This is a genomic window from Pseudomonas sp. 67(2021), from assembly GCF_017491835.1.
In the GTDB taxonomy this organism is placed as follows: domain Bacteria; phylum Pseudomonadota; class Gammaproteobacteria; order Pseudomonadales; family Pseudomonadaceae; genus Aquipseudomonas; species Aquipseudomonas atacamensis.
In genome coordinates this window covers 1-56,723 of the sequence record NZ_JAFGYL010000016.1, presented here as the reverse complement: position 1 = coordinate 56,723, position 56,723 = coordinate 1, and the positions used below count along the sequence as shown (strand labels likewise).

Here is a 56,723-nt window from a genome sequence, read left to right as displayed (position 1 = left end):
TGGAACGCTTGAAACCAGGCCGCACGCATCCGTCGAAGTTGCGAAAAATTGCGAAGATTCGGACATGGCCCACCTGACCACGGATAGCCCGGGCCCACTGACCTGCCCTGGAACGCCTGGCAGCCATGCCGACAATTTGGTGCTGCAGATTTGGGAGACGCGTTAAATGGCGCATAACGAAGCAGTCGACGTAGTTCTGGTAGGGGCCGGCATCATGAGTGCCACCCTGGCCGTACTGCTCAAAGAGCTCGACCCCGCGATCAAGCTGGAAGTCGTCGAGCTGATGGATTCCGGCGCCGCCGAGAGTTCCAATCCGTGGAACAACGCCGGTACCGGTCACGCCGGCCTGTGCGAGCTGAACTACACCCCGCAGGCTGCCGATGGCAGCGTCGACATCAAGAAAGCCGTGCACATCAACACCCAGTTCGAGGTGTCGAAGCAGTTCTGGTCGTACCTGACCAAAAAAGGCACGTTCGGCTCGTGCAAATCCTTCATCAGCCCGGTACCGCACCTGAGTTTCGTTCAGGGCGAAAGCGGTGTGTCGTTCCTCAAGGAGCGCTTCAATGTCCTGAGCAAGCACCACGCGTTTGCCGACATGGAGTACACCGAAGACAAAGGCAAGATGGCCGAGTGGATGCCGCTGATGATGCCGGGCCGCTCGCCCGACGAAGTCCTCGCCGCCACCCGCGTGATGAACGGCACCGACGTCAACTTCGGCGCCCTGACCAATCAGTTGCTCAAGCATTTGAGCAGTGCTCCGGACACCCAGGTCAAATACTGCAAGCGCGTGACCGGCCTCAAGCGTAACGGCGCCGGCTGGACCGTCAGCATCAAGGACGTCAACAACGGCAACACCCGCGAAGTCGACGCAAAGTTTGTCTTCCTCGGTGCCGGTGGCGCGGCCCTGCCGTTGCTGCAGGCTTCGGGTATCGAAGAAAGCAAAGGCTTCGGCGGCTTCCCGATCAGTGGCCAGTGGCTGCGTTGCGACAACCCGGAAGTGGTCAAGCACCACCAGGCCAAGGTCTACAGCCAAGCGGCCGTGGGTTCGCCACCGATGTCGGTGCCGCACCTCGACACTCGCGTCGTCGACGGCAAGAAATCCCTGCTGTTCGGGCCATACGCCGGTTTCACCACCAAGTTCCTCAAGCATGGCTCCTTCATGGACCTGCCGATGTCGGTGCGCGCTGGCAACATCGGGCCGATGCTGGCGGTGGCGAAAAACAACATGGACCTGACCAAGTACCTGGTCAGCGAAGTGATGCAGTCGATGGAACAGCGTCTGGAATCCCTGCGCCGTTTCTACCCGCAGGCGAAAGCCGAAGACTGGCGCCTGGAAGTGGCCGGCCAACGGGTGCAGATCATCAAGAAGGATCCGAAAAAGGGCGGCATCCTGCAGTTCGGTACCGAACTGGTCGCCGCGAAAGACGGCTCCCTCGCTGCCCTGCTCGGCGCTTCGCCAGGTGCGTCGGTGACCGTTTCGATCATGCTCGAACTGATCGAAAAATGCTTCCCGGCCAAGGCGTCCGGCGAGTGGGCAAGCAAACTGGCGGAGATCTTCCCGGCCCGTGAAAAGGTTCTGGAAACCGATGCTGCGCTGTATCGCAAGATCAACACGCAGAACAACATCGCCCTGGAACTGGTTGAAGAAAGCAGCGAGACACCAAGCTTCGCTTGATCTTGCGGCATAAAAAACGCCCCGTACTCCTTGAGTGCGGGGCGTTTTTTATGGCCAGGCAAGAACCAATAATCCTGGCTTACAAACCTTTGTAGTGAGGTGGCCTCAGGTGCGAGCCTTCTTGATCAATTCGATGTAGTCGCCAGCGTTGCGATGATCCTTGATCAATTTGACGAAAGTGTTGCCCTGCTCATCCTCGCCATCGACGTCATAACCCGCCGCAACAAAGAAGCCCAGAAAGCGCTCGAAGTCATCGATGCGCAAACCGCGGTAGGCCTTGATCAGTTTGTGCAGCGACGGCGAAGTGGCGTCGACCGGCTCAAAATCGAGGAACAGCTTGATCTGCTCATCGCCGATCTCGTCACCAATCACTTGTTTCTTATCTTTACGCATTGCCGACTCCAGCTCGCAGACATGACACGGGGCGGGCAGTTTACCCCTGCCCGACCGCCCGGCTCAACGCGGACGAATCGCCCCGGTGTGCAAATCGGCCCAGATATGGCCATTGGCATAACTGAGGAACTGTACATACACCGTGTCGTTGCGCAGCAGATCCATCACCACGCGGTACTGAGCGAGCGGATAGAACAGCGTCAGGGTTTTGCTTTTGTCATCGTAGGCCGGCTTTTTCAGGCTTTTGCTCTCGCCGTCGAAACTCACCAGCACCTGAGAAATGCTCGCGCCCTTGTTCAGCGATTTGCCTTTGAGGCGGATCAACAAGGATGAGGTGACCGGAATCGGCTGCTGATTGGACTGGCGCTGCGCACCGACCACCACCGAATACTCGCTGACCTGCAGCAGTTGCTGTTGCTCGGGTTCAGCGTCGCGCAGGGTCAGATCGTCCGGCGGCAGGAACTGGCTGTGCATCGGCGCGGCGGACAGCGGCAGGCTGAGAGACAGCAACAGGGCGGCGAGACTGCAGATCAAGAGGCGCATGACAGGCTCCGGAGGCGGGGCCGAGCACTCTAGCATGGGTAACGCGGATGGATCAGCACACACAAAAACAACTGTGGGAGCGAGCCTGCTCGCGAAAGCGGTGTGTCAGTTTTCAATGATGCTGACTGACACGACGCCTTCGCGAGCAGGCTCGCTCCCACAGGGGGCAATGCAGGTTCTTACATGCCTTTAACGGCGTAAATCCCGTTGGCGTTGCGCCAGTAGCCTTTGTAGTCCATGCCATAACCGAAGATGTAGCGGTCGATGCATGGCAGGCCGACGAAATCGGCCTTCAGGTCAGGACGTGCCTTGCGGTCGTGGTCCTTGTCGATCAGCACGGCGGTGTGCACTTTGCGTGCGCCGGCGTGTTTGCAGAAGTCGATGATCGCGCCCAAGGTGTGACCTTCATCGAGGATGTCGTCGATGATCAGCACGTCGCGGTCGATGAACGAGACTTCCGGCTTGGCTTTCCAGAACAGGTCGCCGCCGCTGGTTTCGTTGCGATAACGGGTCGCGTGCAGGTAGGACGCTTCCAGCGGGAATTGCAGATGCGTCAGCAGTTTGCCGGAGAAGATCAGGCCGCCGTTCATCACGCAGAACACCACCGGGTTGCTGTCAGCCAGTTGTTCGTTGATTTGTGCACCGACGCGGGCGATGGCCGCCTCGACTTCAGACTCGGTGTACAGGCAGTCAGCCTCTCGCATGATTTGACGGATATGCTCGAGATCAGCGGACATGGCGCTCTCCAGGGGTTGGCGGAATTGGAAAAGCGGGCAAAGGTACGCATCCCGCGAGGTCGAATCAAGCTCTTATGGACTAACGTACAGAATGTCCTATAGGACATCACCCTCGGATAGATTAATCTAGGCCGGTTTTTTTGCCCGCCGCCGGAGCCTTTCCCATGCCCATCCTCGAGATCCGCCATCCGCTGATCCGTCATAAACTCGGCCTGATGCGCCGCGCTGACATCAGCACCAAGAATTTCCGCGAGCTCGCTCAGGAAGTCGGCGCCCTGTTGACCTATGAAGCTACAAAAGATCTGCCGCTCGAATCCTACGACATTGCCGGCTGGTGCGGCACCGTGTCGGTGGAGAAGATCGCCGGCAAGAAGATCACCGTCGTACCGATCCTGCGTGCCGGCATCGGCATGCTCGAAGGCGTGCTCAGCCTGATCCCGGGCGCCAAGGTCTCCGCTGTGGGCGTTGCCCGCAACGAAGAAACCCTGCAAGCGCACACCTATCTGGAAAAACTGGTACCGGAAATCGACGAGCGCCTGGCGATGATCATCGACCCGATGCTCGCCACCGGCAGCTCCATGGTTGCCACCATCGACCTGCTGAAAAAGGCCGGTTGCCGCGACATCCGTGCCATGGTCCTGGTGGCCGCGCCGGAAGGCATTGCTGCCGTCGAACAAGCGCACCCGGACGTGACCATCTACACCGCGTCCATCGATGAACGTTTGAACGAGCACGGCTACATCATTCCTGGGCTTGGCGATGCTGGTGACAAGATCTTCGGCACCAAGCAGAAGGACGCGTAACCATGCAGCAAGAGTTCAACGATCCGCTCTGGCGCACGGTGCTGTCCGGCGCGCAGATGCTGTTCGTGGCTTTCGGCGCCTTGGTGCTGATGCCGCTGATCACCGGCCTGGACCCGAACGTGGCACTGTTCACCGCAGGTCTGGGGACGATCCTGTTCCAGATCGTCACCGGACGTCAGGTGCCGGTGTTTCTCGCGTCGAGCTTCGCCTTCATCACACCGATCATTCTCGCCAAGGGCCAGTTCGGCCTCGCCGCGACCATGGGCGGGGTGATGGCGGCCGGTTTCGTCTACACCTTCCTCGGCCTCGCCGTGAAGATCAAAGGCACCGGCTTCATTGACCGTTTGCTGCCGCCCGTAGTGATCGGTCCGGTGATCATCTCCATCGGCCTGGCCATGGCGCCGATTGCCGCGAACATGGCGATGGGCAAGGCCGGCGACGGCACCGAGCTGATCCACTATCAGACGGCGATGATGATTTCCATGCCGGCGCTGCTGACCACGCTGATCGTGGCGGTGTTCGGCAAAGGCATCTTCCGTCTGGTGCCGATCATTTCCGGGGTGCTGGTGGGTTTTGCCATGTCGTTCTATTTCGGCGTGGTCGACACGGCGAAGATTGCCGCAGCGCCTTGGTTCGCCCTGCCGCATTTCACCGCGCCGGAGTTCAACTGGCAGGCGATTCTGTTCATCGTTCCGGTGGCGCTGGCCCCGGCGATCGAACACATCGGCGGCGTGATTGCCGTGGGTAGCGTGACCGGTCGCGATTACCTGAAAAAGCCGGGCCTGCATCGCACCCTGCTCGGTGACGGCATCGCCACCACCGCCGCCGGCCTGTTCGGCGGCCCGCCCAACACCACGTACGCCGAAGTGACCGGCGCGGTGATGCTGACCAAGAACTACAACCCGAAAATCATGACCTGGGCGGCGATCTTCGCCATCACCCTGGCGTTCATCGGCAAGTTCGGCGCGCTGCTGCAGAGCATTCCGGTGCCGGTGATGGGCGGGATTCTGTGCTTGCTGTTCGGTTCGATCGCAGCGGTGGGCATGAACACCCTGATCCGCCACAAGATCGACCTGGGCGAAGCGCGCAACCTGGTGATTGTTTCGGTGACGCTGGTGTTCGGTATCGGCGGCGTGCTGGTCGGCACCGGCACCGGTCCTGATGACTTCGGCCTCAAAGGCATCGCGCTGTGCGCGGTGGTGGCGATTGCGCTGAACCTGATCCTGCCGGGCAATGACGGCTGGAAGCAGAAAAAGGCGGATGAGCCGCTGATTTAACCCCCCGCAATGATCGTTCCCACGCTCCGCGTGGGGATGCCTCAAGGGACGCTCCGCGTCCAGTGACGCGGAGCGTCACGGGCTGCATTCCCACGCAAAGCGTGGGAACGATCACTGTGTGAGCGGGCTTGCTCAGAGGGCCAGCGGCGCTCTTTCGCAGAGGGTCGCCAACGCCTTGGCCCATTGCGGGTCGTCGTTCAGGCACGGCACCAGCACCAATTCCTCGCCCCCCGCTTCGCGGAACTGTTCCTTGCCGCGATCGCCGATCTCTTCCAGTGTCTCGATGCAATCGGCGACGAACGCCGGGCACATCACCAGAATCTTTTTCACCCCGCTTTTGGCCAGTTCATCCAGCCGCGCTTCGGTATACGGCTCGATCCATTTCGCCCGGCCCAAGCGCGACTGAAACGACACCGACCATTTGCCGTCCGGCAGGCCCATGCTTTTGGCGAAGGCGGCGGCGGTACGGAAACACTGCGCGCGATAACAGGTCGCCAATACCGCCGGCGAGGCGGTCTGGCAGCAATCGGCGCCTTTGAGGCAGTGGTTGCCCGTCGGATCGAGCTTGCTCAGATGCCGCTCCGGCAAGCCGTGAAAGCTCAGCAGCAGATGATCGTAATCCTGCTGCAGATGCGGACGCGCACTGGCGGCCAGTGCTTCGATGTATTCCGGCTGATCGTAGAACGGTTGCAGGATCGACAACTGCACATCGAGCTTCTTCTCGCGCAGTACGCGCCGGGCTTCTTCGATCACCGTGGTCGTGGTGCTGTCGGCGAACTGCGGGTACAGCGGCGCCAGCGTGATCTTCTTATGTCCCGCTTTGACCAGACGCAGCAGACAGGTTTCGATCGACGGCTCGCCATAACGCATCGCCAGATCCACCGGGCCGTGTTTCCACGTCCGGGTCATCTGCTCCTGCAAGCGGCGGCTGAGCACCACCAGCGGCGAGCCCTCTTCCCACCAGATCGAGGCATAGGCGTGTGCCGATTGTTCGGGACGCTTGATCAGGATCAGCGACACCAGCAACCGCCGCAGCGGCCATGGCAGGTCGATCACGTAGGGGTCCATCAGAAATTGATTGAGGTAGCTGCGCACATCGGCCACCGAGGTGGAGGCCGGAGAGCCCAGATTGACCAGAAGCAAAGCGTGATCGGTCATGCAACGTCCTATTTCAGAGGCGGCTGGAGAGATCATCCAGAGCCGCGCGTAAATCCGTAAAGCGGAAGCTGAACCCCGCTTCCACCAGGCGTGCCGGCGTCGCACGCTGGCCGCCGAGCAATAACAGTGACAGCTCGCCGAGCATGACTTTCAGCGCCAGGGTCGGCATCGGCATGAACGCCGGGCGGTGCAACACACTGCCCAGGGTCTTGGCAAATTCGCGGTTGCGCACAGGTTTCGGCGCGCAGGCATTATAAGGACCGCTGGCCTGATTCCGGTGCAGAAGAAAATCAATCAGGGCGATTTGATCGTCGATATGGATCCATGGCATCCACTGCCGACCATTGCCCAAAGGCCCGCCGAGCCCGAGCTTGAACGGCAGCAACAGCCGCGACAAAAAGCCGCCCTCGGCCGACAGCACCAGACCGGTTCGCACCAGCACCACGCGGATGCCGAGGTTCTCGGCACGCAGCGCGGTCTCTTCCCAGGCGATACACAACTGACTGGCGAAGTCGTCGATGCCGGGCGGCGATTCTTCAGTCAACTCGCGTTCGCCACCGTCGCCGTACCAGCCGATCGCCGAGCCGGAAATCAGCAGCGACGGTTTCTGCGCGCGAGTTTCCAGCCACGCCAGCAGCGTTTCCGTCAGGGTGATGCGGCTGCTCCACAGCAACGCCTTGCGTCGATGGGTCCAGGGGCGGTCGGCAATCGGCGCGCCGGCGAGATTGACGATCGCATCCAGCGGCTCTTCGCCGAGGTCCTCCAGACGCGAAATTCCGCGCACTTGCGCGCCGCAGATCTGCGCGACTTTTTCCGCGCGGCGACTCCACACCGTCAGCCGATGGCCCTGCTCCAGCCAGTGCCGGCAGAGCTGACGTCCGATCAAACCAGTACCGCCGGTCAGCAATATGTGCATGACATCTTCCTCGCGTGGCGTTTAACCCGGATCACTAGTCTATTTTTATAGGCAGGGATCTTTTCGATCGGGCAGGCTCTATGGTTTAACAATAGGCCAAGCTGTCAGAACGAGAACGCTAGAAGTTATACCAAAAAACAGAATTGTACAGGTTTGATCGACGGCGTAGTCTGTACAGAAAGGTAAACGAGGCCCCTATGACTGTACCTATCGCAATCATCGGCACCGGCATCGCCGGGCTCTCCGCCGCTCAGGCTCTGACAGAGACCGGGCATACCGTTCAACTGTTCGATAAAAGCCGCGGCAGCGGCGGGCGCATGTCGAGCAAGCGCAGCGACGCCGGCTCGCTGGACTTGGGCGCTCAATACTTCACCGCGCGTGACCGGCGCTTCGTCACCGAAGTGCAGCGCTGGCAGAGCCAGGGCTGGGCCGCCGAGTGGGCGCCGCAGCTGTACACCTTCCAGGGCGGCCAACTGAACATGTCGCCGGACGAGCAGACCCGCTGGGTCGGCACGCCGCGCATGAGCGCCATCACCCGCGGCCTGCTCGATGGCCTGGACGTGCAGTTTGCCTGCCGCATCACCGAGGTCTATCGCGGTGAAGAACACTGGCATCTGCAGGACGCCGATGGCTGCACCCACGGCCCCTTCAGCCATGTGGTGATCGCCACACCGGCACCGCAAGCCACCGCGCTGCTGGCCGCCGCGCCGAAACTTGCCGGCGTCGCTGCCGGGGTGAAAATGGAGCCGACCTGGGCCGTCGCTCTCGCCTTCGAAACCCCGCTGAATACGCCGATCGAAGGCTGCTTCGTGCAGGACAGCCCGCTCGACTGGCTGGCGCGCAACCGCAGCAAACCCGGGCGCGACAGCACGCTTGACACGTGGGTGCTGCATGCAACCAGCGCCTGGAGCCGGCAACACATCGACCTGTCCAAGGAAGCAGTAATCGAACATCTGCACGGTGCGTTCGCCGAACTGCTGCACAGCGCCATGCCTGCGCCGACGTTCAGCCTCGCCCACCGCTGGCTCTACGCCCGCCCCGCCACTGGCCATGAATGGACCACACTGGCCGATGTCGATCTGGGCTTGTACGCCTGTGGCGACTGGTGCCTGTCGGGCCGCGTTGAAGGCGCCTGGCTCAGTGGTCAGGAGGCTGCACGTCGCTTGCACGAACACCTGCAATGAATCGCATCAATCCGCGCAAATTGCTGCTGTCGAAGTGGACAGCAGCCCATCCGCAAAATCGCGAAAAACATTTTCTGGTCACCGAACTGATCCGCGACGAGGAAGGTACGGTGCTGGAAGTTGAATTGCAGGCGGTGCTGACCCAGCGTAGCGAGCGGCTGGATTGGCAGGTGCTGAAAGACAGCAAGCTCTGGTTACTCGGCTGGAAATAGATTTCCCTTGTGGTGGCGAGCCTGCTCGCGAAAGCGCTGTATCAGATTCGAATTCGTCGACTGCCCCACTGCTTTCGCGAGCAGGCTCGCTCCCACAGATTCAGCGCTGTACAAAAATCTTATACAAATCATTTGACTTGTACATCCATCGATCTATGCTGAGGAAAAGTTGTACAGAGATAACTCTCTGTACAGGTATAGATTCGAGGTGCTCATGTCTACTGCTTCCCTGTCCAAGCCGAAGATCGCCATCAGCGCCTGCCTGTTGGGCGAAGAAGTGCGCTACAACGGTGGGCACAAGGAATCGCGGCTATGCAGCCGTACCCTCACCGAATATTTCGATTTCGTCCCGCTGTGCCCGGAAGTCGCCATCGGCATGGGCATTCCCCGTGAGCCGATTCGGCTGGTCGGCGACCCTGAACAACCCGAGGCCGTCGGCACCGTCGACCGGACCATCAACGTCACCAGGCCGCTGGCCGAATACGGCGAGAAAATGGCCGCCGAGTTGCAGGACCTGTCCGGCTACATCTTCATGCAGCAGTCGCCATCCTGCGGGCTGGAACGGGTCAAGGTCTATCACGACAACGGCGCGCCAGTGAACGGTGGCGGACGCGGCATCTATGCGCAGGCATTCTGTGCACAGCATCCGGATCTGCCGGTGGAAGAAGCCGGGCGCCTCAACGATCCGGTGCTGCGGGAAAACTTCATCACCCGCGTCCTGGCCTACAGCGCCTGGCAGCAAGTGCTCGCCGAGGGCCTGAGCCGCCGCGCCCTCACCGAATTCCATTCGCGCTACAAGTACCTGCTGATGGCGCACAACCCGCTGCAATACAAAAACCTCGGCAAGATGCTCGGCAACATGGCTGACAGCGATCCCGCCGAGCTCGGCCCGCGCTACTTCAGCGAGCTGATGGCCGCGCTGAAGAAATGCGCCACGCGCGGCACCCATTGCAACGTGCTGCTGCACCTCAGCGGTTATTTGAAACAATCGCTGAGCGCCGAAGACAAACAGGAAATGCAGCAGATCATCGGCCAGTACCGCCAGGGCATCGTGCCGCTGGTGGTGCCGTTGACGCTGCTCAAACACCATTTTCGACTCCATCCGGACCCGTACATCGCGCAGCAGGTTTACCTGCAGCCGCATCCGGAAAACCTCAGTCTGCGAAACGCGATCTAATGAACGATAAAACCGACAGCAGCGCCCGGGAAGACCTCGGCGCCGACTTCAAGAAAGCCCTCGACGAGGGCTGGTTGCCGATTCGCGAAGTCGCGCGGCAGACCGGCGTCAACGCCATCACCCTGCGCGCGTGGGAACGTCGCTACGGCCTGGTGGTGCCCCAGCGCACGCCCAAGGGCCATCGACTGTATAGCGCTGAACATGTGCAGCGAATCATGGCCATCCTCACTTGGCTCAACCGTGGCGTTGCGGTCAGCCAGGTCAAGCCACTGCTCGATGCGCCGCAGGCCTTCACGGAAACCGTGGAAAACGATTGGCAGCGTCTGCATCAGACGTTGCTGTCGGCGGTCACCTCGCTCAATGAGCGCGCGCTGGATGACAGCGTCAATCAAGCCATCGCCTTGTATCCGCCACGGACGTTGTGCGAGCAATTGCTGATGCCGCTGCTGGCCGAGCTCGAACAGCGCTGGCAGGGCCAGTTCGGCGCACAGATGGAACGGACGTTTTTCTTTTCCTGGTTGCGCAGCAAATTCGGCGCACGCATCTACCATAACAACCGCCAGCTGCATTCGGCGCCGCTGTTGTTGATCAATCATTCCGACCTGCCGCTGGAGCCACATCTGTGGCTGTGCGCATGGCTGATCAGCAGTGCCGATTGCCCGGTGCAAGTGTTCGACTGGCCACTGCCGGCCGGTGAACTGGCGCTTACCGTGGAGCATCTGCAAGCCCGTGGCGTGCTGCTGTATTCGAGCAAAGCCATGCAACTGGCGCAGTTGCCCAAGCTGTTGGCGAACGTCAATTGCCCGACCTTGATTGCTGGCCCCACGGTGCACATTCACCACACCGAGTTGTCCGCACGCACCGCCCAGACTGCCGATCTGTTCCTGGCTGAAGATCCGCTTGCCGCACACCAGGCGCTGCTCGAGCGCGGATTGATTTGATGATGGGTTTAATCACATGCAACTGATCTGGCTGCGCAGCGACCTGCGCCAACATGACAACACCGCCCTCGCGGCCGCCGCAGCGCGCGGCCCGACTGTGGCAGTGTATCTGTTGAGTCCGCAGCAATGGCTGGAGCACGACGATGCGCCGTGCAAAGTGGATTTCTGGCTACGCAATTTGCGCGAACTGAGCCAGAGCCTCGGCGCGCTGAACATTCCGCTGTTGATTCGCAGCGCGCCGCACTGGGATCAGGCGCCAGCAGAACTGCTCAAGCTGTGCCGGCAATTGAAAATTGAGGCGGTGCACGTCAACGAGGAATACGGCGTCCACGAAAGCCGCCGCGATGAAGCCGTGGCCGAAACGATGCGGGCCGAGGGCATCGAGTTCCACAGCTATCTGGATCAGTTGCTGTTCAAACCCGGCACGATCCTGACCAAGACCGGCACCTACTTCCAGGTGTTCAGTCAGTTTCGCAAGGTCTGCTACGAGCGCCTGCATCGCTCGATGCCTGCACTTGTAAAGGCACCGGGCAAACAGGCCGCGCTGGATATCGAAAGTGACGCAATTCCGGAGGCGGTCAAAGGCTTCGCCACGCCGAGCGAATCCCTGCGCGCCTTGTGGCCGGCCGGCGAGCAAGAGGCGCGGCGCCGCCTCGACACCTTCACCGACGCGCAGATCGATTATTACCGCAGCGAACGAGACTTCCCGGCCAAACCCGGCACCAGCCAATTGTCGGCGTACCTCGCCGCCGGGGTGATCTCGCCACGCCAGTGCCTGCACGCTGCACTGCAAAGCAATCAGGGCGAGTTCGAAAGCGGCAAGGTCGGCGCGGTGACCTGGATCAACGAGCTGCTGTGGCGCGAGTTCTACAAACACATTCTGGTCGGCTATCCACGCGTCTCGCGGCATCGCGCCTTCCGCCCGGAAACCGAGGCGCTGGCCTGGCGCGATGCGCCGGAAGAACTCAAGGCCTGGCAAGAGGCACGCACCGGTCTGCCGATCATCGACGCGGCGATGCGCCAACTGCTGGAAACCGGCTGGATGCACAATCGCCTGCGCATGGTCGTGGCGATGTTCCTGACCAAAAACCTGCTGATCGACTGGCGCGAGGGCGAACGCTTTTTCATGCGCCACCTGATCGACGGCGACCTGGCGGCCAACAACGGTGGCTGGCAGTGGAGCTCGTCGACCGGCACCGACTCGGCGCCGTACTTCCGTATCTTCAACCCGTTGAGCCAGTCGGAAAAATTCGATGCCGAAGGCGTGTTCATCAAGCACTGGTTGCCGGAACTGGCCGGGCTCAACAAGAAGGAAGTGCACAATCCGGCGGCAGCAGGAGGACTGTTCGGCGTGGCCGATTATCCGGCCCCGATCGTCAACCTCAGCGCCTCACGCGAGCGTGCGCTGACGGCGTTCAAGAACCTGCCGTCGCGCCAGCCAGTGGGCGGCAGCGATGAGTGAATTCCTGCGCAGCTTCGCCCGCGAGTTTTCCGGGTTGAACAAAGACAACCTGTATCGCCTCGGCGAGCTGTACAGCGACGACATTCATTTCACTGATCCGCTGCACGAAGTTCAGGGCCTGGCACAACTGCAGGATTACTTCAGCGAGCTGTACGCCAACGTCAGCGATCTGCGTTTCGATTTTCATGGTTTCGACCAGATCCGCGAAGGTGAGGGTTACCTGCGCTGGGTCATGAGTTATCGCCATCCGCGCCTGGCCAAGGGCCGGGAAATCAGGGTCGGTGGCTGTTCGCACCTGCTCTGGCGCGACAAGGTTTATCGCCATCGGGATTATTTCGATGCCGGGGCGCTGCTGTATGAACACTTGCCAATATTGGGCCGGGTGATTGCCTGGCTGAAAAGGAGAATGGGATGAGTCGTACACCTCCACGGCGGTATTGGTTGACCGGCGCCAGCAGTGGCATCGGTGCAGCCTTGTGTGAGGACATTCTGAAAAGCGGCGCGCACCTGGCGGTCAGCTCGCGCTCGGCCGCGCCGCTCAAGGTTTTGTCCCAGCGTTATCCGGGCCAGGTGCTGGTGGTGCCCGGCGATCTGACCAACAGTCAGACCGTGCGTGAAATCGGTGAGCAGATCGCCGAGGCCTGGGGTTCGCTGGACAGCGTGATTCTCAACGCCGGCACCTGTGAATATGTCGACGCGCGCCAGTTCGATTCGTCGATCATCGAGCACGTGGTGCGCACCAATCTGCTCGCCAGCAGCTATTGCATCGAAGCCGCCCTGCCGCTGTTGCGCAAAGGCACCGCGCCGCATCTGGTCGGCATGGCCAGCTCGGTGACTTACCTGCCACTGCCACGGGCCGAGGCCTATGGCGCATCGAAGGCCGGGCTGCGTTACCTGTTCGAATCGCTGCGCATCGATCTGGCGGATGAAGGCATTGAAGTCACCATCATCAGCCCGGGTTTTGTCGAAACGCCGCTGACCGAAAGGAACGATTTCCCGATGCCGCTGAGCTGGCCTGCGGATAAAGCGGCGCGGCACATCTTCGCCAAACTCAAAGACCGTCCGCTGGAAATTGCCTTCCCGGGGCTGTTCATGGCCGCGCTGTGGCCGCTGTCGAAACTGCCCGCTCGCGCGCAACTGGCGATCGGCAAACGCATGGTGCGCAAGAACCCTCCGCAGCGGGACCCGATATGAAAATCGCCGTAATTGGCAGCGGTATCGCCGGGCTCACCTGCGCCTACCTGCTGAACCGCCGCCACGACATCACTGTGTTCGAAGCGAGTGACTGGGTCGGCGGCCATACCCACACCGTACCGGTCAGCGTGGCCGGGCAATCGTTCGCCATCGATACCGGTTTCATCGTGTTCAACGACTGGACTTACCCGAACTTCATTCGCTTGCTCAACCAGCTCGGCGTGGCGTTCAAGCCGACCGAAATGAGCTTTTCGGTAACCGACCCGGACACTGGCGTGGAATACAACGGCAACAACCTCAACAGCCTGTTCGCACAGCGCAGCAATCTGTTGTCGCCGGGGTTCTGGGGCATGCTGCGCGACATTCTGCGCTTCAACAAAGAAGCCCAGCGCGACCTGATCGAACTGCGCATCGCCGCCGACACCACCCTCGATGATTACCTCAAGGCTGGCGGCTACGGCGAGCGTTTCATCCTGCATTACATCGTGCCGATGGGCGCGGCGATCTGGTCGATGCCGATGGCGGAAATGCTCAATTTCCCGCTGCAATTCTTCCTGCGCTTCTTCAAGAATCATGGCCTGCTCTCAGTCAGCGATCGTCCGCAGTGGCAGGTCATCGAAGGCGGTTCCAGTGCCTATGTGGCGCCGCTGACCGCTTCGTTCAGCGACAGGATCCGCCTGAACTGCCCAGTCAAGCGCCTCGAGCGCAACCAGCACGGCGTAGTTATCCACAGCCCGGCCGGCCTCGAACATTTCGACAAAGTGGTGTTCGCCTGTCATAGCGATCAGGCGCTGAACCTGCTGGCCAACCCGAGCGACGCCGAGCGTTCGATTCTCGGTGCCCTGCTCTACGCCGACAACGACGTCGTGCTGCACACCGACACGCGCCTGCTGCCAACGCGCAAACTGGCCTGGGCCAGCTGGAATTATCGCCTCGAGGGCGCCGGCCATACGCGCGCGGCGGTCACCTACAACATGAACATCCTGCAGGGTATCGAGAGCGACACCACGTTCTGCGTCAGCCTCAACCAGACTGCCGGCATCAGCCCGGATAAAGTGCTGGCCCGCTATACCTACGCCCACCCGCAATACACCCTCGCCGCAGCGGCCGCGCAAAACCGTTGGGGCGAACTCGACGGCGAGCAGCACACGCATTATTGCGGCGCCTACTGGGCCAACGGCTTTCATGAAGATGGCGTGGTCAGCGGGCTGCGCGTAGCCGCCGCGTTCGGTGAAACCCTGTGAACAGCGCTCTGTACAACGGCGTCATCGGCCACCGACGTTTTTCGCCGCGCCGCCACGAATTCCGCTATCGCATCGGTTTGCTCTATCTCGACCTGAGCGAACAGGACGCCGTGCTGGCGCTGTCGCCACTGGCCGGGCGCAGCCGCTTTGCGCCGTTCTCGTTTCGCGAAACCGATTACCTGAAAGCCTTCACCGGCAAGGGCATGCGCCTGATCGACGCGGTGCGCCAGCAGGTCGGCGCAGCCATCGGTCATGAGCCGCAAGGCGCGGTATGCCTGCTGACCCAGCCGCGCAGTTGGGGCCTGTCGTTCAATCCGGTGAGTTTCTTCTATTGCCATGAAGCCGACGGGCAACTCGCGGCGATCGTTTGTGAAGTAACCAATACGCCATGGCGCGAGCGTTATCACTATGTGCTGCCGGCGCAGGTGCCGACCAGCCTGGTGGATTTCCATCAGCATTTCGCTGTGGCCAAGGCGTTTCACGTGTCGCCGTTTCTGCCCCGCGACCTTGAATACCGCATGAGCTTCAGCCCCGCTGCGCAAAGCCTTGGCGTGCACATGGCCGATTGGCAGGGCAACGAGAAACTGTTCGACGCCACGCTCAATCTGCGCCGTGAACCGCTCGATCGTCGCAGCCTGCATCGCTACCTGCGGCGCTTTCCGTGGATGACCGCAAAAACCGCTCTGGCGATTTATTGGCAAGCGCTGCGACTGCTGCTCAAGCGCGCGCCGATCTTCCCTCACCAGGCTGCCGACGGCAGCTTTAAAACCGCCACTGTGCCTCCGAAGGAGCCGCACCATGAAATCCTCTAGCCTGCCGCTCGGTCGCTTCAGCACCAACGGTTTGACCGGCTCGCTGCTGCGCCGTGGCGTGTTGCGCCAATTGGCCCAGCTCAAACACGGACAATTGATGGTCGTCGAGGATGGCGAACAAATGCTTTTCGGCACCCCGGGCAGTGCTCTGCTCGGCGAAGTCCATGTACTCGACCCGGCCCTGTGGGGCATGGTCGCCAGTAGCGGCTCGATCGGCGCCGGCGAAGCATTCATCCACGGCTATTGGAGTTCGCCGGACCTGACTGCTGTGGTGCGCGTATTCGTCAGCAATCTCGATGTACTCGATGCCATGGAAGGTGGCTTGGCGCGTCTGGGCCGGCCCTTCGTACAAGGGCTGCACTGGCTCAATCGCAACACGCGCAAGGGTTCGCAGAAAAACATCGCCGCGCACTACGACCTCGGCAATGAACTGTTCGAACAGTTTCTCGACCCGACCATGATGTATTCCGCCGCCCAGTTCCTTTCGCCGAGCGACACCCTGGAACAGGCGCAATTGAACAAACTTGAACGCATCTGCCAGAAACTCGCGCTCAAACCCAGCGACCACCTGCTGGAAATCGGCACCGGTTGGGGCAGCATGGCCCTGTACGCAGCGCAGCATTACGGTTGCCGCGTGACCACCACGACGCTGTCGAAAGAGCAGTTCGCGTTCACTGCCAAGCGCATCGAACAACTCGGCTTGCAGGATCGCGTCACCCTGCTGCTCAAGGACTACCGCGACCTCAGCGGCGAGTACGACAAACTGGTGTCGATCGAGATGATCGAAGCGGTCGGCCATCGGTTCCTGCCGACCTACTTCAAGCAATGCGCGCACTTGCTCAAGAGCAACGGCCTGATGCTGCTCCAGGCGATCACCATTCGCGAGCAACGTTATGAACAGGCCAAGCGCAGCGTCGACTTTATCCAGCGCTACATCTTCCCCGGCGGCGCCCTGCCCTCGGTGCACAAGATGCTCGATGTGGTCAGCCGCGAAACCGACATGAACCTGCTGCACATGGAAGATTTTGGCCTGCATTACGCCAAGACACTGCGCCTGTGGCACGAGAATTTTCGCCTCGCCCATGGTCGCCTGAGCGAACTGGGCTACGACGATTATTTCCTGCGTTTGTGGGAGTTCTATCTGTGCTACTGCGAGGGAGGATTCCTCGAACGCACCATCGGCACCGCGCAATTGCTGCTGGCCAAACCGGCGGCGATGACCGCACCGTTGCTCGGTCGCTTCGATGCGTGAGCGAATCGCCAATGCCGTGCTGTTTCAGCTCGGCTGGCTGGCCTGCGTGCTCGGCGGCAACAGTTTGTGGCTGTTGCTGGCGGTGGCGGCACTGGTGATTCATCTGCGCTGGATCAGCAGTTGGGCGGCAGAAGGTCGTTTGATTCTGTGCGTGGTGATTGTCGGCACGGCGGTGGACAGCGTCTTGCGTTACCTCGACGTGTTCCGCTTTGCAGACGCCTCACCGCTGATTCCGCTGTGGCTGATGCTGCTCTGGGCGCTGCTCGCCACCACGTTGCGCCATTGCCTGGCCTGGAGCGCGCGGCCATGGTGGCTGGCCAGCGCACTTGGCGCGGTGGGCGGCGCATTGTCGTACTACGCTGGCGGACGGCTGGCCGGCGTGCAATTTCCCTACGGCGAGGCGGCGACGCTGATCGTCATCGGCCTGCTCTGGGCAGGCTTGTTCCCACTGTTGCATTTGATGGCGCGGCGTCTGGCGCCGTGAGCGTCCGTCAGCGCTTTCACACCCACGGCGATCACTGCCTTACACTGCCACGATGAAAACCATCCCCCACACCCAAATTGCCGAACCGGCGGTCACCTGCTCGACCTGTGCGGCGTGCTGCTGCCAGCTCGAAGTGATGCTGATCACCGACACCGGCGTACCTGATCGCTTTATCGATACCGATGAATGGGGCGGTGAAGTGATGCTGCGTCTGGACGACGGCTGGTGCGCGGCGCTGGATCGCGACAGCATGATGTGCACGATCTATGAACGACGCCCGCTGATTTGCCGCGAGTTTGAAATGGGCGCGCCGGAGTGCATCGAAGAGCGCCGGGGTATTGCGACAGCCTACCGCTGATTTCTTTGACAACGCAGAAACAACTGTGGGAGCGAGCCTGCTCGCGAAGGCGGTGTGTCAGCCACCATTTGAATTGACTGACACTCGGCTTTCGCGAGCAGGCTCGCTCCCACGTTGGTTCCGCGTAGCGGCGTGTTACAGCGGCATTGTGTAATGCAGCGCGTAGCTTTCTACACCATCGTTGTCGCTGGACAGGCCGGCGTTGGAGTAGTGCGTGGCGCGGATGCCGACTTCGTGGCCGCCGTTGAAGCGCAGGCCGACACCGATGCGGTCTTCGAACTGGAAGGAGCCGCCCAGCTTGTTGCTTTCGTACTCGGTGTTGGAGAAGAACGCCACGCCGATACCCGCTTCCACGTATGGCTTGACCGACTGGCCGGCAAACTCGTAAACGAATACAGGCGAGAACGACAGGCTGTTGTTGCTGGAAGTCTTGTCACCTTCCCAATACGTGTAGGCACCGCTCCAGTAGCCGGTCAGGCGACCCACGTCGCTCTGCAGCCAGCTCTTGTCCCAGTCGAAATTCATGCCTAAGCGATACGTCATTGTCGAATCGCTGGTACCGCCGACGGCGAATTCAACGCCAGCGGCTTGTGCAGAAATGCTTTGCCCCATCAGTGCGGCCGCAATCGCGGCCAAGCAGAATAGTCGCTTCACTTTGAAACTTCCTTTTCCGGAACGATCGTTTGGTTTTTAGTTGCTGCTGTCGCTATAGAAATCCGCGCTTGGTCAGAAGTTCAGCGTTTTTTCAGTTATTTCACATTTTTTTTACAAGTCGAAGTTTTGCACATTCGACGCAGTTTGGCCCAGCAACGGTAGGATTTTTCTGAGGGATTGCGGATCGCCACTGGTCCAGAACTTCACTGGCTGGCTCGGACGTTGCGCCAGCAGATCACGCTCGGCGAGCAAGCGCTGCAACTGCCGGGCCACGGCAGCTCCGGTATCGATCAGGCTGACATCGTCGGCGATCATCGACCTGAGTAACGGCTTGAGGAAGGGATAATGGGTGCAGCCAAGAATGATTGTGTCGCAGTTTTGCGCCAGCAATGGAGCGACGTAACCTTGCAATAAAGTGCGTAATTCGGCGCTGTGCAGATCACCCGTTTCGATCAGTTCGACCAGTCCCGGACAGGGCTGGGTGATGACTTTTATGTCAGCCGCGAAACGATCGAGCAACGCGGCAAACTTTGCGCTCTGCAACGTGCCGGTCGTGGCCAGAACGCCAACCACGCCGCTTCGCGTGGCCGCTGCGGCCGGTTTCACCGCCGGCTCCATGCCGACAATCGGCCAGTCCGGGAAATCACGACGCAGGTCGGCAACACCGGCCACGGTCGCGGTATTGCATGCCAGTACCAAAGCCTTGGCACCCTGCTCGCGAAAAAATCCTGCCATCGCACTGCAACGCTGGCGGATGAATTCCGGGGTTTTCTCGCCGTAAGGAATGTGCCCGCAATCGGCGACGTAAAGCAGCGATTCGTTGGGCAGCAAGCGCTGGATTTCGCCGAGGACCGACAAGCCGCCGACCCCGGAATCGAACACGCCGATCTGCGCTTCACGCATGGCGCGCGCCACAGACGCTGCAGCCCGGATCACGCTTGACTCGTAATTCACGGAAGCGCGAGCCCAAGGCGTCGATCAACAACAGTCGCCCCACCAAGGGTTCGCCAAAGCCGACCAGCACCTTCAACGCTTCCAGCGCCTGCAAGCTGCCGACCAGACCGACCAATGGCCCGACCACGCCGGCCTCGCTGCAGGTCAGTTCGGCTTCGCTGCCGTGTCCGTACAGGCAGTGGTAGCAAGGGCTCTCGCCACGCCGCGGATCGAACACCGACAGCTGCCCTTCCAGACGAATCGCCGCGCCACTGACCAGTGGCTTGCACGCGGCAACACAAGCGGCGTTAACCGCCTCGCGCGTGGAAAAGTTGTCCGAGCAATCGAGCACCAGATCCACCGCCGCCACCGCTGCGGCGAGGGAATCCTCGTCCAGCGCCTGACGATGGGCGATCAGTTGAATCTCTGGATTGATCGCGCCCAGGCGCTTGAGCGCCGAGTCGACCTTGGACATGCCGACACTGTCGGTGTCGTGAATGATCTGCCGTTGCAGGTTGGTCAGATCGACCGTGTCGAAATCCGCCAGATGCAACTCGCCGACGCCCGCTGCCGCCAGATACAACGCCACCGGCGCGCCGAGACCGCCAAGGCCGACGATCAGCACGCGGCTGGCCTTGAGCTTCAGTTGCCCGTCGATGTCGACGTGTTGCAGCAGAATCTGCCGGCTGTAGCGCAGCAATTCCTGATCATTCAGCACGGCAGGCGCCCCAGACTGATGCGTTGATGGCCGCCCAGATCGGTGCGGCTGTGGACTTCTGCAAAGCCACGAGTGAGCAGTAGGTCACGCACGGCTTCGGCCTGATCATACCCGTGTTCGAGCATCAGCCAGCCGCCGGCTTCAAGATGATCCGGCGCCTGCGCAACAATCAGGCGCAGATCGTCGAGGCCATCTTCACCGGCGATCAGCGCACTGGCCGGTTCGAAGCGTACATCGCCCTCGACCAGATGCGGATCGGTGGCGGCAATGTACGGCGGGTTGCTGATGATCAGTTGAAAGCGCTGGCCTTCAAGGGCGCTGAACCAATGGCTGCTCAGCACCGTAGCGTTGTTCAGGTGCAGACGCTGGCGATTGCGTTCGGCCAGGGCCACGGCTTCAAGCACACGATCCACGGCGGTGACTTTCCACGCCGGGCGTTCGCTGGCCAAAGCCAAAGCAATCGCGCCACTGCCGGTGCCCAGATCGAGGACCTTGGCCGGGGTTGTCGGCAGCAGCTCAAGGGCTGCCTCTACCAGCAGTTCGGTGTCCGGGCGCGGAATCAGCGTGTGCGGCGCGACTTCCAGATCGAGTTTCCAGAAACCCTGCTGGCCCAGAATGTAAGCCACCGGCTCGCCACTGCGGCGGCGTTGCAAATACTCGGCAAAGGTCAGCGCAGCCTCGCTCGGCACGATGCGTTCGGGCCAGGTGTGCAGAAAGCTGCGCGACTTGCCCAATGCGGCGGCGAGGAGCAATTCAGCGTCCAGACGCGCAGTCGGCGAGTCCGGCAACTCGGCAGCGCGCAACAGGCTGGCGATGATGGTCATTTATTCACCTATCGCTGCGAGCTGGTCAGCCTGATATTCGGCCAGCAGCGGCTCGATCACGGCTTCGACGCCACCGGCGAGAATTTCATCCAGGGAATACAGGGTCAGGTTGACGCGATGGTCGGTGACCCGGCCCTGAGCGTAGTTGTAGGTGCGGATACGCTCGGAACGATCGCCGGAGCCGACCAGCAACTTGCGCTCACTGGCAATCGCGTTGGCCGCCGCTGCGTTCTGCTGATCGTTGAGTTTCGCCGACAGCCACGCCATCGCCCGGGCACGGTTCTTGTGCTGGGAACGTTCTTCCTGACACTCGACGACGGTGCCGGTCGGGATGTGGGTGATGCGGATCGCCGAATCGGTGGTGTTGACGTGCTGACCACCAGCGCCGGAGGAACGGTAAGTGTCGACACGCAGATCCGCCGGGTTGATCTCGATGGCTTCGCGCTCGTCCGGCTCGGGCAATACCGCCACGGTGCAGGCGGAGGTGTGGATCCGGCCCTGGGATTCGGTGGCGGGGACACGCTGGACGCGGTGTGCGCCGGACTCGAATTTCAGCTTGCCGTAAACGTTGTCGCCTTCGATGCGCGCGATGACTTCTTTATAGCCGCCGTGTTCACCTTCGTTTTCCGAGAGGATCTCGACGCGCCAGCCACGCCGCTCGGCATAACGCGAGTACATGCGGAACAGGTCGCCGGAGAAGATCGCCGCCTCGTCGCCACCGGTGCCGGCGCGAATTTCGAGGAAGACGTTGCGCCCGTCATTCGGATCTTTAGGCAGCAACATGCGCTGCAGATCGGATTCCAGCGTGACCAGCAACTCCTTGGCTTCGCGAACTTCTTCCACGGCCATTTCGCGCATGTCCGGGTCGTTGTCCTTGAGCAGCGCCTGCGCGCCTTCAAGATCGCTTTGCACGCCGAGCAGCTTTTTATAGGCGGCCACTACCGGCTCGAGTTCGGCGTATTCCTTGGAATAGGCGCGGAACTTGGCCTGATCGGCAATGACTTCACCGTCGCCGAGCAGCGCGGTCAGTTCCTCGAAACGGTCCTGGAGAATGTCCAGCTTGTTGAGCAGTGACGCTTTCATTGCGGTTTTTTATCCGAAAAACTATCCGGTGAGCCCTCAAGGGCAAAGAGTTCCTGGGCCATGGCCAGCGCATCGAGGCGGCCTTCGGCAGACAGCTTTTTCAACTGCACGCTGGGCGCATGCAAGAGTTTGTTGGTCAGGCCACGGGCCAGTTGCCCGAGCACGTCTTCGGCGTTGCCGCCGTTGGCCAGCAGACGCAGGGCCTTCTGCAATTCCTCGTCCCGCAGGCGTTCGCTCTGTTGACGATAGGCCTTGAGCACATCGACTGCCGCCAGTTCGCGCAGGCGCACCATGAAATCGTCGGCGCCGACCGAGACCATTTCCTCCGCCGCTTGCGCAGCGCCCTGACGGCTCTTGAGGTTCTCGGCGACCACTTCGTGGAGATCGTCGACGCTGTACAGGTAAACGTCGTCGAGTTCGCCGACTTCCGGCTCGATATCGCGCGGTACGGCAATGTCGACCATGAAGATCGGCTTGTGCTTGCGCAGCTTCAGCGCACTTTCCACTGCACCCTTGCCGAGGATTGGCAACTGGCTGGCGGTCGAACTGATGACGATATCACTGCGCACCAGCTCCGCCGGAATGTCCGAGAGCAGCACCGCGTGAGCCCCAAATTGCTCGGCCAACTGACTGGCGCGCTCCAGCGTGCGGTTGGCAACGACGATGCGCTTGACCCCCAGCTCATGCAAATGGCGCGCGACCAGCGTAATCGTCTCACCGGCACCGATCAGCAGCGCCTGGCTGCGTTGCAGATCGCTGAAAATCTGTTTCGCCAGGCTCACCGCAGCAAACGCCACCGACACCGGGTTCTCGCCGATCGCAGTATCGGTACGCACCTGCTTGGCGGCATTGAACGTCGCCTGAAACAGCCGCCCCAGCAGCGGACCGATGGTGCCGGCCTCGCGGGCCACGGCGTAGGCCGATTTCATCTGACCGAGAATCTGCGGTTCGCCCAACACCAGCGAATCGAGCCCGGAGGCGACGCGCATCATGTGACGAACAGCCGCATCGTCTTCATGCACATAGGCACTGGCGCGCAGTTCGTCGAGGCTCAGATGGTGATAATCGGCCAGCCAGCGCAGCACGACATCGGCCGACAGCTGATCCTGTTCTATATAAAGCTCACTGCGATTGCAGGTGGAGAGGATCGCGGCTTCGCGGCTGTCGGTCAGTCGGCAGAGCTGCTGCAAGGCCTCCACCAGCTGCTCAGGGGTAAAGGCCACGCGCTCGCGGACGTCTACTGAAGCAGTCTTGTGGTTGATACCGAGTGCAAGGAAGGCCATTCAAGGTCGCTGGTGGTGACGTGAAGCCGGCAATTGTCCTACTTCGAAAGATTCAGAACAACTACCGCTGACTATTGTCCCAATCGTCAGCCCCTATAATGGCCACAATTGAGTCTCGGTTATGTTTGGCCGAAGGCTTGTGTCATGATGATCCGACCGCAGGTTAGTCGTCCTCTTCCTATATGAATAGATCTTCCGCGTTGCTCCTCGCTTTTGTCTTCCTCAGCGGCTGCCAGGCCATGGCGCCCGTTGCGCCGGACGGCACCCCGCCGGTCGAAGACACCACGCCCGCACCTGAAAAGCCCAAGGTTTACGGCTCATTCAGCGAGGAAACCGTGTTCAGTCTGCTGAGCGCCGAACTCGCCGGCCAGCGCAATCGTTTCGACATTGCCCTGGACAATTACGTGACCCAGGCCATCAACACCCAGGATCCGGGCGTCTCCGAGCGGGCTTTCCGCATCGCCGAATATCTGGGCGCCGATCAACCGGCCCTCGACACCGCGCTGATCTGGGCGCGCAACGCGCCGGATGATCTCGAAGCGCAACGCGCCGCTGCCGTGCAACTGGCCCGCGCCGGGCGCTACGACGACTCCATGGTCTACATGGAGAAAGTCCTGCAGGGCAAGGGCGACACCCATTTCGATTTCCTCGCGCTGTCGGCGGCCGACACCGATCAGGAAACCCGCAACGGCCTGATGAAAAGCTTCGACCGTTTGCTTGAGCGCCACCCGAACAACAATCAGCTGATTTTCGGCAAGGCTCTGCTGTTGCAGCAGGACGGCGACAATCAAGGTGCGCTGACTCTACTCGAAGACAATCCGCCGGAAGATGGCGAGATCGCACCGATCCTGCTGCGTGCGCGCCTGCTTCAATTGCTCAACCGTGGCGACGAAGCGCTGCCGCTGTTACAGAAAAGCATCAGGAAATACCCGGAAGACAAGCGCCTGCGCCTGACTTACGCGCGCATGCTCGTCGAACAGGACCGCATGGACGACGCCAAGGCCGAATTCTCCACCCTCGTTCAGCAATACCCGGAAGACGACGAACTGCGTTATTCGCTGGCGCTGGTGTGCCTGGAAGCCAAGGCGTGGGAAGAGGCCAAGGGTTATCTGGAAGACCTGATCGCTCGCGAAAGCCATGTCGATTCGGCGCATCTGAATCTCGGCCGGATTGCCGAAGAGCGCAATGACCCGCAAGGCGCGCTCATCGAGTATGCCCAGGTCGGCCCGGGCAATGACTATCTGCCGGCACAGCTGCGTCAGGCCGATATCCTGATGAGCAACGGCAAAACCGCCGAAGCGCAGAGCAAACTGGCGGCCGAGCGTGACGAGCAGCCCGACTACGCGATCCAGCTGTATCTGATCGAATCGGAAACCCTCTCGGCCAATAAACAGGACGACAAGGCCTGGAAGGTTCTGCAACAAGCGCTGCAGAAATACCCGGACGATCTCAATCTGCTTTACACCCGCGCCATGCTCGCGGAGAAACGCAATGATCTGGCGCAAATGGAGAAAGACCTGCGCCTGATCATCAAGCGCGACCCGGACAACGCCATGGCGCTCAATGCACTGGGCTACACCTTGTCCGATCGCACCACCCGCTACGCTGAAGCGAAAACGCTGATCGAGCAGGCGCACCAGATCAATCCGGAAGACCCGGCGGTACTCGACAGCCTCGGCTGGGTGAACTATCGCCTGGGAAATCTGGACGACGCGGAGAAATACCTGCGCCAGGCGCTCGAGCGTTTCCCTGACCACGAAGTCGCCGCGCACCTGGGCGAAGTCCTCTGGGCCAAGGGCAATCAGCGCGAAGCCAAACAAGTGTGGGGCAAGTTCCTCAAGGATCAGCCCGACAGCACCATTCTGCGCAGCACCATCAAGCGCCTGACCGGATCCGAGAATCTTTAAACCATGCTTTTGCGCCACGTTATTGTTTTCAGCTTCATCGCCCTGCTCGCCGGCTGCTCGGGTTTCGGCACTCGCGAATCGGTCGAGGGCCACGGCAGCCCGGCCCAGTGGGCGGCGAATAAACAGCAACTGACCGGCCTCGATGGCTGGCAGATCGACGGAAAGATCGGCATCCGCGCGCCGAAAGATTCCGGCAGCGGCACGCTGTTCTGGCTGCAGCGTCAGGACTACTACGACATTCGCCTGTCCGGCCCGCTGGGTCGTGGCGCGGCGCGCCTGACCGGGCGTCCGGGCAAGGTGTCGCTGGAAGTCGCCAACCAGGGCCGCTACGAATCGCAGTCACCCGAAGCTCTGCTCGAAGAACAGCTGGGCTGGAAATTGCCGGTGTCGAATCTGGCCTGGTGGGTTCGTGGCCTGCCCGCGCCGGAAAGCAAAAGTCGCTTGAATCTGGACGCCGACAGTCATCTGGCCAGCCTTGAGCAGGACGGCTGGAAAGTCGAATACACCGCCTACACCGAACAGAATGGTTATTGGCTGCCCGAGCGCATCAAGCTGCACGGCACCGACCTCGACGTGACGCTGGTGATCAAAACCTGGCAACCGCGCAAGTTGGGGCAATAACGCATGACCGCTGCACGCCTGACCCTGCCCTCGCCGGCCAAACTCAACTTGATGCTGCACATTCTCGGTCGCCGTGAAGACGGTTATCACGAATTGCAGACGCTGTTTCAATTCCTCGATTACGGCGATGAAATCACTTTCGCCGTACGCGATGACGGCGTGATCCAGCTGCACACCGAGTTCGCCGGCGTGCCCCACGACAGCAACCTGATCGTGCGCGCGGCGAAGATGTTGCAGCAACAGTCCGGTTGCGCGCTCGGCATCGACATCTGGATCGACAAAGTCCTGCCCATGGGCGGCGGCATTGGTGGCGGCAGTTCGAATGCGGCGACAACGTTGCTCGGGCTCAACCATTTGTGGCAACTGGGCTGGGATGAAGATCGCCTCGCCGCACTGGGCTTGTCACTGGGCGCCGACGTACCGGTGTTCGTCCGTGGCCATGCGGCGTTTGCCGAGGGCGTCGGCGAGAAACTGACCCCGGTCGACCCCGAAGAACCGTGGTATCTGGTGCTCGTGCCGCAAGTCGCTGTTAGTACGGCAGAAATTTTTTCCGATCCTTTGTTGACACGTAACACACCGCCCATTAAAGTGCGCCCCGTTCCCGAGGGAAACAGTCGAAATGACTGCTTGCCGGTGGTAGCAAGGCGTTATCCAGAGGTACGTAACGCATTGGATTTGTTAGGTAAATTTACCGAAGCAAAGCTCACCGGAACTGGAAGTTGTGTGTTTGGGGGCTTCCCAAGCAAAGCTGAAGCTGATAAAGTCTCGGCCCTTCTGACAGAGACCCTTACAGGGTTTGTAGCGAAAGGAAGCAACGTTTCGATGTTGCATCGCAAGCTGCAAAGTCTGCTCTAAAGGAATCAAGTGCCCGGCACTTGAAAGCAACAGATACAGGGGCGTCGCCAAGCGGTAAGGCAGCAGGTTTTGATCCTGCCATGCGTTGGTTCGAATCCAGCCGCCCCTGCCATTTTCTCTACTCATCCAGGTTACCCTCAGCCTCTAGGTACTGCGCGTGTCCAAGATGATGGTCTTTACGGGGAATGCCAACCCCGATCTGGCTCGGCGTGTCGTACGTCAGCTGCATATCCCTCTCGGTGACATCTCTGTCGGCAAGTTTTCCGACGGCGAAATCACAGCCGAGATCAATGAAAACGTTCGCGGTAAAGACGTCTTCATTATTCAGCCGACCTGCGCTCCGACCAACGATAACCTGATGGAACTGGTAGTGATGGCTGACGCCTTCCGCCGCTCCTCGGCTACTCGTATCACTGCTGTTATTCCTTATTTTGGTTATGCCCGTCAGGATCGCCGTCCGCGTTCCGCACGTGTAGCTATCAGCGCGAAAGTCGTTGCTGACATGCTTACCGTAGTCGGCATCGACCGTGTTCTCACGGTTGATCTGCATGCTGACCAGATTCAGGGCTTCTTCGATATTCCGGTAGATAACATCTACGGCTCCCCGGTTCTGGTGGATGACATTGAAGATCAGCGCTTCGAAAACCTGATGATCGTGTCTCCGGACATTGGTGGCGTCGTGCGTGCACGGGCTGTTGCCAAGTCGCTGGGCGTCGATCTCGGGATCATCGACAAACGCCGTGAGAAAGCCAATCACTCTGAAGTGATGCATATCATCGGTGATGTCGAAGGGCGTACCTGTATTCTCGTCGATGACATGGTCGATACCGCCGGCACCCTGTGCCACGCGGCCAAGGCCCTGAAAGAGCATGGCGCAGCCAAGGTCTTTGCCTACTGCACACACCCTGTGCTGTCGGGCCGGGCCATCGAGAATATCGAAAATTCCGTGCTGGACGAGCTGGTGGTGACCAACACCATCCCGCTGTCCGCTGCAGCACAAGCCTGTGCACGTATCCGTCAACTGGATATCGCACCGGTTGTTGCCGAAGCGGTTCGCCGCATCAGCAATGAAGAATCGATCAGCGCGATGTTCCGTTAAGGGCCCTGCCCTTCGCGAAATGTCTCGTTGACGAAAAGCGCCCCGCCCCGGCATTCCTGTCGGGGCGGGGCTTTTTTGCCCATACCGTGTTCGGCGCTGGTCGCAAACGCCACTCGGTCATGGCTATTTTGGAGATACAAAATGAACGATTTTACTCTGAATGCTGAAGTGCGTTCCGACCTGGGGAAAGGTGCGAGCCGCCGCCTGCGTCGTCTCGCCGCTCTGGTTCCAGCTGTTGTTTACGGTGGCGACAAAGCCCCTGAATCCATCAGCATGCTGGCCAAAGAAGTTGCCAAACTGCTCGAAAACGAAGCGGCTTACAGCCACATCATCGAGCTGAACGTTGGTGGCACCAAGCAGAACGTCATCATCAAGGCTCTGCAGCGTCACCCGGCCAAAGGCCACGTGATGCACGCTGACTTCGTACGCGTTGTTGCCGGCCAGAAACTGACCGCCATCGTGCCTGTACACTTTGTTGGCGAAGAAGCTCCAGTGAAGAAAGGCGGCGAAGTTTCGCACGTTGTTGCTGAAATCGAAGTGACCTGCTTGCCAAAAGATCTGCCTGAGTTCATCGAAGTCGACCTGTCGAAAGCAGAAATCGGCACCATCATCCACCTGTCGGACCTCAAAGCTCCTAAAGGTGTTGAGTTCGTTGCTCTGGCACACGGCGATGACAAGGCTGTTGCCAACGTCCACGCTCCACGTGTTGCTGCAGAACCTACCGAAGAAGGCGCAGCAGAGTAATTCACTCTGTCATGCCGGAGTGAGCAAGTAACATCGCGGACTGGAACGTAGCGAGAAAGCGGGCGAGAACGCGGAGTTTACATCCATGGTAAATGAGCATTTTTCGTCCACTTTCGCCGCTTTCCCCGATCGCGGCGATGTTATCCACCACTCCAAGGAAGGGCCCCTATCGTGACTGCCATCAAACTGATCGTTGGCCTGGGAAATCCAGGCGCTGAATACGAACAGACCCGGCATAACGCAGGGGCCCTTTTTGTTGAGCGCATCGCCCACGCACAGAATGTGAATCTTGTGGCCGATCGCAAATATTTCGGCCTGACCGGGCGCTACTCGCATCAGGGTCAGGATGTTCGTCTGCTGATTCCCACCACTTACATGAACCGCAGCGGCCAGGCCGTGGCGGCACTCGCCGGTTTCTTCCGCATCAAGCCTGAAGAAATCCTCGTGGCGCATGACGAACTCGACTTGCCTCCGGGCGTTGCCAAGCTCAAGCAGGGCGGCGGCCATGGCGGTCACAACGGGTTGCGCGACATCATTGCGCAACTGGGCAATCAGAATACGTTCTACCGCCTGCGGCTTGGCATCGGCCACCCGGGCGTTGCCAGTATGGTTTCAAATTTCGTCCTGGGTCGTGCGCCACGCGCCGAACAGGAAAAACTCGATGCCAGCATCGACTTTGCCCTCGGCGTGCTGCCGGATATCCTCGCCGGGGAATGGAACCGCGCGATGAAAAACCTGCACAGCCAGAAGGCCTGACTTTTACCCGAGGGGAAACACCATGGGATTCAATTGCGGCATCGTCGGCCTGCCTAACGTCGGCAAGTCCACCCTGTTCAACGCCCTGACCAAATCCGGTATCGCGGCCGAGAACTTCCCCTTCTGCACCATCGAGCCGAACAGCGGCATCGTGCCGATGCCGGATCCGCGCCTGGAAGCTCTGGCGGCCATCGTCAATCCGAAGCGCATCCTGCCGACCACCATGGAATTCGTCGACATCGCCGGCCTCGTCGCCGGCGCCTCGAAAGGTGAAGGTCTGGGCAACAAGTTCCTGGCCAACATCCGTGAAACCGACGCTATCGCTCACGTGGTGCGCTGCTTCGAAGACGACAACGTGATTCACGTTTCCAACAGCGTCGACCCGAAACGCGACATCGAAATCATCGACCTGGAACTGATCTTCGCCGACCTCGACAGCTGCGAGAAGCAACTGCAGAAAGTCGCGCGCAACGCCAAGGGCGGTGACAAGGACGCTGTGGTTCAGAAGGCGCTGCTCGAGCAATTGATCGCGCACTTCACCGAAGCCAAACCGGCACGCAGCCTGATGAAGAACATGAGCGCGGATGAGAAAGCCGTTATCAAGGGCTTCCACCTGCTGACCACCAAACCGGTCATGTACATCGCCAACGTTGCCGAAGACGGTTTCGAGAACAACCCGCACCTGGACGTGGTCAAGGCCATCGCTGAAGAAGAAGGCGCCATGGTCGTTCCGGTGTGCAACAAGATCGAAGCGGAAATCGCCGAGCTCGACGACGGCGAAGAGAAGGACATGTTCCTCGAGGCCTTGGGCCTGGAAGAGCCTGGCCTGAACCGCGTGATCCGCGCCGGCTACGAAATGCTCCACCTGCAGACCTACTTCACCGCTGGTGTCGAAGAAGTCCGCGCCTGGACCGTCAAGGTCGGTGCCACCGCACCACAGGCCGCCGGCGTGATCCACACCGACTTCGAAAAAGGCTTCATCCGTGCCGAAGTCATCGCCTACAACGACTTCATCCAGTACATGGGCGAAGCCGGCGCCAAAGAAGCCGGCAAATGGCGTCTGGAAGGCAAGGATTACATCGTCAAGGACGGCGACGTGATGCACTTCCGTTTCAACGTCTAAGCAACAGCCGCACAAGAAAAAGCCGCGTTTGATACGCGGCTTTTTTGTGCCTGAAATTCAGTGACTGAGTACATTTCCCTGTGGGAGCGAGCCTGCTCGCGAACGCGGCGTGTCATCTAAGGATTCGTCAACTGACACACCCATTCGCGAGCAGGCTCGCTCCCACAGTTCGATTCGTCTGTTCAGGGCTTTCTGGTACGCGGTAAAAAGATCGCCAACACACCAAACAACGGCAGGAACGAGCACAGGAAATACACGTACTCAATCCCGTGCACATCCGCCAGATGCCCGAGCAGCGCTGCGCCAATCCCGCCGAAACCGAACATCAGGCCGAAGAAGATCCCGGCAATCATCCCGACATTGCCCGGCACCAGTTCCTGCGCGTACACCACGATCGCCGAGAATGCCGAAGCGAGAATGAAGCCGATCACCACGCTGAGAATGCTGGTCCAGAACAGATCGACATGCGGCAGGATCAAGGTGAACGGCGCGACGCCGAGGATGGAAAACCAGATCACTGCCTTACGCCCGATCTTGTCGCCAATCGGCCCGCCGAAGAACGTCCCCGCCGCCACTGCGCCCAGGAAAAGGAACAAGTGCAGCTGCGAGCTGGCAACCGACAGGTCGAACTTCTCGATCAGGTAGAAGGTGAAGTAACTGGTGAAACTGGCCATGTAGAAATACTTGGAGAACACCAGCAGCCCGAGCACCACCAGCGCACTGGTCACCCTGCCCTTCGACAAGCCGTGCGTCGCCGCCTGGCCGGCCTTGAGCTTGAACAAGTTGAGGTGATTGGCGTACCAGCGGCTGATGCGGTACAGCACAAACAGCGCAAAAACCGCGAACAGGCCAAACCACGCCACATTGCCTTGGCCGAAGGGAATGATGATCGCTGCCGCCAGCAACGGACCGAACGCGGAGCCGGCATTGCCGCCGACCTGAAAGGTCGATTGCGCCAGACCAAACCGGCCGCCCGAAGCCAGCCGCGCAACACGCGAGGCTTCCGGGTGAAAGGTCGACGAGCCGATACCAATCAGCGCCGCCGCCAGCAGAATCAATGGGAAGCTGCCGACCACTGACATCATCAGAATGCCGATCAACGTACACACCGTACCCGCCGGCAACAGCCACGGTTTGGGGTGGCGATCAGTGTGATAACCGACCCACGGCTGCAACAGCGACGCGGTCAACTGGAAGGTCAAGGTGATCAGGCCGACCTGGGTGAAGGTCAGGCCATAGTTGGCTTTGAGCATCGGGTAGATCGACGGCAGGACCGACTGGATCAGGTCATTGATCAGATGCGCCAGCGCCACCGCGCCGATGATGCGCATCACCAAGGGGCTGCTTTGCGGAGCAGCGGTCGCCGAGGCAGCGGCGGTCTGAACGTTGCTGATAGCCATGGAAAATTCCGGACAGCAGATGGGTGCCCGCAGGCAGGTGCGTCAATGTGCCATTTTTCGGTGCGCTCGCGCTATCCCCTTAGGCAGCTAACTAACTGACTGGTCGTCGACCGCAAGGTGATAGCGCAACGCCATGGTCTGAATCTTGCCTTGCTTCTGCCCTTGAACACGATCGCCTTACAAAGGCGCTCGACAATGGGAAGTTTCGCTACAGAGCCGGCCTACAGAGCGGGCATGGGTGAACTTTCGAGGCCTTTTAGAGGGCACAGGTCGCAGCCGAAAGGTTCGCGATGCACGCCAATGGTGCGTGGTGTCCAGAGGAGTCATGAGGCATGCAGGCTTTCCTTTCACCGGGGATCAAATTGCTGGGGCGGTTTGGCTTCGCAGGTAAATTCCAATTATTGTTTCTGCTGTTCATTCTGCCGCTGGCCGGCAGCCTGTTGATGATCGGCCATGACTATCGCGAGAAGCTCAATCTGATCTCCGGCGAACGTGCCGGTGTGCGTCAATTGCTCGCGCTGGATGCGCTGGACAACCTGCTCGCCGCGCAACGCGACCGCGCCGCCCGCTGGCGCGCCACCGAGACCAATCGTCAGCCGACACCGGCCACCCTCGCCGCCATGGCTGCCTTCGACGGCGTGCAACCGGCGGTGCTGCAAGCCACCACCGAGCTGGGCAATGCTCTAAACCAGCAAGGCGCCGACGGCGCAATCCTCGAACGCTTTCAGGCGCTGCAAACCGCACTCAATGGCCTTGATTCGAAAAGCCTCAGCAGTGTCGGCTGGTGGCCGGACGGTTATGACCGTTTCACCAATGCCTTGGGCGCGCTGCAAGCCTTGCGCGAGCAGATCGTCATGGACAATCGCCTGACCCTCGCGCCGTGGCTGGAAACCTACCTGCTGACGCAGATTTCCACACAACATGCGCCGGACCTGATCGAGCGAGTCGGCCGTCTGGCGGCGGTCGGTCAGGCCTCAGTCGTTTCCGGCCAGTTCACCCTGCAGAGCCGCTTGCAGTTGCGCGACCTGCGCAGCCGCATCGGGGACGCCCGCGAGCAACTGGTGAAAACCGCCGGCCTGCTGGAGGCGCGTCTGCCAGCCGAGCTGCAAGCCTGGGCCGGTCAGTATCACGACAGCCTGAAACACCTCGACAGCGGCCTGAAAGTCCTCGACGACGGTGTGTTTGGCGGCAGCATCAACCTCAAGCCAGAGGACTTCGAACGCAGCCTCGACGCGCTGCTCACCGACCTCGCTTCCCTGCGCCAGCAATCCCTGGTCGCGCTGGATCAGCGGCTCAATGCTTATTACAGCTCGGCGATCCGCCAGTTCATTGTTGTCGCCGCAATCTTCGGTTGCCTGCTGCTGGCCGCGTTGTACCTGTTCGTCTGCCTGCAAGCCTCGATCCGCCGCAGTGCCAGCGGCATCACCTTGCTCGCCGAAGCCTTGCGCGACGGCAACCTGAGCCTGCAAGTGCCGGTGGTGGGGCGCGATGAACTGGCAGCGATCAGCACCGCGCTCAACGTCGCCGTGGTGCAATTGCGCAGCAGCATGCTTGGCGTCGACCACGAGACCTCGCAGTTGAGCAACGCGGTACGCAGCCTCAACCAACACTCCAGCGGCGCCCTCGGTGAAGTTGAGGCGCAGCAGTTGCAGATCAGCCAGATCGCAGCTGCCGCCACGCAATTGGCCGCGACCTCGCAAGGCGTCGCGCAGAGTTGCGAACAGGCCTCCGGCAGCGCCCAGCAGACCCGGCGCATCGCCGCCGACAGCAGCCGCGACAGCCAGCGCACCACGGCCAGCATTCAGCAGCTCAATCAGCGCCTGAACGACACCGCCGCCGCGCTTGGCCGGGTCAGCGAGCAAGGCCAGCAGATTCAACTGGTCGTGGACACCATTCGCGGCGTCGCCGAGCAGACCAACCTGCTCGCGCTCAACGCCGCCATCGAGGCCGCCCGCGCCGGCGAACAGGGTCGCGGTTTTGCCGTGGTTGCCGACGAGGTGCGCAGCCTCTCGCAACGCACGCAATCGTCCACCGCGCAGATCGCCGGCACCGTCGACAGCCTGCGCGCCACGGTCAACGAAGCGGTGAGCCTGATGGAAGCCGCCTGTGGTCAGGCGCAATCGGATGCCGAAGCGGTCACCGGACTCGGAGAGCGCCTGGGAGAAATCGCCAGCGCCGTACAGAGCGTCACCGACACCCTGGCGCAAATCGCCACAGCGGTTGAAGAACAGGCCAGCACCGCCGACGAAGTCAGCGGCAATATCCAGCAGGTCGATCAAGCGGCGGTGCGTTTGCTTGAAGGCGCACGCGCCGTAAACCTCGCGGCGGACACCTTGAGCCAGGGCAGCGAGGCCCTGAGCGCCAATACCGCCAGATTCCAACTGCGCTGACGCCCTCCCCGGCCCCGATTTTCGGGGCTGGAGGATAAGCGGTTGAAAACAGGAAGAAATATTTTCGATTTACGCTTGACGCTTTGCCATTTCAGGGGAATAATGCGCGCCACTTGGCTACATAGCTCAGTTGGTTAGAGCATAGCATTCATAATGCTGGGGTCCGGGGTTCAAGTCCCTGTGTAGCCACCAAGTACTAAAAACGGCTTACCGAAAGGTAGGCCGTTTTTTTATGCCTCGAGAAAAGTTGCGCTCCGCTTCACTCGCAACCTACCGCTTGATGTCAGCGAATCAATTCCACGTGCCCCATCAGAGAAATGCCGCAGGGAAAAAATCAGAAAGCCCGACATCGAGCCGGGCTTCTTATTACCACGGTGGATCACGCTGCTGTGTGTTCCTGATCATCCTGACTGTGAGCGACCACCTTCGACAAACCGAGCCCCACAGCAGACAGCACCTTCAGTAGCGTAGAAAGGCCTGGGTTTCCATCTGCTGAAAATTGGCGGTAAAGATTGCCTCTATTGAGTCCGGTTGCGTTGGAGACAGCGGCAAAACCGCCTCTCGCTTCCACCACACGTTGCACCGCGGTGAGAAACACAGACTCACCGCCCTCTTCATCAATTTCTTCCAATGCTGCAACGAGATATTCGAGAGCGAAATTCTCGTGCGTGCGCAGCATTTCGAGAACACTGTCCTCGTGATTGCCTACGCTTTTCATTGAGCTACCTCTGCAGCGCCTTCCAGATTTCTTTTGATTGATCGATGTCGTGTTGCTGCCTTTGTTTTGTTCCACCGCCCAGCAAAAGTGAAGCCCCTCCTGGCAACCGTACAGAAACCATCCTCAGGCAACGCCGTGTAGGCTGTCGACCTGAATAATCTGTAAGAGAAATCCGGCGTAGTCAGCGATTCAAAGGAAAAGACTACAGGCGCGACCGACAATGGTTTTGCCTGAATCAGGCGCAAAACCGCTGGACTGAGATAGCCCTGTAGGAAGCAGGCTTTGCTCACGTAAGAACTGGATTTTTCATCACTTCAAGCACCCGCCCCTCTCTCCCCGAATTGCCCTTCGACCGACAAGCTCCCCTGGCTCGATTCAGCGCCATGCAGGGAGTTGGCATGCGTCAATACAAATACCTTCTCGACGATGACTGGTTATTAAATCCGTATAGCGGTGGCAGGGCCTGGTTTACTTTGCTTCCACCGAAAGCACCGGAGCCGGTGTACATCGAGAAGGATGAGTGGCCTGCGCCCAAGCCACGCGAAGACAGGGTCTTTGCCAAGTCCTGCACGCCGGACAACTGGTGTCGCGCGGACGCTGGCACTGCCGAGGAGCCAGCCAGCAACTTCGGCAAGATCATGGTCGCCGGCGCCATGCTCATGCCCTCCGCCAGCACCGCGATCGCGACGGCAATAGGCGCCGACCTGGCTTTGGGGCGTCTGGCCGGCGGCGGGATTTTGCAACAGCGCCTGAGCTGGGCCATCCGTGGCGCCGGCGGGCCGGCCAGCGTGTTGTGCTGGGAATGCTGCCGAGCAAAATGGCCGACGGCACGCTTCACACGACTAAGAACTAAGAAAATAGCACCGCCTGAGCTACCGCTTTCGCGAACAGGCTCGCTCCCACAAGGACATCGTTTTCGGCCAATCGATTGGCGCGGCCGCTGAGCGGGAGTGCTGTAATCCCCACGCGGTTTGCACCCCGCCGGCCCGCTCGATAAAGTCCTCCATGACTTTTACCCCACGGACGGAGATCCCGCGTGTTTCCAGCCCAGCCTTTGAAGCGCTTTCGCCTGCCAGCCCTGACACTGCTTGTCAGCGCTCTGACCCTCAGTGCATGCAACGCCCCGCCCTCTTCCTCGTTGCCGCTGGCACCGGAAGTCGCTTCCGGTTACCGCACTGGTCTGCAAACCCGACACGCCAATAAACACATGGCCGCTGCTGCCAATCCACTCGCGGCCGAAGCCGGGCGGGAGATGTTGCGTCAGGGTGGTTCGGCGATTGATGCGGCGATTGCGATGCAGGCGGTGTTGACGCTGGTTGAGCCGCAGTCTTCCGGGATCGGTGGCGGGGCGATGATTGTGTTGTGGGATGGCAAGCAGGTGCGCACCTATGACGGCCGCGAAACGGCCCCGGCCGGGGCCACCGAGAAGCTGTTCCTGAAGGCTGATGGTAAACCGATGGCCTTTACGCAAGCGCAGATCGGCGGCCGCTCGGTCGGTACGCCCGGAGTATTGCGGGCGCTGGAGCTGGCGCATCGGCAGCACGGTCGCTTGCCATGGGCGAAGCTGTTTGAGCCGGCGATCAAACTGGCCGAGCAAGGCTTTGCGATTTCCCCGCGCCTGCATTCGCTGCTGACTGCCGATCCACTGATACTCCAGTCGCCAGACATGGCTGCGTACTTCCTGAATGACGATGGCAGCGTCAAAGCTGTCGGCACGCGCCTGCAGAACCCGAAGTTGGCCGCCGTGTTCAAACGTATCGCCAGCGAAGGTGCCGATGCGCTGTACAAAGGTCCGATCGCCGAAGAGATCGTCGCCAAGGTTCAACAGCACGCCAACCCCGGCAGCCTGTCGCTGAACGATTTGCAGCGCTATCAGGCCAAGGAACGCGCGCCGCTGTGTACCGACTACAAGCGTTGGCAGGTCTGCGGCATGCCGCCACCGTCGTCAGGCGGGATCGCCGTGGCGCAGATTCTCGGCACGTTGCAGGCGCTGGAGACTCGCGACCCACGCCTGTCGCTGACCCCGCTCAAACCAGTGAACAGCAATAGGCCGGCCGGCATCGAACCGGCGCCGCAAGCGGTGCATCTGATCGCCGAGGCTGAACGTCTGGCCTATGCCGACCGTGCGCAATACGTGGCCGACACCGACTTCGTCCCGGTGCCGGTCAAAGGCCTGCTCGATCCGGCCTACCTGGCCAGCCGCGCCAGCCTGATCGGCGAGCGCAGCATGGGCAGCGCCAAACCGGGCACACCGCCGGGCGTGCAGGTTGCCTATGCACCGGACCGCTCGCCGTTACGCATCTCCACCTCGCAAGTGGTCGCGGTGGATGACCTCGGCGGCGCCGTGTCGATGACCACCACCATCGAAGCCGCGTTCGGCTCGCACCTGATGGTTCAGGGTTTTCTGCTGAATAACCAGATGACCGACTTCTCGTTCATCCCCGAAGAGAACGGGCAGAAAGTCGCGAACCGCGTCGAACCCGGAAAACGCCCACGCTCGTCGATGGCGCCGACGCTGATCTTTGATCGCAACACTGGTGAATTTGTCGCCACGGTCGGCTCACCCGGCGGCTCGCAGATCATCGAATACGTGGCGAAAACCACCATAGGCCTGCTCGACTGGAACCTCGATGCACAAAGTGCGATCAACCTGCCCAACTTCGGCAGCCGCAATGGCCCCACCGAACTGGAACAGGGACAGTTCAGCCCAGCGCTGATCCAGGCACTCAAGGACAAGGGCCACACGCTCAGCGAAATCGACATGACCAGCGGCACCCAAGCGATCGTGCGGGTGAAAAATGCGCAGGGCAAAGCGACATTGACGGGGGGTGCCGATCCTCGGCGTGAGGGAGAGGCGTTGGGGGACTGAAACACTGCATTGAAAAAGGCCTGCCGAGCAGCAGGCCTTCTCCCGGGAGTAAATCAGACCGCCAACGTCTTGCCATCCACCCCATCCCCAATCGTCAGGAAATGCCCGCCCGCAACGTGATGCAGCGTGCGCAAGCCGTCATGCCCCTCGAAATGCCAGCGCCCATCGCTGAACACACGCTCATCGGCCTGGGCAGCAATGACTTCGGCAAGGAACAGGTCGTATTGCTCGTGATTGCGCGGCTCCGGCAGCAGGCGGCATTCGAGCCAGGCGACACAGCCCTCAAGCAGCGGCGCTTCAATCTGTTCGCCAGCGAAGGTGTGTAGGCCGTACGCCTGAAACTTGTCCTGACCTTGGTTGCGGGTGATTTCCAGGCCGGAGGTGTTGCCGACGGTTTGCACGATATCGGCCTGATTGACGCAAGGCACGTTCAGCACAAAGGTGCCGGAGGCTTCGAGCAACTGGCGGGTCCAGGTGGATTTGTCGAGGACGACGGCGACTTTCGGTGGTTCGAAATCCAGCGGCATGGCCCAGGCGGCGGCCATGATGTTGCGCTGGCCGTCGTGAGCGGCGCTGACCAGCACGGTCGGCCCGTGGTTGAGCAGGCGGTAGGCTTTGTTCAGGGGCACCGGACGGCGGTGGGAGACGCTCATGGGATTTGCTCCGGAGGAAAAGGAGCCGATTGTAGCGCTGTCACTGGAGAATCGCAGAACCTGTGGGAGTGAGCAGATGCGGCGCTGCCCCTCGGTGATCGTTCCCACGCTCTGCGCGGGAATGCATCCTGTGACGCTCTGCGTCACGCCAGCGAAGGAACGCGGAGCGTCCCGGGCGGCATTCCCACGCAGAGCGTGGGAACGATCAGTGCGGTGTCAGTGAGAGAGCTGATTGGCAAACTGGCCGACCGCATCCACCACTTTCTGCGCACCGTCCTGAATCTCGACGATCACCGTGCCCGCCTCCGCCGCCAGCGCCAGGCCCTGTTCAGCCTGGAGCTTGCCGTCGGTCATCAGCGCCACGGCATTGCGGGCCATTTCCTGGTTCTGCCGTACCACGCCGACAATTTCGTCCGTCGCCTGGCTGGTGCGCGAGGCCAGTTGCCGGACCTCGTCGGCCACCACCGCAAAACCACGCCCCTGCTCACCGGCGCGCGCCGCCTCAATGGCAGCGTTGAGCGCCAGCAGGTTGGTCTGTTCGGCAATGCCGCTGATGGTTTTGACGATCGTGCCGATCACCAGCGACTGCTCGTTGAGCGCCTCGATACCTTCGCCAGCGGCCTGCATGTGCCGCGACAAATCACGCATCACGTTGACCGCTTCGGTGACGACCGTGGTGCCCCGTTGTGCGGTGCTGTCGGTTTGTTGCGAGGTGCTGTAAGCGATGCTGGCCGCGTCGGCAACCGCCTGCTCGCGGTTGACCTGATCAGTAATCACCGTGGCGAACTTCACCACTTTGTACAGTTTGTCGTTGGCATCAACCACCGGGTTGTAGGACGCTTCCAGCCACACCGTACGACCATGGCTGTCGATACGCTTGAAGCGGCCAGCGACAAACTCACCGCTGTTCAAGCGCCGCCAGAAGTTCTGGTACTCGGCGCTGTTGTACTCATCCGGGGCGCAGAAGGTGCGGTGATGTTTGCCTTTGATCTGCGCCAGGCTGTAACCCATGCCGTTGAGGAAGCGATCATTGGCGCTGAGCACATTGCCGTTGAGGTCGAACTCGATCACGGCGGTAGAGCGCACCAGCGCGCCGATCAGGTTCTCATGCTCGCGGGAGGCTTCGATGGTGCGGGTCAGGTCGCTGGCGTAGAAGGAAATGTGTCTGATCCGGCCATCGGACGAGCGTACCGGTTGCACGATGGAACGCAGCCACGCCTCGTCGCCATTGCCGCGCAACAGGCGCACGGCGCCGGCGAAGTGCTCGCCACGGCTCATCGAGTTTTTGAAGCGCTGATGGAATTCGTCGGTTTTGACGTGGGCCGGCACGATGTCTTCAATTGCCCGGCCGACCAGGTCCTGGCTCTTGTAGAGCATTTCATCGAGAAAATTCTGGTTGACCGAACGAATCCGCCCGTCGGGCTCAAGGGTCAGCGCGAGCATTTCGCTTTCCAGGCTTTCCTTCACTTGTACAAGGCTGGAGAGTTCTTCGCGCAGAGCGGCCAGCTCTTGTTTCAAGCGTTTATTGAACATGGGAAAGCACCGATGGCAGGGTAGTTAGCGGATACAACCTAGCCATCGGCCTTGCGCAGCTTTTCTGAAGCCAGCTCCAGACCCGTCAGTCGAAAATAATCCGGCGCTTGCGGTTCAGGCAGCGCCGGCAGCCTGACACGGTCCGGTAAGTGGCATGCGCGCACCGAAATACGCCGCTGTCAGAACTCCCACCGCGCCCATCACTGCACAGAAGATTACGCAGACCCACTGGCTCCACGGCATCAGACCAATCAGCAACAGCGGCGTGATACTTGCCCACGCCGCGTAGGCAATGTTGTAGGTGAAGGAAATGCCCGACACGCGAATCCGCGCCGGGAACAACCCGACCATCACCGAAGGCACCGCACCCACTACCCCACAAGCGAGACCGGCGACCGCATAGGCCATGCCGATCCAATGCCCGCCCATGATCAGACAGCCATACAACACGCCAATGCCCAATGGCAGCAACAGGCTGTAGAGCATGACCGTGCGCCAGGCGCCGATGCGGTCGACCAGCAGACCGGCGATCACGCAGCCGATATTGAGGAAGACGATGCCCAATGCACTGAGGCCGAATGTGTGGCTGGCAGTCATGCCGAAGGTTTTCTGCATCATGGTCGGGGTGATGACGACGAACACCACCACTGCCGAGGTCAGTACGCAGGTGAGCAACATGGCCGGCAGCATGGCCAGACGATGTTCACGCAGCACCGTGCGCAGCGGCAGCTCGACCCGCGCCTCGCGCTGCGCTTCCATGGCCATGAACACCGGGGTTTCGCTGAGCCATCGGCGCAGATAAACGCCCACCACGCCGAACACGCCGCCGAGCAGAAACGGATAGCGCCAGGCGTAATCGAGAATTTCGGCAGGCGTGAAAACCTGCGCCAGGAAGGTCGCGGTGAGTGCGCCGATCAAGTAACCGAAGGTCAGGCCGGCCTGCAAAAATCCGAGGGCGTAACCGCGATGGCCGGTCGGGGCATGCTCGGCGACGAACACCCAGGCACTTGGCACTTCGCCGCCCACCGCAGCGCCTTGCAGGATGCGCAGCGCCAGCAACAGCAAGGGCGCGAAATAGCCGATCTGCGCGTAGGTCGGCATGATCCCGATCAGCAGGCACGGCAGGGCCATCATCAGGATGCTCAGGCTGAACACCTTTTTGCGGCCCAGACGATCGGCGAAATGCGCCATCAGAATCCCGCCCAGCGGCCGCGCCAGATAACCGGTGACGAAGATGCCGAAACTCTGCAGCAAACGCAGCCACTCGGGCATTTCCGGGGGGAAGAACAGCTGACTCAGGGTCAGTGCGAAGAATACGAAGATGATGAAATCGTAGATTTCCAGCGCCCCGCCGAGCGCCGCAAGGCCGAGGGTCTTGTAATCGGCACGGCTGAACGGCGCCGGTCGGGCTGGAGAATTGGCAGTCATGACAAAGAACTCAGGCATCGGCAAAAACCAAGGCGCTCATGGTCTACGCAAAAGCGCGGATCGACAACCCGTCAGACCATAGTCTCGGTTTGCGAAAACCTGCTCAACAAAAGGGCGGCGCTTGATTTACTGTTAGCGCCTGTCCAAGGGACCACGCCAACACCGACCAGCCGCCCATTTGGGAGCGAGCCTGCTCGCGAAACGTCAGTTCAGACAATCTGATGCTGAATGTGCCGACGTCTTCGCGAGCAGGCTCGCTCCCACAGGGGATCTCTGTGGCTGTCGAGCCGGGCGACTGCTCCCGCAGATCAAAATAACCATAAAAAATCCGAGGTACTTCCCGTGGCCGTTGATATCGAAGATAGCCGCTCCGCGCGCTTTGCCCTGCGCTGTTCCAGTTTTGCCGAACGCTGGTTTCCCGACTCCTGGGTGTTCGCCGCGTTGGCCGTCATCATCGTTGCGCTGGCCACTTTGGCCATGGGCGCCAAACCCACCGCTGCAGCGATGGCCTTCGGCGACGGCTTCTGGAGCCTGATCCCGTTCACCATGCAGATGGCCTTCGTGGTGATCGGCGGTTACGTCGTCGCCAGCTCTCCGCCCGCAGTCAAGCTGATCGACAAACTGGCACGCATCCCGAAGAACGGCCGCTCCGCCGTGGCCTGGGTAGCGTTGATCTCAATGGTCGCCTCGCTGCTCAATTGGGGTCTGTCGCTGGTATTCGGCGGGCTGCTGGTACGCGCCCTCGCCCGCCGCACCGATCTGAAAATGGATTACCGCGCCGCAGGTGCTGCGGCATACCTGGGACTTGGCGCGGTGTGGGCGCTGGGCTTGTCATCGTCGGCCGCACAGTTGCAGGCCAACCCGGGCAGCCTGCCGCCGTCGATCCTGTCGATCACTGGCGTGATCCCGTTCACCGAAACCATTTTCCTCTGGCAGTCCGGGGTCATGCTGCTGGCACTGATCGTGATTTCGATCATCATCGCCTACGCCACCGCGCCCGGGCCGAATTCGGCACGCGACGCCAAGGCCTGAGGCATCGACCCGGCGTTCAACCTGCCGCCGCTGCAACCGCGCACGCGCCCCGGCGAATGGCTGGAACACAGCCCTTTGCTGATCATCGTGTTGGTGCTGCTGGCGGCGGGATGGCTGTTTCAAGAGTTTTCGACCAAACCGGCGATTACCGCGATTTCCGGCCTGAACACCTATAACTTTCTGTTCATCATGCTCGGCGCGCTGCTGCACTGGCGCCCGCGCAGCTTCCTCGATGCGGTGGCCCGTGCGGTGCCGACCACCACTGGCGTGTTGATCCAGTTTCCGTTGTACGGCTCGATCGCCGCGCTGATGACCACCGTCAAAGGCGCCGACGCGCAAACCCTCGCGCATCACATCTCGACCTTCTTCGTCAGCATCGCCTCCCACGACACCTATGCGCTGCTGATGGGCGTCTATTCGGCGATTCTCGGTTTCTTCATCCCGTCCGGCGGCGGCAAATGGATCATCGAAGCGCCCTACGTGATGCAAGTCGCCAATGACCTGCAATACCACCTCGGCTGGGCAGTGCAGATCTACAACGCCGCCGAAGCCTTGCCGAACCTGATCAACCCGTTCTATATGCTCCCGCTGCTGGGCGTGCTCGGGTTGAAGGCGCGGGATCTGATCGGCTTCTCGTTTGTGCAACTGCTGGTGCACACGCCACTGGTGCTGCTGCTGTTGTGGGCGCTGGGGACGACATTGGCGTATACGCCGCCGGTGATGCCGTAGCAAAAACGAGCCAGGCCTGTGGGAGCGAGCGCTCGCTTGCACAGGTCTGGCGTGGAAATCATGAAATCCAAACTCAACCGCTTTTCTGTCAAACACCACTGATCCACTATGAAGCGCCCCCAAATCGAGGGGAACCCACGCTGAAAAGGATCTGAGCATGTTCAAACTCGCAGGACTTACCCTCGTTGCACTGACGCTAAGCGCCGCCGCTCACGCCGATGTCGACGTGAAACTGGGCAGCACCGAGCGCGTCACCCGGCTCTTCGCCTACCCCAACAATTGCAGCGTGATCTGCTTTCGCAACTGGACGCTGGAGCAGACCGTTGCTCACTACCTGAGTCAGAGCGTCCAGCGCGACGGTTACGCCGATGCCAAGGTGCTGGTGAAGACCGACAACGATCAGCTCTACGCCGAGATCACCGGAGTGCCGGACGGCTATGACAAGCCGCTGTCGGCGTTGCTCGACGCCGGCGATCTGGCTTATGCCGGCGCCAGCAAGCTCAATGCCGATGGCAAATGGGCCTATAGCTGGTATCTGTTCCTGCCGTTGGGCATGGCTCTGGAGAATCGCAAGAGCGTCGAGTTGCTGCACTTCCCGCCTGACTACTCGCTGACCCAGGCGCAGGACTACCTGCGCTCGAACACCACCGATCGCTGGGCGACGTTGCTGACCGATAACGGCATCCCCGCCGGGCAGACGCCGGCTTACCAGACCATCATCGACATCGCGCCGATCGCCGCGCCGTCCAATGCCGGCGGGGATCTGGAGGACGTCTACGACTACTTCAAGGATTACCAGACCACGCTGGTCAAGCAGTTTAGCCAGACCGCCAGCGGCACAACGCTGCCGATGGTTGCGTTCGGGGCGCCGGTGCGCAACTGGATCAAGGAACAGTATGGGCCGACGGTGGGCGTCTTGGGTCTGGCAAGCATCAGTCCAAGCGAAGGGGTGAATGTGCCGGTGCTCGGCTCGAATCATCCGAGCTATATCTGGTACGCCGCCGATCCGAAGAGCTATACCGGCGACGATGCCCAGGCCAAGGCTGACGCGGCGGGCCTGAAAGTCATGGGCCAGGATTTGAGCGCGGCTTGCTGGCAGGCCGGGATGGGCAGCAAGCCGGGCAGCGATGCGCAGGCCACGCTGAACAGTTGCACGCAAACATGGCAAGTGACGCAAAAGGTCAAAACCTGCGAGTTGTTCTACACCTCGATCCGCAACCTCAGCGTCGAAGAAGCGACTGCCAAGTGCGCCACGCCACCGGTCAAGACGCAACTGCAACAGCTGAAAGCGCCCTTGCCTGCGGCCGCCGTGCCCGCACCCGCTCTGTAATCGCTGCCGGAGCCCCCGTGTCAGCCAATGCTGACGCGGGCCAGCGGTGATCGCGCCTGTCAGGTTTGACAGTAGACCGGTACCTTCAATTGCGCGACGCTTGGATCCAATCATGCTTCGCCTGGCGAGGCATGGGCACAACCCGGAGGCAACACTCAACAACAAGGATCGTTATGAACAATCAAGCCGTGGGCCGGCACCTGCCGCGCGACACAGAAGGCATCTATCCGTTCGCCGGACTTCCGGTGCGGCTGGGTTTTCCATCCTGCGACGACTTCCAGATCATCCACAACGAACGAGGCGTCGCCACGGCAGTGGTCGCGCGCCGTGAGTTTCTGCGCATCAGCCGAATGTGCCGGGTTTCGGGGCAATTGCTGCCCTATCGCTGTCGACAGACACGCCAGTTGCAAACCGGCATCCACGTTTACGATCCGCGCTTTTGCGGGGTGCTGGAACACGCCTGCGACCCGAATGTATTTCTCGACATGAGTGAGTTGTGGCTGTGGGCCTTGAAAGATATCCATAGCGGCGAACATCTGAGCATCGATTACGCATCGACCGAAGACAAACTGCTACGCCAGTTCGCCTGCGATTGCGGTTCGTCGCGCTGCCGTGGCTGGATCACCGGTTACGACGAACCACCCACGCCTGAAGGCCAGCGCTTTTTACAGCGCTGGCGGCATCCAGGCCGAAGCTGAAAGCTGCGGTTACGGCGCGCCGACCGGACGCAAACGGTATTGCGGCGGCAACTGTTCGAAACCACTGATGGTGGTATTGAGACTTTTCCAGCGGCCATCCTTGATGCCGTAGATGCAGCCGTGGATCGACAGCGGCTGCCCGCGATGCCAAGCGTTCTGAATGATGCTGGTGTGCGCGACGTTGGCCACTTGCTGGATCACGTTGAGTTCGCACATGCGATCGACCTGCTCTTCTTCGGTCGCCAGCTTGGCCAGTTCTTCGCGTTTCTCGTAGTACAGATCGCGGATCGAGCGCAGCCAGCCGTCGATCAGGCCGAACTGGCGATCCTGCATCGATGCGCGCACGCCGCCGCAGCCGTAGTGGCCGGTGACGAGGATGTGTTTGACCTTGAGCACATCAACCGCGTACTGGATCACGGACAGGCAGTTGAGGTCGGTGTGCAGCACGACGTTGGCGACGTTGCGGTGCACGAACAGATCGCCCGGCAGCATGCCGACGATTTCATTGGCCGGTACGCGTGCGTCGGAGCAGCCGATCCATAGATATTCCGGAGTCTGCTGGCGCGCCAGTTTGGCGAAGAAATCCGGGTCTTCCTTGGTGATGGCGTCAGCCCAACGCTCGTTGTTATCAATCAGGTCTTGTAGATCGTGCATGGATAAGGCCTCAAGAAAGATGCGCAGGTTTGATAGACGACCACCCGTCGAAGTCACGCCGCCAGCGCAAAGTGTTTTCGTTGGAATTCTCGCGCGCCCGGTGAGTCCACTCAGTAAGGCCCACACTATGAGGAATTGCCATGACTGATTCACGACGCCCTTATGATGCGGTGCAACCGGAACCCATCGATGATAACGAAGACCGCATGGGCTCGGTGCACGAGCTGGATTTCGACGATGAAGAGCCCAGCGCGAAGATCGGCGATGAGCTGCCCGAGCGTGAACGTGAACAATTGATGCCGGCTGAGCGAGTGCGTGAGGCGGGTATGACCGGGGCCTCGGTGGACGATCACCAGCCGACTGACGATGACCTGAGCCCGGAAACGTTGATTCGCGAGGATGGTGCGCGCGATGCCGAGGAAGTCGGCGAGGGCAATCAGGCGGATTGGGATCTGAGCGTGGTCGATGAAAATGACATCGGCGGCGGTGACGGGCTGGATGAAGCGGAACTGGCGGATCTGGATCCGCTGGATGGCAAGCGCTGATCCGCTGACTTGAAATTTGCCCCCTGTAGGAGCTGCCGAAGGCTGCGATCTTTTGATTTTGCTTTGGATCTTACAAAAACAGGATCAAAAGATCGCAGCCTTCGGCAGCTCCTACATGGCCTCAGTCAACCAGGGTACAGGCCATCACCACCGCATCCTCACGCCCACCCACCGCCGGATAATAATCGCGACGCCGGCCGATCTCGTTGAAGCCATACCGCTCATACAACTTGAACGCAGCCGTGTTGCTGTCGCGCACTTCAAGAAAACACTCCCGAGCCTCAGCCGCATACGCTCGCGACATCAGATGCTCAAGCAATGTCAGCCCCAACCCGCGCCCCTGATTTTCCGGCTTGACGGTGATATTGAGCAGGTGCGCCTCATCAAGAATGATCTGCACCACACCGTGGCCCACCTGCTGCTGCCCTTCGAACATCAGCCAGATCTGGTATTTGCCCAGGCCATCGAGAAAAATCCCCCGGGTCCACGGATGGCTGTACGCGGCGTATTCGATCTTCAACACAGCGTCCAGGTCCGCCTCGGTCATCGGGCGAAAGGTTACAGCCTCACTCATCGGATTGTTTCCAGCGCGCCATCAGCCGACGCATGGCTTGCCACACAGCGGCCTTGCGCTGTGGCTCTTCCATTAACAGTTCCAGACCGGGAATCGCCCAGGCCAGGCCCAGACCTTCGATCTGCAATTCGCTATTGAACGCTTCGGCGTCCGCTTCCCCGGCAAATTTCACCGCCGGCAGGCCGATCAGCCACAGACAGGCGCAGGGCGCCGCTTCCATCTGCACCGAGAGGAAACCCTGCACGAAGTCGCGCGCCGCTTCCGGGCCTTGATCCAGCGTGCCGCGATTGAGCCACGGCCAGCGCACAGGTTCGCCGACGATTTGCGGCGCATCCGGCAGACCGGCGGCGCGCAGCATGTCCTTGAGCAGCAGGTAGGCCGGATCGCGACTCTGAAACGCTTCGCCTGTGGGTAACTCGACCAGCAGCAGGCAACGCCCGGCGCGCAGCAGTTGCAGGGCGAAACGCGGTGGCGGCACTGGCGCTGGCTTGACCACCACCGGCGTGTCGTCGACTTCTTCCACCGGTTTCGCGCCGTTGCGGGTACTGGCCAGCGACGGACGCGGCACCTCGATTTTCGGTCGCTCGGCCTGACGCGCGGCAGGCTGCGCCGGTGCTTCGGCCAGAGGCGCCGGAACAACCGGTACCTCAAGCTCAGGCTCGGGCATCTCCAACAGCTCGGGCCGCGACGGTGCGGCGAAAGGCAGTTCGGTGCGCGGCAGCCAGTTGACCACCTGCATGGCGTTCAAATAGGCGCGGCGGCGGGACTCGATAAGCAAAGGTCGGCCACTTGTGGATAACGGAAAGTGCGCTGATTCTACCGCCCTTCGCACAAGATCGCTCGCTGTTGATCGATACCCCGCGCTGCGCTGCGCCGCTGCCCTTTGGGCAAAGAATGCGACAGCCCGTCCCGAGAGTGAATCGCCGCGCCTGTGATGCAGTACAATCGCCGCTTTTAATCGCCAACCAGCCGGCCATTCCGATGATCGAACCCAAGCGCGTCTTGCGCGCCCTCGCTGAACACTGGGCACTTCTGGAGCCACTGTGCGAGCACTTCGACCAAGGCACCCTGAGCCTCAACGAACTGCGCACGCAACTGGCCGCCCAACAACTCGACAGCACGCCGCAGGACATCACCAGCCTGCTCGACGTGTGGATTCGCCTCGATATTCTGGTTCCGGTGGCGAAAAGCCCGAACCGTTTCGAGCTCAACGCGCAGATCCACGACTTCCTCGCCTACCTGCGCCGCGAACACCGCCTCGGTCTGTGCCTGGAAATCGAAGCCTATTTGCGTCACCTGGAGCGTCTGGCCGGTTACATCCAGGACGCTTTCGACGTTCGTGATGGCAACGATCTGGCGCGCCAACTCCGCTTGCTCGACATGCGCGTGCGCGACGTACTGAAGAAACTCGACAACGATGAACAGGCCCTGGTGGCAGTCGCCGAACGGGCGAAGACCAGCGACCGGCAGATTCCGCTGCGTCAGCGTTACGCCGAAGTACTGGCGACGTGGGACGAATACGTCGAGCCGATGATTGATCTGGTCAACGCCGACGGCGCCTTCGAACAAGGCGTGCGCAAGGTCGAAACGGTGCTACTGAAGATGCTCAGCGAACAGCAGCGTCTCGGCCATCTGGTCGATGACGACATGCTCCTGCGCACCCACGCGCGCATCCTCGAAATGCAGACCAGCGCGCAACTGACCCTGCGCCATGCCCGCGAACTGCTGCTGCCGTTGCGTGAAGAAGCGCGTCGGCATAACGCCGTGACCCGTGGCGCCGCACTGGCGCTGGCGGCGATCCGGCGTAAAGGCATCGACGCCGTGCCGCAAGCCGCAATGCCGCTGTTCACCCGTCCGCAAAGCACCTTCCTCGGCAGCGCCAGTCAGGTCGAAGCCTACGTTTATGCGCTGGCGCGTTTCGAGCCGAAACCGGCGCGCTTCCCCAAGGCGCACAAAACCCAAAAGGCTGGCGACGCGCCACGTGCACCGCGCACCGTGCGCGAGATGGTCGATCGTTGCGAAGAATCGTTGCCGATGCCGGACCTGATGACCTGGCTGCTGGAGCAGGAACCGGACGGCGCCACCGACGAATTGCTTTATTGGTTCTCGCGCCTGTCGCGGGAAAAACGCTTCAAGCGCGAGCGTCTGGAACGCCGCGAATACCACACTCACGAGCACCAGGTCAGCCTGCGCTCCTTCGCCCTGCTCTCGGCCAGCGACACCGCCGCCGAGGATTCTGCGAGCATCCCAAATGCATCTTGATCTTTCCGAACTGTCGCAACTGGCGCCGATCTTCCGCGAGTTGTTCAAGGGTTACCACGTCAGCCGCCGCGATCCCGAGCTGTACGCACAATTGTCGAATTTCCAGGACCAGTACCGCACGCTGTTCAAGGCGCTCGGCTTTGAACTGGTCTGCGACACCCGTGGTTTCTACTATTTCGTGCCGGACATGGCCGCCGCAGCGGTGAACAAGACCGCCCAGCGTCTGGCGCTGTTCACCTTCATCCTCGTCGAGCACCTGGCCGATCAGGGCCGCGACCCGATCGCCGTGCTCGACGGCGGCAGCCTCGGCCGCGAAGAATTGCCGTCGCTGCTGGACAAGTACCGCGACCTGTTCATTCAGGCCGAAGTGCAGACCGTCGAAGAACTCGAAGAAAAGATCATGCGCCGCATGACCCAGCTTGGTTTTGCCGGCGAAGAAAACGGTGTCTACCGCTTCCTGCCGCCGATGCATCGCTTCCTCGACGTGTGCCTGTCGGTACAACAGGACCGCGACCTCGCAGCCAGCGTCCACAGCGTTCTGCCGCTGCCGGCGCCGGTGCTGATCGACGAAGAAGCCGAAGCGAAATTCCTCGAAACCGACGATCCGCTCGATCTTTCCGAATTTGAAGAAGAAAGCGAAGAAGACGCACTGGCCCGCGCCATTGCCGAAGAACAGGAGTCCGATGCATGAGCCAGGAACGCTACGGCATCCGCCGCTTTGCCCTTTTGAACACCGCCGGTTACAGCCTCGGTCTGTTCCCGCTGGAAGAACCGTTGTCGGTTTACGGCGCGAACAACCTCGGTAAATCGGCGTCGATCAACGCTTTGCAGTTCCCGATTCTGGCGCGCATGTCGGACATGAGTTTCGGCAAGTACAGCCTCGAACAATCGCGGCGCTTCTACTTCGCCTCCGACACCAGTTACATCCTCGTCGAAGTCAACCTGCCCCACGGCCCGCACGTGATCGGCGTGGTCGGTCGCGGCCCGGGCGGCGGTTTCGGGCACCAGTTCTTCGCCTACGCCGGCAAGCTCGATCTGGCCCACTACCAGAAAAACGATACCTGCCTGCGCCAGAAAGAACTGTTCAGCAATCTCGAAAAGGAAGGGCTGAAAGCCTACGAGCTCAAGCCGGATGAACTGCGCCGCTTGCTGGTTGGCGGCCATACGTCGATCCCGCTCGACTTGACGCTGATCCCGCTGCGCTCCACCAGCGAGCAGAGCCTGAAGACATTCCGCGCGCTGTTCATCAACCTGCTGCACATGCGCGAAATCACCGCGGCCAAGCTCAAGCAACTGTTCCTCGATGCTTTCGAGCACAGCCTGCGTTCGGGCAGCGTCGATTACATCGCCGCGTGCGAAGAAGCCTTCCGCGACGTGCGGCGCATGGAGCAGGACTACAACTCGCTGGTCGCCGCCGGCCCATTGGTTGAAGCGCTGGCCAACGGCGTGAAACAGCGCGACGTGCTGCGCGGCAAACTGCATCGCCTGTCGCCGCTGCTCGATTCCTTGCTCGGCACCTGGTCGGACTACGCCACGGCGCGCAAGGAAGAGCTGACCATCCAGGCTGAGCACTACCGCCGCGAGCAGGACGATCTGCAAAACGATCAGCGCGGCGGCACCCAGGAACTGATGCGTCTGGAGCGGGAAATTTCCGGCATCCAGCGCTGGCTCGGTGAGCTGTCGGTATTGAAGAACCGCTTCGCCCTGGTCGATGACGTCAAAGTGCTCGAGCAACAATTGCTCGCCGCCAAGGATGCCCACGATGAATTGGCCGGTGCCTTGGCGCAGTCGCGTCAGTTCAGCGCCGAAGACCTCGAAGAGCGTCTGCGCGATCTGGAAAAACGCCTGAAGTCGGTGAAGCAACAACTTGATCACGCCGACAACAACAGCTATGCCCGCCTGCGCGAAGAGTTCTCGCAACAGGACGTCGAGCGCCTGATGCGTCTGTTCAATAGCGCGTTGTTCAGCCTGCCGCTGGGCGAACATGGCATCACCCTCGACGAGAATGGCGAGTGGGTCAAATCGGTCGAGCTGATTCTTGATGGCTTCAAGGGCGAGCGCTTCGAAGTGCCGGGCCTGTCGATCGACATCTCGCACATCGAGGCGCCGGCCCTGCAAGCGCTGGCCGACCGCGCCGCGTTGCGCGATCAGAAAGAGCGTCTGGAAAAAGAGCTCAAGCAACTGAAAACCCAGCAAGCCGTGGCCGCCGACCGCGCCGCGAGCAAGACCCAGACCGAGGCGCTCTATCAGCAGGTGCTGGACGCGCAGAAGGCGCTGGAAGATTTCCGTCGCACCCAGACCCTGAGCGCCGAAGAAAACGACAAACTCGAACAACTGGCGCAGATGGAAGCCGCGCAGGACGAACTCAAGCGCTCCAGCGATGCCTTCACCGAGCGCGTCCAGCAACTGTCGGCCAAGCTGCAACTGGTCGGCCGGCAGATCGCCGACATGGAAGCCAAGCAACGCACCCTCGACGATGCCTTGCGTCGTCGTCAGTTGCTGCCAGCGGACCTGCCGTTCGGAACGCCGTTCATGGATCCGGTCGATGATTCGATGGACAACCTGCTGCCGCTGCTCAACGACTATCAGGACAGCTGGCAGGGTCTGCTGCGTGCCGATGGGCAGATCGAGGCGCTGTATGCGCAGGTGCGTCTGAAAGGTGTGGCCAAGTTCGACAGCGAAGACGACATGGAGCGGCGTCTGTCGCTGCTGATCAACGCTTACGCGCACCGCACCGATGAAGCGCTGACCTTGGGCAAGGCGCGGCGCGCGGCGGTCACCGATATCGCCCGCACCCTGCGCAACATCCGCAGCGACTACGACAGCCTCGAGCATCAACTGGCGTTGTTCAACCGCGAGATCAACAAGCGTCAGGTCTCCAACCTGCAGAGCTTCCGCATCGTCCTCGCGCCGAACAAGGAAGCGCTCAAGCACATCGACCAGATCATCCACAGCGCCGGCCAGTATGAGGAAGGCGAAACACTGTCGGTGTTTGACCTCAGCCAGAGCGCCGAGCAGGACAACAAGAACGAAGAGGCCAAGGAATACCTCGCGCGGCTGGTGGCAGCGAACCACAACCAGCTCGGCCTCAAGGACTTGTTCGAACTGGCCTTCGAGATCACCAAGGTCAATGGTCAGCCAGTCATCCACACCGACATCGACGGCGCGGCGTCCAACGGCACGACCATGACCATCAAGGCGCTGACCAACATGTACTTGTTGCTGCACTTGATGGATCGCGACCTGGCCGGCCGAGTGCGTCTGCCGTACTACCTCGACGAGGCGGCGGACATCGACGAGAAGAACCAGGCGGCGCTGCTGGAAACCAGTCTGCAACTGGGCTTCGTGCCGATTCTGGCGAGTGTGAAGCCGCAAGTCTGCGCCAGTGTCGCAATCGACCTGGAAGGCGGCAGCGGCCCGGCCGGGATCTACATCGATGAGGCGGACTGGAAGTACATTCGCCGCCATGATGTGGTCAAGGCCACGCTGAATGTGCAGGCCGATGAGCCGGAGCTGGATGCGGTTTGATCGGCTTTAGCTGAAGGCAAAAAAGGGCTGCGATCTGATGGGATCGCGGCCCTTTTTTATCGCCTGGATTTTGTGTTGATTTGGCTGGCCCCTTCGCGAGCAGGCTCGCTCCCACAATTGGAATGCGTTCTCCTGTGGGAGCGAGCCTGCTCGCGAAGGCGTCTCAACAGACGCTGCTATTTACCAAGCTGAATCTTCGGCGCCCAGGTCAGCCATTCATCCTCGAATTTGTCGAACAACGGGAACGTCTGCTCGGCCCGAGCCGGATTGCCCATGCGTTCACCGTCCGGGGTGGCGAAGGCAATCCCGCCCTGAATCAGTGTCTCCAGCGACTCGGTGCGCACCGTCACGCCTTTGAACAACCCATAATCGAAGCCCACGCCGCTGGTGTTCCAGAAGCGGCTGCCGCTACGCACCAGTGGCGCGTACTTCGGCTCGATCAGGATGTGCACCAACACACGGTCAGCGGTCTGGCCCAATTCATAACCGGTCACCTTTCCGACGGTGATTTCACGGTAGGTCACTGGTACGCCAGGCTTAAGCGAACCGCGACGGGCAGCGCTCAACACCAGACTCAGACCCGCTTCTTGCTTGGTGACTTCCGGCGCCTCGGCCAAGGCAACGAAGTTCTTCTGCGGGCCGAGATTCTTCGCCGCCGGCTGGACTTCGATGTATTTACCGGTGACCAGCGTTTCCAGATTCTGCGTCTTGATCAGGCCCAGCTCCGGCTTGACCACCCAGAACTGACTGCCGACTCGCGCAATCTTTTCCGGTACTTCGGTGATGCGTGCGGTGAGGATTACCGACTGCATGTCATCGGTCAGATCGACGCTTTCAATCTTGCCGACATCCAGCCCCTTGAAACGTACCGGCGTACCGCTGCTCAAGCCGTCAGCGCGATCAACTTTGATCGTCACTACCGCGCCTTTCTTGTTTGCCTCATCGTGGTCGGCGAACAGACGGAAGCGCGGTATGCGTTTCTTCAACGGCGCATTGGCTTGCGGCGTTTCAAAGGCGATACCGCCGGCCATCAGGGTTTGCAAAGATTCACTCTTGACCTGAATGCCGCCGGTCAAGCCACCGGTGAGGGTGATGCCGCTGACGTTCCAGAAGCGCGTCGAGGCGTTGACCAGGTTTTCGTATTCCTTCTCGATGTGCACGCCGATAACCAGCTGCTTCTTGGTTCGGGAGAACTGGTAGCTCTGCACCGAACCGACCTTGACCTGCTTGTACAGAATCGGACTGCCGACATCGATCGAACCCAGCGAATCGGTAAACAACACCAGATGCAGGCCCGGCGAACGCAGATCCAGCGGCGGAGCTTTCGGTCGCGCTTCGAACTCGCGTTTCGGCGCAGCGCCTTTGTCGCCCGGACGCACGGCGATGTAGTTACCTTTCACCAGCGCTTCCAGGCCGGTAATACCCGCCAGGGAAATCGAAGGCTTGACCACCCAGAACTGCGTGCCCTCAACCAGATAGTCTTCGGCCAACGGATCAAGGGTCAGCTCGGCTGTTGCACTGTTCAGGTCCGGATCGACTTTGAGCGCTTTCAGGTTGCCGACCTGAATGCCTTTGTACATCACCGGTGTGCGACCCGCCTGCAGGCCCTCGAAATCACTGAGTTTGACCTTCACGCGAATCCCGGCAGCGGCGGCGTCGAAGTCTTCATAGAGACGGAATGGCAGGCTGGGATCGGTCGCAGGGCTGTCCTTGCGATTCTCCGGCGTCGCGAACGCGATACCACCGGCGACGATGCTGGCCAAGGACTCGCTACGGACTTTCACACCGGACAGGTTGGCGTCGATGCTGATGCCGCTGGCGTTCCAGAAACGTGTGTGTTTGCGCACCAGTTTGGCGTAGGTCGGCTCGATGAACACCTTCAGTTCAACGGTGCTCTGATCCTCGGAAAGCACGTAGCTTTTGACCTGACCGACCTTGATCTGCTTGTAGAACACCGGGCTGCCGCGATTCAACGAACCGAGGCGATCGGCCTTGATGGTCAGGTGCAGACCGGGCTTGGCGTCAGACAGTGGCGGCTCTTCGGCCAAAGCCTTGAACTTGCGAACCGGCTCGCCTTCACCGGGACTGATCGCAACATAGTTACCCGAGACCAGCGTTTCCAGACCAGTGATACCGGCCAGGGTCACGCTCGGTTTGACCAGCCAGAACCGTGTGCTGGTCTTCAGGTACTGTTCCACGTCCTTATTCATTTCGATGGTGGCGATCACCCCTTTGGAGTTGCCTTCATCGTCGAGCTTGAGCGTCTTGACCTTGCCGACCGGCATGCCTTTGTAGACCACTTCGGTCTTGTTGGCCTGGATCCCTTCGCCGCTTTCGAAGCGCACCTGAATTTCGATACCGGTCTCGGAATAAGCACGCCAGCCGAGCCAGCCGCCGATGATCAAAGCGATCAGAGGCAGCACCCAAATGGCCGACCAGTTCGAAGCCGGTCGGGTTTTCGCTACAGGCAAATCAGTCATGGTCGTCGTCCGACTCCGTGTTATCCCAAATCAGTCGGGGATCGAAAGTTACTGCGGCGAGCATCGTCAGAATCACCACAGAGGCGAAGGCGACGGCGCCCAAATTGGCTTCGACACTGGCTATACGGCCGAAGTTAACGACCGCCACGAGAATGGCGATCACAAAAATATCGAGCATCGACCAGCGGCCGATGAACTCGATGAATCGGTACATCCAGATGCGCTGACGGGCCGACAAAGGCTGCCGACGCTGCACGGAAAACAGCAACAACGCGATGCCGACCAGTTTGAACGTGGGCACCAGAATACTGGCGATGAACACCACGCTTGCGATCGGAATCATGCCGTGCTGCACCAGTTCAATCACGCCGGACATGATGGTGCTCGGCTCACCCTGGCCCAGAGAGCTGACCGTCATGATCGGCAAGACGTTGGCCGGAATATAGATAATGGCTGCCGTGATCAACAGCGCCCAGGTGCGGGTCAGGCTGTTGGGGCGGCGAGCGTGAACCTGCGCGCCGCAGCGGGTACAGCTTTGCTCATCGACGTCAGCTTCCTGCTTGTTCAATTCGTGGCATTCGGTGCACACCAGAATGCCCGCATCAATCGCCCGCATGGGCATCCTCTCCTGATAATGCCTGCCAGATCTGATGCGGTGACATCACCACCTCCAGCCAGACTTGTACCAACAACAAGCCAATGAAACATGCCAGCCCGAGGCCGACGGTAATTGCTGCCATATCCGCCAGCTTCACGATCGCAACGAGGACGCCCATGAGGTAGACCTCGAGCATGCCCCAGTCTCGGAGGTGGTGGTAAATACGATAGAGCAGCAAACCGTAGCTTCGGCCGACATCGAAACGAATCGTCAGTAACACAAACAGCTGGCACAGCAACTTGAGTAACGGTATGGCCATGCTGCAAAGGAAGACGACGATCGACACACCTTGCATGTCGGTGCTGAATAGACCGACCACGCCGCTCCAGACCGTATCCTGCGAAGATTGCCCGAGGATATTGAGTTGCATGATGGGTAAAAAGTTTGCCGGTACGTAAAGTAATAACGCGGCGATTACCAGGGCGAGGCTACGCTGCACCACGTTATGGCGGTGGGCGTACAACTCATAACCACAACGCGGGCATAGGGCCTTTTCACCATGGGCAAGTGTCGGCTTGCGCATCAGCAAGTCGCACTCGTGGCAGGCTATCAAGTCTTCCAGCGGTAAATCTGACAGCCCGGGGGCGTCAACCGATTCTGACATACAGGCTCTGACTCCGATAAAGATGGGGCTATTCTAGTGTTCTGCTTCGAAAATAACTGTGCAATTTTGTTCGCCACAGCGCTGAAAACTTTCTCGCAGGCAAAACAAAACCCCAACTGCTTTCGCAATTGGGGTTTCGGAATTTAATCTTGACGATGACCTACTCTCACATGGGGAAACCCCACACTACCATCGGCGATGCATCGTTTCACTGCT

Annotated in this window: 53 protein-coding genes, 2 tRNA genes and 2 pseudogenes; 34 read left to right on the top strand and 23 right to left on the bottom strand. The window is 60.6% G+C overall.

The annotated features are described in order from the left end of the window. Positions 1-166: 166 nt before the first annotated feature. Positions 167-1,675 (top strand): malate dehydrogenase (quinone), encoded by a 1,509-nt coding sequence (mqo, locus tag J5M66_RS19175; protein ID WP_024014277.1) that lies wholly within the window; start codon positions 167-169, stop codon positions 1,673-1,675. 105 nt (positions 1,676-1,780) lie between these two features. On the opposite strand, the gene J5M66_RS19170 is transcribed toward mqo, so the two are convergent. The 4 genes and pseudogenes from J5M66_RS19170 to J5M66_RS19160 form a co-directional block, all read right to left on the bottom strand. Beyond that, entirely contained in the window at positions 1,781-2,068 is a 288-nt protein-coding gene (locus tag J5M66_RS19170; protein ID WP_123444169.1) for a PA4642 family protein, read from the bottom strand. A gap of 63 nt (positions 2,069-2,131) precedes the next feature. Beyond that, positions 2,132-2,611: a hypothetical protein gene (locus tag J5M66_RS19165; RefSeq protein ID WP_016773232.1), complete on the bottom strand. Its 480-nt coding sequence runs from the start codon at positions 2,609-2,611 to the stop codon at positions 2,132-2,134. Positions 2,612-2,682: 71 nt separating this feature from the next. Further along, a pseudogene (locus J5M66_RS27010) lies at positions 2,683-2,781 on the bottom strand (metal ABC transporter ATP-binding protein); the annotation flags it as partial. A gap of 9 nt (positions 2,782-2,790) precedes the next feature. Further along, complete coding sequence (locus J5M66_RS19160; protein WP_016773231.1) at positions 2,791-3,348, bottom strand: hypoxanthine-guanine phosphoribosyltransferase; 558 nt, start codon at positions 3,346-3,348, stop codon at positions 2,791-2,793. Positions 3,349-3,512: 164 nt separating this feature from the next. Here J5M66_RS19160 and upp point away from each other — a divergent pair, with 164 nt between their 5' ends. Beyond that, positions 3,513-4,151, top strand: coding sequence for a uracil phosphoribosyltransferase (gene upp, locus J5M66_RS19155; protein WP_024014279.1), 639 nt, complete (start codon positions 3,513-3,515; stop codon positions 4,149-4,151). Between the two features lie 2 nt (positions 4,152-4,153). Beyond that, positions 4,154-5,428 carry a uracil-xanthine permease family protein gene (locus tag J5M66_RS19150; RefSeq protein WP_016773229.1) on the top strand — a complete coding sequence of 425 codons (1,275 nt, stop codon included), beginning with the start codon at positions 4,154-4,156 and terminating at the stop codon, positions 5,426-5,428. A gap of 132 nt (positions 5,429-5,560) precedes the next feature. On the opposite strand, the gene hemH is transcribed toward J5M66_RS19150, so the two are convergent. Beyond that, positions 5,561-6,586 carry a ferrochelatase gene (hemH, locus tag J5M66_RS19145; protein WP_123444168.1) on the bottom strand — a complete coding sequence of 342 codons (1,026 nt, stop codon included), beginning with the start codon at positions 6,584-6,586 and terminating at the stop codon, positions 5,561-5,563. A 13-nt stretch (positions 6,587-6,599) separates the two neighbouring features. Continuing rightward, entirely contained in the window at positions 6,600-7,502 is a 903-nt protein-coding gene (locus J5M66_RS19140; RefSeq protein WP_056790263.1) for a TIGR01777 family oxidoreductase, read from the bottom strand. A 197-nt stretch (positions 7,503-7,699) separates the two neighbouring features. Between J5M66_RS19140 and J5M66_RS19135 the strand changes: the two genes are divergently transcribed. The 12 genes from J5M66_RS19135 (at position 7,700) to J5M66_RS19080 (ending at position 17,822) form a co-directional block, all read left to right on the top strand. Beyond that, entirely contained in the window at positions 7,700-8,686 is a 987-nt protein-coding gene (locus tag J5M66_RS19135) for an NAD(P)/FAD-dependent oxidoreductase (protein ID WP_207809694.1), read from the top strand. Further along, a complete protein-coding gene (locus J5M66_RS19130; RefSeq protein WP_016773224.1) occupies positions 8,683-8,898 on the top strand; it encodes a TIGR02450 family Trp-rich protein in 216 nt (71 codons plus the stop codon). Before J5M66_RS19135 ends, J5M66_RS19130 begins: the two co-directional genes overlap by 4 nt. A 214-nt stretch (positions 8,899-9,112) precedes the next feature. Beyond that, positions 9,113-10,075 (top strand): DUF523 and DUF1722 domain-containing protein, encoded by a 963-nt coding sequence (locus J5M66_RS19125; RefSeq protein WP_041479992.1) that lies wholly within the window; start codon positions 9,113-9,115, stop codon positions 10,073-10,075. Continuing rightward, complete coding sequence (locus J5M66_RS19120) at positions 10,075-11,016, top strand: MerR family transcriptional regulator (RefSeq protein WP_016773222.1); 942 nt, start codon at positions 10,075-10,077, stop codon at positions 11,014-11,016. Before J5M66_RS19125 ends, J5M66_RS19120 begins: the two co-directional genes overlap by 1 nt. Positions 11,017-11,032: 16 nt before the next feature. Next, on the top strand, positions 11,033-12,478 hold the full coding sequence (gene phrB / locus J5M66_RS19115; protein WP_207809692.1) for a deoxyribodipyrimidine photo-lyase: 1,446 nt from the start codon (positions 11,033-11,035) through the stop codon (positions 12,476-12,478). After that, entirely contained in the window at positions 12,471-12,893 is a 423-nt protein-coding gene (locus J5M66_RS19110) for a nuclear transport factor 2 family protein (protein WP_207809690.1), read from the top strand. The genes phrB and J5M66_RS19110 overlap by 8 nt, the downstream gene beginning before the upstream one ends. Continuing rightward, entirely contained in the window at positions 12,890-13,672 is a 783-nt protein-coding gene (locus tag J5M66_RS19105) for an SDR family NAD(P)-dependent oxidoreductase (protein ID WP_016773219.1), read from the top strand. Before J5M66_RS19110 ends, J5M66_RS19105 begins: the two co-directional genes overlap by 4 nt. Then, positions 13,669-14,916: an FAD-dependent oxidoreductase gene (locus tag J5M66_RS19100; protein ID WP_207809688.1), complete on the top strand. Its 1,248-nt coding sequence runs from the start codon at positions 13,669-13,671 to the stop codon at positions 14,914-14,916. The genes J5M66_RS19105 and J5M66_RS19100 overlap by 4 nt, the downstream gene beginning before the upstream one ends. Beyond that, positions 14,913-15,728, top strand: a complete 816-nt coding sequence (locus J5M66_RS19095) for a DUF1365 domain-containing protein (RefSeq protein ID WP_207809686.1) — start codon at positions 14,913-14,915, stop codon at positions 15,726-15,728. Before J5M66_RS19100 ends, J5M66_RS19095 begins: the two co-directional genes overlap by 4 nt. Continuing rightward, positions 15,715-16,980, top strand: a complete 1,266-nt coding sequence (locus tag J5M66_RS19090) for a cyclopropane-fatty-acyl-phospholipid synthase family protein (RefSeq protein ID WP_024014288.1) — start codon at positions 15,715-15,717, stop codon at positions 16,978-16,980. Before J5M66_RS19095 ends, J5M66_RS19090 begins: the two co-directional genes overlap by 14 nt. Then, the gene (locus J5M66_RS19085) at positions 16,973-17,464 is read left to right on the top strand and encodes a DUF2878 domain-containing protein (protein ID WP_123444163.1); all 492 of its coding nucleotides are present in this window, start codon (positions 16,973-16,975) and stop codon (positions 17,462-17,464) included. Before J5M66_RS19090 ends, J5M66_RS19085 begins: the two co-directional genes overlap by 8 nt. Before the next feature lie 52 nt (positions 17,465-17,516). Further along, positions 17,517-17,822, top strand: coding sequence for a YkgJ family cysteine cluster protein (locus J5M66_RS19080; protein WP_024014290.1), 306 nt, complete (start codon positions 17,517-17,519; stop codon positions 17,820-17,822). Positions 17,823-17,957: 135 nt separating this feature from the next. On the opposite strand, the gene J5M66_RS19075 is transcribed toward J5M66_RS19080, so the two are convergent. The 6 genes from J5M66_RS19075 to hemA all read right to left on the bottom strand — a co-directional run bounded on the left by J5M66_RS19075 (position 17,958) and on the right by hemA (position 23,317). Then, positions 17,958-18,476, bottom strand: coding sequence for an acyloxyacyl hydrolase (locus J5M66_RS19075; RefSeq protein ID WP_073473508.1), 519 nt, complete (start codon positions 18,474-18,476; stop codon positions 17,958-17,960). A gap of 111 nt (positions 18,477-18,587) precedes the next feature. After that, on the bottom strand, positions 18,588-19,379 hold the full coding sequence (gene murI / locus J5M66_RS19070; protein WP_207809683.1) for a glutamate racemase: 792 nt from the start codon (positions 19,377-19,379) through the stop codon (positions 18,588-18,590). Further along, the gene (locus tag J5M66_RS19065; protein WP_123444162.1) at positions 19,372-20,127 is read right to left on the bottom strand and encodes a molybdopterin-synthase adenylyltransferase MoeB; all 756 of its coding nucleotides are present in this window, start codon (positions 20,125-20,127) and stop codon (positions 19,372-19,374) included. The genes murI and J5M66_RS19065 overlap by 8 nt, the downstream gene beginning before the upstream one ends. After that, positions 20,121-20,951, bottom strand: coding sequence for a peptide chain release factor N(5)-glutamine methyltransferase (prmC, locus tag J5M66_RS19060; protein ID WP_207809681.1), 831 nt, complete (start codon positions 20,949-20,951; stop codon positions 20,121-20,123). Before prmC ends, J5M66_RS19065 begins: the two co-directional genes overlap by 7 nt. Then, positions 20,952-22,034 (bottom strand): peptide chain release factor 1, encoded by a 1,083-nt coding sequence (gene prfA / locus J5M66_RS19055; protein ID WP_016773210.1) that lies wholly within the window; start codon positions 22,032-22,034, stop codon positions 20,952-20,954. Then, positions 22,031-23,317: a glutamyl-tRNA reductase gene (gene hemA, locus J5M66_RS19050; protein ID WP_016773209.1), complete on the bottom strand. Its 1,287-nt coding sequence runs from the start codon at positions 23,315-23,317 to the stop codon at positions 22,031-22,033. The genes prfA and hemA overlap by 4 nt, the downstream gene beginning before the upstream one ends. Before the next feature lie 182 nt (positions 23,318-23,499). Here hemA and J5M66_RS19045 point away from each other — a divergent pair, with 182 nt between their 5' ends. The 8 genes from J5M66_RS19045 (at position 23,500) to ychF (ending at position 30,422) form a co-directional block, all read left to right on the top strand. Next, positions 23,500-25,224, top strand: coding sequence for a tetratricopeptide repeat protein (locus J5M66_RS19045; protein ID WP_207809679.1), 1,725 nt, complete (start codon positions 23,500-23,502; stop codon positions 25,222-25,224). 3 nt (positions 25,225-25,227) lie between these two features. Further along, positions 25,228-25,845, top strand: coding sequence for a lipoprotein insertase outer membrane protein LolB (lolB, locus tag J5M66_RS19040; protein WP_207809677.1), 618 nt, complete (start codon positions 25,228-25,230; stop codon positions 25,843-25,845). Positions 25,846-25,848: 3 nt separating this feature from the next. Further along, on the top strand, positions 25,849-26,700 hold the full coding sequence (ispE, locus tag J5M66_RS19035) for a 4-(cytidine 5'-diphospho)-2-C-methyl-D-erythritol kinase (RefSeq protein WP_186569147.1): 852 nt from the start codon (positions 25,849-25,851) through the stop codon (positions 26,698-26,700). A 37-nt stretch (positions 26,701-26,737) separates the two neighbouring features. Further along, positions 26,738-26,812, top strand: a tRNA-Gln gene (locus tag J5M66_RS19030). A 45-nt stretch (positions 26,813-26,857) separates the two neighbouring features. Next, entirely contained in the window at positions 26,858-27,799 is a 942-nt protein-coding gene (locus tag J5M66_RS19025; protein WP_003171603.1) for a ribose-phosphate pyrophosphokinase, read from the top strand. A 141-nt stretch (positions 27,800-27,940) separates the two neighbouring features. Next, positions 27,941-28,543, top strand: coding sequence for a 50S ribosomal protein L25/general stress protein Ctc (locus tag J5M66_RS19020; RefSeq protein ID WP_016773204.1), 603 nt, complete (start codon positions 27,941-27,943; stop codon positions 28,541-28,543). Positions 28,544-28,714: 171 nt separating this feature from the next. Then, positions 28,715-29,299 (top strand): aminoacyl-tRNA hydrolase, encoded by a 585-nt coding sequence (gene pth, locus J5M66_RS19015; protein WP_016773203.1) that lies wholly within the window; start codon positions 28,715-28,717, stop codon positions 29,297-29,299. A 22-nt stretch (positions 29,300-29,321) separates the two neighbouring features. Beyond that, the gene (gene ychF / locus J5M66_RS19010) at positions 29,322-30,422 is read left to right on the top strand and encodes a redox-regulated ATPase YchF (RefSeq protein WP_207809675.1); all 1,101 of its coding nucleotides are present in this window, start codon (positions 29,322-29,324) and stop codon (positions 30,420-30,422) included. A gap of 182 nt (positions 30,423-30,604) precedes the next feature. Here ychF and J5M66_RS19005 read toward each other — a convergent pair whose 3' ends face one another. Beyond that, positions 30,605-31,822, bottom strand: a complete 1,218-nt coding sequence (locus J5M66_RS19005) for an MFS transporter (protein ID WP_024014299.1) — start codon at positions 31,820-31,822, stop codon at positions 30,605-30,607. 332 nt (positions 31,823-32,154) lie between these two features. Between J5M66_RS19005 and J5M66_RS19000 the strand changes: the two genes are divergently transcribed. After that, positions 32,155-34,212: a methyl-accepting chemotaxis protein gene (locus tag J5M66_RS19000; RefSeq protein ID WP_207809673.1), complete on the top strand. Its 2,058-nt coding sequence runs from the start codon at positions 32,155-32,157 to the stop codon at positions 34,210-34,212. 115 nt (positions 34,213-34,327) lie between these two features. Then, positions 34,328-34,404: transfer RNA gene (locus J5M66_RS18995), tRNA-Met, on the top strand. A 187-nt stretch (positions 34,405-34,591) separates the two neighbouring features. On the opposite strand, the gene J5M66_RS18990 is transcribed toward J5M66_RS18995, so the two are convergent. After that, positions 34,592-34,930 (bottom strand): DNA-binding protein, encoded by a 339-nt coding sequence (locus J5M66_RS18990; protein WP_207809671.1) that lies wholly within the window; start codon positions 34,928-34,930, stop codon positions 34,592-34,594. 398 nt (positions 34,931-35,328) lie between these two features. On the opposite strand from J5M66_RS18990, the gene J5M66_RS18985 reads away from it, so the two are divergent. Continuing rightward, on the top strand, positions 35,329-35,874 hold the full coding sequence (locus J5M66_RS18985) for a hypothetical protein (RefSeq protein WP_243432977.1): 546 nt from the start codon (positions 35,329-35,331) through the stop codon (positions 35,872-35,874). Positions 35,875-35,966: 92 nt separating this feature from the next. Then, complete coding sequence (ggt, locus tag J5M66_RS18980; RefSeq protein WP_207809669.1) at positions 35,967-37,799, top strand: gamma-glutamyltransferase; 1,833 nt, start codon at positions 35,967-35,969, stop codon at positions 37,797-37,799. A gap of 53 nt (positions 37,800-37,852) precedes the next feature. Here the strand turns inward: ggt and J5M66_RS18975 are convergent, their stop codons facing one another. From J5M66_RS18975 to J5M66_RS18965, 3 genes are all read right to left on the bottom strand, one after another. Next, positions 37,853-38,452 (bottom strand): flavin reductase family protein, encoded by a 600-nt coding sequence (locus J5M66_RS18975; protein WP_123444152.1) that lies wholly within the window; start codon positions 38,450-38,452, stop codon positions 37,853-37,855. Between the two features lie 216 nt (positions 38,453-38,668). Beyond that, on the bottom strand, positions 38,669-39,985 hold the full coding sequence (locus J5M66_RS18970; protein ID WP_110602983.1) for a PAS domain-containing methyl-accepting chemotaxis protein: 1,317 nt from the start codon (positions 39,983-39,985) through the stop codon (positions 38,669-38,671). Between the two features lie 114 nt (positions 39,986-40,099). Continuing rightward, positions 40,100-41,413, bottom strand: a complete 1,314-nt coding sequence (locus J5M66_RS18965) for an MFS transporter (protein WP_207809667.1) — start codon at positions 41,411-41,413, stop codon at positions 40,100-40,102. 342 nt (positions 41,414-41,755) lie between these two features. Here J5M66_RS18965 and J5M66_RS18960 point away from each other — a divergent pair. The 3 genes and pseudogenes from J5M66_RS18960 (at position 41,756) to J5M66_RS18950 (ending at position 45,202) form a co-directional block, all read left to right on the top strand. Further along, a pseudogene (locus J5M66_RS18960) lies at positions 41,756-43,174 on the top strand (TIGR00366 family protein). Between the two features lie 157 nt (positions 43,175-43,331). Beyond that, positions 43,332-44,504: a hypothetical protein gene (locus J5M66_RS18955; RefSeq protein WP_123444151.1), complete on the top strand. Its 1,173-nt coding sequence runs from the start codon at positions 43,332-43,334 to the stop codon at positions 44,502-44,504. A 173-nt stretch (positions 44,505-44,677) separates the two neighbouring features. After that, a complete protein-coding gene (locus J5M66_RS18950; RefSeq protein WP_110602981.1) occupies positions 44,678-45,202 on the top strand; it encodes a lysine methyltransferase in 525 nt (174 codons plus the stop codon). A 9-nt stretch (positions 45,203-45,211) separates the two neighbouring features. On the opposite strand, the gene can is transcribed toward J5M66_RS18950, so the two are convergent. Further along, positions 45,212-45,856, bottom strand: a complete 645-nt coding sequence (can, locus tag J5M66_RS18945) for a carbonate dehydratase (RefSeq protein ID WP_039761245.1) — start codon at positions 45,854-45,856, stop codon at positions 45,212-45,214. Between the two features lie 140 nt (positions 45,857-45,996). Between can and J5M66_RS18940 the strand changes: the two genes are divergently transcribed. Then, entirely contained in the window at positions 45,997-46,401 is a 405-nt protein-coding gene (locus J5M66_RS18940) for a serine kinase/phosphatase (RefSeq protein ID WP_122611786.1), read from the top strand. Positions 46,402-46,522: 121 nt separating this feature from the next. Here J5M66_RS18940 and rimI read toward each other — a convergent pair whose 3' ends face one another. Further along, positions 46,523-46,975, bottom strand: a complete 453-nt coding sequence (gene rimI / locus J5M66_RS18935) for a ribosomal protein S18-alanine N-acetyltransferase (RefSeq protein WP_039761243.1) — start codon at positions 46,973-46,975, stop codon at positions 46,523-46,525. Next, a complete protein-coding gene (locus tag J5M66_RS18930; RefSeq protein WP_110602976.1) occupies positions 46,968-47,714 on the bottom strand; it encodes an energy transducer TonB in 747 nt (248 codons plus the stop codon). The genes rimI and J5M66_RS18930 overlap by 8 nt, the downstream gene beginning before the upstream one ends. 242 nt (positions 47,715-47,956) lie before the next feature. Between J5M66_RS18930 and mksB the strand changes: the two genes are divergently transcribed. From mksB to mksF, 3 genes are read left to right on the top strand one after another with little or no spacing between them, the layout of a single operon-like run. Then, positions 47,957-49,237 carry an Mks condensin complex protein MksB gene (gene mksB / locus J5M66_RS18925; protein ID WP_160768349.1) on the top strand — a complete coding sequence of 427 codons (1,281 nt, stop codon included), beginning with the start codon at positions 47,957-47,959 and terminating at the stop codon, positions 49,235-49,237. Further along, entirely contained in the window at positions 49,227-49,928 is a 702-nt protein-coding gene (gene mksE / locus J5M66_RS18920) for an Mks condensin complex protein MksE (RefSeq protein WP_016773189.1), read from the top strand. The genes mksB and mksE overlap by 11 nt, the downstream gene beginning before the upstream one ends. Next, a complete protein-coding gene (gene mksF / locus J5M66_RS18915) occupies positions 49,925-52,765 on the top strand; it encodes an Mks condensin complex protein MksF (RefSeq protein ID WP_207809665.1) in 2,841 nt (946 codons plus the stop codon). Before mksE ends, mksF begins: the two co-directional genes overlap by 4 nt. Before the next feature lie 176 nt (positions 52,766-52,941). Here the strand turns inward: mksF and J5M66_RS18910 are convergent, their stop codons facing one another. From J5M66_RS18910 to J5M66_RS18900, 3 genes are read right to left on the bottom strand one after another with little or no spacing between them, the layout of a single operon-like run. Further along, complete coding sequence (locus J5M66_RS18910) at positions 52,942-55,245, bottom strand: MlaD family protein (protein WP_016773187.1); 2,304 nt, start codon at positions 55,243-55,245, stop codon at positions 52,942-52,944. After that, on the bottom strand, positions 55,238-55,861 hold the full coding sequence (locus J5M66_RS18905) for a paraquat-inducible protein A (RefSeq protein ID WP_071173597.1): 624 nt from the start codon (positions 55,859-55,861) through the stop codon (positions 55,238-55,240). Before J5M66_RS18905 ends, J5M66_RS18910 begins: the two co-directional genes overlap by 8 nt. Continuing rightward, on the bottom strand, positions 55,848-56,507 hold the full coding sequence (locus tag J5M66_RS18900) for a paraquat-inducible protein A (protein WP_056790348.1): 660 nt from the start codon (positions 56,505-56,507) through the stop codon (positions 55,848-55,850). Before J5M66_RS18900 ends, J5M66_RS18905 begins: the two co-directional genes overlap by 14 nt. Positions 56,508-56,723: the final 216 nt, after the last annotated feature.

Coding starts and splice junctions, on each gene's coding strand:
- J5M66_RS18955 (WP_123444151.1), top strand. CDS start 43,332: ATGTTCAAACTCGCAGGACTTACCCTCGTTGCACTGACGCTAAGCGCC.
- J5M66_RS19135 (WP_207809694.1), top strand. CDS start 7,700: ATGACTGTACCTATCGCAATCATCGGCACCGGCATCGCCGGGCTCTCC.
- prfA (WP_016773210.1), bottom strand. CDS start 22,034: ATGAAAGCGTCACTGCTCAACAAGCTGGACATTCTCCAGGACCGTTTC.
- mksE (WP_016773189.1), top strand. CDS start 49,227: ATGCATCTTGATCTTTCCGAACTGTCGCAACTGGCGCCGATCTTCCGC.
- prmC (WP_207809681.1), bottom strand. CDS start 20,951: ATGACCATCATCGCCAGCCTGTTGCGCGCTGCCGAGTTGCCGGACTCG.
- J5M66_RS19160 (WP_016773231.1), bottom strand. CDS start 3,348: ATGTCCGCTGATCTCGAGCATATCCGTCAAATCATGCGAGAGGCTGAC.
- J5M66_RS19125 (WP_041479992.1), top strand. CDS start 9,113: ATGTCTACTGCTTCCCTGTCCAAGCCGAAGATCGCCATCAGCGCCTGC.
- J5M66_RS19170 (WP_123444169.1), bottom strand. CDS start 2,068: ATGCGTAAAGATAAGAAACAAGTGATTGGTGACGAGATCGGCGATGAG.
- rimI (WP_039761243.1), bottom strand. CDS start 46,975: ATGAGTGAGGCTGTAACCTTTCGCCCGATGACCGAGGCGGACCTGGAC.
- upp (WP_024014279.1), top strand. CDS start 3,513: ATGCCCATCCTCGAGATCCGCCATCCGCTGATCCGTCATAAACTCGGC.
- ychF (WP_207809675.1), top strand. CDS start 29,322: ATGGGATTCAATTGCGGCATCGTCGGCCTGCCTAACGTCGGCAAGTCC.
- J5M66_RS19085 (WP_123444163.1), top strand. CDS start 16,973: ATGCGTGAGCGAATCGCCAATGCCGTGCTGTTTCAGCTCGGCTGGCTG.
- J5M66_RS18905 (WP_071173597.1), bottom strand. CDS start 55,861: ATGCGGGCGATTGATGCGGGCATTCTGGTGTGCACCGAATGCCACGAA.
- mksB (WP_160768349.1), top strand. CDS start 47,957: ATGATCGAACCCAAGCGCGTCTTGCGCGCCCTCGCTGAACACTGGGCA.
- J5M66_RS18900 (WP_056790348.1), bottom strand. CDS start 56,507: ATGTCAGAATCGGTTGACGCCCCCGGGCTGTCAGATTTACCGCTGGAA.
- phrB (WP_207809692.1), top strand. CDS start 11,033: ATGCAACTGATCTGGCTGCGCAGCGACCTGCGCCAACATGACAACACC.
- J5M66_RS18990 (WP_207809671.1), bottom strand. CDS start 34,930: ATGAAAAGCGTAGGCAATCACGAGGACAGTGTTCTCGAAATGCTGCGC.
- J5M66_RS18970 (WP_110602983.1), bottom strand. CDS start 39,985: ATGTTCAATAAACGCTTGAAACAAGAGCTGGCCGCTCTGCGCGAAGAA.
- J5M66_RS19045 (WP_207809679.1), top strand. CDS start 23,500: ATGAATAGATCTTCCGCGTTGCTCCTCGCTTTTGTCTTCCTCAGCGGC.
- J5M66_RS19140 (WP_056790263.1), bottom strand. CDS start 7,502: ATGCACATATTGCTGACCGGCGGTACTGGTTTGATCGGACGTCAGCTC.
- J5M66_RS19000 (WP_207809673.1), top strand. CDS start 32,155: ATGCAGGCTTTCCTTTCACCGGGGATCAAATTGCTGGGGCGGTTTGGC.
- J5M66_RS19150 (WP_016773229.1), top strand. CDS start 4,154: ATGCAGCAAGAGTTCAACGATCCGCTCTGGCGCACGGTGCTGTCCGGC.
- J5M66_RS19120 (WP_016773222.1), top strand. CDS start 10,075: ATGAACGATAAAACCGACAGCAGCGCCCGGGAAGACCTCGGCGCCGAC.
- J5M66_RS18940 (WP_122611786.1), top strand. CDS start 45,997: ATGACTGATTCACGACGCCCTTATGATGCGGTGCAACCGGAACCCATC.
- J5M66_RS18930 (WP_110602976.1), bottom strand. CDS start 47,714: ATGCAGGTGGTCAACTGGCTGCCGCGCACCGAACTGCCTTTCGCCGCA.
- hemA (WP_016773209.1), bottom strand. CDS start 23,317: ATGGCCTTCCTTGCACTCGGTATCAACCACAAGACTGCTTCAGTAGAC.
- mqo (WP_024014277.1), top strand. CDS start 167: ATGGCGCATAACGAAGCAGTCGACGTAGTTCTGGTAGGGGCCGGCATC.
- J5M66_RS18910 (WP_016773187.1), bottom strand. CDS start 55,245: ATGACTGATTTGCCTGTAGCGAAAACCCGACCGGCTTCGAACTGGTCG.
- J5M66_RS19005 (WP_024014299.1), bottom strand. CDS start 31,822: ATGGCTATCAGCAACGTTCAGACCGCCGCTGCCTCGGCGACCGCTGCT.
- J5M66_RS19105 (WP_016773219.1), top strand. CDS start 12,890: ATGAGTCGTACACCTCCACGGCGGTATTGGTTGACCGGCGCCAGCAGT.
- J5M66_RS19020 (WP_016773204.1), top strand. CDS start 27,941: ATGAACGATTTTACTCTGAATGCTGAAGTGCGTTCCGACCTGGGGAAA.
- lolB (WP_207809677.1), top strand. CDS start 25,228: ATGCTTTTGCGCCACGTTATTGTTTTCAGCTTCATCGCCCTGCTCGCC.
- J5M66_RS19130 (WP_016773224.1), top strand. CDS start 8,683: ATGAATCGCATCAATCCGCGCAAATTGCTGCTGTCGAAGTGGACAGCA.
- J5M66_RS19165 (WP_016773232.1), bottom strand. CDS start 2,611: ATGCGCCTCTTGATCTGCAGTCTCGCCGCCCTGTTGCTGTCTCTCAGC.
- hemH (WP_123444168.1), bottom strand. CDS start 6,586: ATGACCGATCACGCTTTGCTTCTGGTCAATCTGGGCTCTCCGGCCTCC.
- J5M66_RS18985 (WP_243432977.1), top strand. CDS start 35,329: ATGCGTCAATACAAATACCTTCTCGACGATGACTGGTTATTAAATCCG.
- J5M66_RS19090 (WP_024014288.1), top strand. CDS start 15,715: ATGAAATCCTCTAGCCTGCCGCTCGGTCGCTTCAGCACCAACGGTTTG.
- can (WP_039761245.1), bottom strand. CDS start 45,856: ATGCACGATCTACAAGACCTGATTGATAACAACGAGCGTTGGGCTGAC.
- J5M66_RS18975 (WP_123444152.1), bottom strand. CDS start 38,452: ATGAGCGTCTCCCACCGCCGTCCGGTGCCCCTGAACAAAGCCTACCGC.
- J5M66_RS19100 (WP_207809688.1), top strand. CDS start 13,669: ATGAAAATCGCCGTAATTGGCAGCGGTATCGCCGGGCTCACCTGCGCC.
- mksF (WP_207809665.1), top strand. CDS start 49,925: ATGAGCCAGGAACGCTACGGCATCCGCCGCTTTGCCCTTTTGAACACC.
- J5M66_RS19080 (WP_024014290.1), top strand. CDS start 17,517: ATGAAAACCATCCCCCACACCCAAATTGCCGAACCGGCGGTCACCTGC.
- J5M66_RS18950 (WP_110602981.1), top strand. CDS start 44,678: ATGAACAATCAAGCCGTGGGCCGGCACCTGCCGCGCGACACAGAAGGC.
- murI (WP_207809683.1), bottom strand. CDS start 19,379: ATGCGTGAAGCGCAGATCGGCGTGTTCGATTCCGGGGTCGGCGGCTTG.
- J5M66_RS19110 (WP_207809690.1), top strand. CDS start 12,471: ATGAGTGAATTCCTGCGCAGCTTCGCCCGCGAGTTTTCCGGGTTGAAC.
- J5M66_RS18965 (WP_207809667.1), bottom strand. CDS start 41,413: ATGACTGCCAATTCTCCAGCCCGACCGGCGCCGTTCAGCCGTGCCGAT.
- ispE (WP_186569147.1), top strand. CDS start 25,849: ATGACCGCTGCACGCCTGACCCTGCCCTCGCCGGCCAAACTCAACTTG.